Origin of the sequence: Pseudocoprococcus catus (assembly GCF_019734885.1) — a bacterium.
GTDB lineage: Bacteria > Bacillota > Clostridia > Lachnospirales > Lachnospiraceae > Coprococcus_A > Coprococcus_A catus.
In genome coordinates, this window is the sequence record NZ_JAAXCM010000029.1 from 57672 (window position 1) to 115342 (window position 57671).

General features: G+C 41.6%; 42 protein-coding genes, 1 pseudogene and 2 riboswitches (2 of these 45 cut by a window edge). Of the genes and pseudogenes, 11 read left to right on the forward strand and 32 right to left on the reverse strand.

What is annotated here, in order from left to right; all coding sequences use genetic code 11:
- Positions 1-169 carry the beginning of a DMT family transporter gene (locus HED67_RS07510; protein ID WP_221717930.1) on the reverse strand. It extends 731 nt beyond the left edge of the window, so only the first 169 of its 900 coding nucleotides appear in the window; its start codon is at positions 167-169; its stop codon lies off the left edge, out of view.
- Positions 170-535: 366 nt separating this feature from the next.
- Here HED67_RS07510 and HED67_RS07515 point away from each other — a divergent pair, with 366 nt between their 5' ends.
- Positions 536-1426, forward strand: a complete 891-nt coding sequence (locus tag HED67_RS07515) for a LysR family transcriptional regulator (protein ID WP_221717931.1) — start codon at positions 536-538, stop codon at positions 1424-1426.
- On the opposite strand, the gene thrS is transcribed toward HED67_RS07515, so the two are convergent.
- The 14 genes and pseudogenes from thrS to HED67_RS07585 all read right to left on the reverse strand — a co-directional run bounded on the left by thrS (position 1407) and on the right by HED67_RS07585 (position 25765).
- A complete protein-coding gene (gene thrS, locus HED67_RS07520; RefSeq protein WP_178440801.1) occupies positions 1407-3164 on the reverse strand; it encodes a threonine--tRNA ligase in 1758 nt (585 codons plus the stop codon). The genes HED67_RS07515 and thrS overlap by 20 nt on opposite strands.
- 332 nt (positions 3165-3496) lie before the next feature.
- Positions 3497-3883 (reverse strand): thioesterase family protein, encoded by a 387-nt coding sequence (locus tag HED67_RS07525; protein WP_246612148.1) that lies wholly within the window; start codon positions 3881-3883, stop codon positions 3497-3499.
- Positions 3884-4016: 133 nt separating this feature from the next.
- Complete coding sequence (locus tag HED67_RS07530; RefSeq protein ID WP_221717932.1) at positions 4017-6965, reverse strand: response regulator; 2949 nt, start codon at positions 6963-6965, stop codon at positions 4017-4019.
- A 5-nt stretch (positions 6966-6970) separates the two neighbouring features.
- Positions 6971-8821: an ABC transporter substrate-binding protein gene (locus HED67_RS07535; RefSeq protein ID WP_221717933.1), complete on the reverse strand. Its 1851-nt coding sequence runs from the start codon at positions 8819-8821 to the stop codon at positions 6971-6973.
- A gap of 26 nt (positions 8822-8847) precedes the next feature.
- On the reverse strand, positions 8848-11013 hold the full coding sequence (locus HED67_RS07540) for an ATP-binding protein (protein WP_221717970.1): 2166 nt from the start codon (positions 11011-11013) through the stop codon (positions 8848-8850).
- Complete coding sequence (locus HED67_RS07545) at positions 10997-11812, reverse strand: substrate-binding periplasmic protein (RefSeq protein ID WP_221717934.1); 816 nt, start codon at positions 11810-11812, stop codon at positions 10997-10999. Before HED67_RS07545 ends, HED67_RS07540 begins: the two co-directional genes overlap by 17 nt.
- Positions 11813-11948: 136 nt before the next feature.
- Positions 11949-12024, reverse strand: a riboswitch (cyclic di-GMP riboswitch).
- A 143-nt stretch (positions 12025-12167) separates the two neighbouring features.
- Positions 12168-12665: pseudogene (wecB, locus tag HED67_RS07550) on the reverse strand (non-hydrolyzing UDP-N-acetylglucosamine 2-epimerase); the annotation flags it as partial.
- 37 nt (positions 12666-12702) lie between these two features.
- Positions 12703-14901 (reverse strand): ATP-binding protein, encoded by a 2199-nt coding sequence (locus tag HED67_RS07555; protein WP_221717935.1) that lies wholly within the window; start codon positions 14899-14901, stop codon positions 12703-12705.
- 179 nt (positions 14902-15080) lie between these two features.
- Positions 15081-17912 carry a transporter substrate-binding domain-containing protein gene (locus tag HED67_RS07560; RefSeq protein WP_221717936.1) on the reverse strand — a complete coding sequence of 944 codons (2832 nt, stop codon included), beginning with the start codon at positions 17910-17912 and terminating at the stop codon, positions 15081-15083.
- 187 nt (positions 17913-18099) lie between these two features.
- On the reverse strand, positions 18100-20898 hold the full coding sequence (locus HED67_RS07565; protein WP_221717937.1) for a response regulator: 2799 nt from the start codon (positions 20896-20898) through the stop codon (positions 18100-18102).
- Between the two features lie 89 nt (positions 20899-20987).
- A riboswitch (cyclic di-GMP riboswitch) is annotated at positions 20988-21063 on the reverse strand.
- A gap of 128 nt (positions 21064-21191) precedes the next feature.
- Positions 21192-21524, reverse strand: a complete 333-nt coding sequence (locus tag HED67_RS07570; RefSeq protein WP_246612149.1) for a helix-turn-helix domain-containing protein — start codon at positions 21522-21524, stop codon at positions 21192-21194.
- A 19-nt stretch (positions 21525-21543) separates the two neighbouring features.
- Positions 21544-22722, reverse strand: coding sequence for a hypothetical protein (locus HED67_RS07575; RefSeq protein WP_221717938.1), 1179 nt, complete (start codon positions 22720-22722; stop codon positions 21544-21546).
- A gap of 20 nt (positions 22723-22742) precedes the next feature.
- Positions 22743-25550, reverse strand: coding sequence for a DUF4268 domain-containing protein (locus tag HED67_RS07580; RefSeq protein ID WP_221717939.1), 2808 nt, complete (start codon positions 25548-25550; stop codon positions 22743-22745).
- A complete protein-coding gene (locus HED67_RS07585; RefSeq protein WP_117538844.1) occupies positions 25550-25765 on the reverse strand; it encodes a helix-turn-helix domain-containing protein in 216 nt (71 codons plus the stop codon). The genes HED67_RS07580 and HED67_RS07585 overlap by 1 nt, the downstream gene beginning before the upstream one ends.
- A gap of 199 nt (positions 25766-25964) precedes the next feature.
- Here HED67_RS07585 and HED67_RS07590 point away from each other — a divergent pair, with 199 nt between their 5' ends.
- The 6 genes from HED67_RS07590 (at position 25965) to HED67_RS07615 (ending at position 31656) form a co-directional block, all read left to right on the forward strand.
- Entirely contained in the window at positions 25965-26192 is a 228-nt protein-coding gene (locus tag HED67_RS07590; RefSeq protein ID WP_331467092.1) for a hypothetical protein, read from the forward strand.
- Positions 26107-26595, forward strand: coding sequence for a hypothetical protein (locus tag HED67_RS07595; protein ID WP_331467093.1), 489 nt, complete (start codon positions 26107-26109; stop codon positions 26593-26595). The genes HED67_RS07590 and HED67_RS07595 overlap by 86 nt, the downstream gene beginning before the upstream one ends.
- A gap of 20 nt (positions 26596-26615) precedes the next feature.
- Positions 26616-27293: a response regulator transcription factor gene (locus tag HED67_RS07600; RefSeq protein ID WP_221717940.1), complete on the forward strand. Its 678-nt coding sequence runs from the start codon at positions 26616-26618 to the stop codon at positions 27291-27293.
- Positions 27286-28185, forward strand: coding sequence for a sensor histidine kinase (locus HED67_RS07605; protein ID WP_221717941.1), 900 nt, complete (start codon positions 27286-27288; stop codon positions 28183-28185). Before HED67_RS07600 ends, HED67_RS07605 begins: the two co-directional genes overlap by 8 nt.
- 135 nt (positions 28186-28320) lie before the next feature.
- Positions 28321-28992, forward strand: coding sequence for an ABC transporter ATP-binding protein (locus tag HED67_RS07610; protein WP_221717942.1), 672 nt, complete (start codon positions 28321-28323; stop codon positions 28990-28992).
- A 15-nt stretch (positions 28993-29007) separates the two neighbouring features.
- Complete coding sequence (locus tag HED67_RS07615) at positions 29008-31656, forward strand: ABC transporter permease (RefSeq protein ID WP_221717943.1); 2649 nt, start codon at positions 29008-29010, stop codon at positions 31654-31656.
- 364 nt (positions 31657-32020) lie between these two features.
- On the opposite strand, the gene HED67_RS07620 is transcribed toward HED67_RS07615, so the two are convergent.
- The 4 genes from HED67_RS07620 to HED67_RS17645 form a co-directional block, all read right to left on the reverse strand.
- Positions 32021-34060: a hypothetical protein gene (locus HED67_RS07620; RefSeq protein ID WP_221717944.1), complete on the reverse strand. Its 2040-nt coding sequence runs from the start codon at positions 34058-34060 to the stop codon at positions 32021-32023.
- Entirely contained in the window at positions 34057-37563 is a 3507-nt protein-coding gene (locus tag HED67_RS07625) for a hypothetical protein (protein ID WP_221717945.1), read from the reverse strand. Before HED67_RS07625 ends, HED67_RS07620 begins: the two co-directional genes overlap by 4 nt.
- A 38-nt stretch (positions 37564-37601) precedes the next feature.
- The gene (locus HED67_RS07630; protein ID WP_221717946.1) at positions 37602-38258 is read right to left on the reverse strand and encodes a hypothetical protein; all 657 of its coding nucleotides are present in this window, start codon (positions 38256-38258) and stop codon (positions 37602-37604) included.
- 517 nt (positions 38259-38775) lie between these two features.
- Entirely contained in the window at positions 38776-38934 is a 159-nt protein-coding gene (locus HED67_RS17645) for a DUF4209 domain-containing protein (RefSeq protein WP_221717947.1), read from the reverse strand.
- 219 nt (positions 38935-39153) lie between these two features.
- Here HED67_RS17645 and HED67_RS07640 point away from each other — a divergent pair, with 219 nt between their 5' ends.
- A complete protein-coding gene (locus HED67_RS07640; RefSeq protein WP_107001152.1) occupies positions 39154-39540 on the forward strand; it encodes a BlaI/MecI/CopY family transcriptional regulator in 387 nt (128 codons plus the stop codon).
- 1 nt (position 39541) lies between these two features.
- Complete coding sequence (locus HED67_RS07645) at positions 39542-41338, forward strand: BlaR1 family beta-lactam sensor/signal transducer (protein ID WP_221717948.1); 1797 nt, start codon at positions 39542-39544, stop codon at positions 41336-41338.
- Between the two features lie 55 nt (positions 41339-41393).
- Here HED67_RS07645 and HED67_RS07650 read toward each other — a convergent pair whose 3' ends face one another.
- The 13 genes from HED67_RS07650 to HED67_RS07705 form a co-directional block, all read right to left on the reverse strand.
- A complete protein-coding gene (locus HED67_RS07650) occupies positions 41394-41843 on the reverse strand; it encodes a hypothetical protein (protein WP_221717949.1) in 450 nt (149 codons plus the stop codon).
- Positions 41844-41865: 22 nt separating this feature from the next.
- Positions 41866-42306, reverse strand: coding sequence for a hypothetical protein (locus HED67_RS07655; RefSeq protein WP_117528462.1), 441 nt, complete (start codon positions 42304-42306; stop codon positions 41866-41868).
- 76 nt (positions 42307-42382) lie between these two features.
- Complete coding sequence (locus HED67_RS07660; RefSeq protein WP_221717950.1) at positions 42383-43651, reverse strand: DUF6070 family protein; 1269 nt, start codon at positions 43649-43651, stop codon at positions 42383-42385.
- A gap of 5 nt (positions 43652-43656) precedes the next feature.
- Entirely contained in the window at positions 43657-44373 is a 717-nt protein-coding gene (locus HED67_RS07665; protein WP_330656564.1) for a DUF6070 family protein, read from the reverse strand.
- The gene (locus tag HED67_RS17715) at positions 44337-44642 is read right to left on the reverse strand and encodes a hypothetical protein (protein ID WP_246612150.1); all 306 of its coding nucleotides are present in this window, start codon (positions 44640-44642) and stop codon (positions 44337-44339) included. The genes HED67_RS07665 and HED67_RS17715 overlap by 37 nt, the downstream gene beginning before the upstream one ends.
- Positions 44642-45883: a DUF6070 family protein gene (locus HED67_RS07670; RefSeq protein ID WP_221717951.1), complete on the reverse strand. Its 1242-nt coding sequence runs from the start codon at positions 45881-45883 to the stop codon at positions 44642-44644. Before HED67_RS07670 ends, HED67_RS17715 begins: the two co-directional genes overlap by 1 nt.
- Positions 45831-47954 (reverse strand): penicillin-binding transpeptidase domain-containing protein, encoded by a 2124-nt coding sequence (locus HED67_RS07675; RefSeq protein WP_221717952.1) that lies wholly within the window; start codon positions 47952-47954, stop codon positions 45831-45833. Before HED67_RS07675 ends, HED67_RS07670 begins: the two co-directional genes overlap by 53 nt.
- A 647-nt stretch (positions 47955-48601) precedes the next feature.
- A complete protein-coding gene (locus tag HED67_RS07680) occupies positions 48602-49231 on the reverse strand; it encodes a hypothetical protein (RefSeq protein WP_221717953.1) in 630 nt (209 codons plus the stop codon).
- A 164-nt stretch (positions 49232-49395) separates the two neighbouring features.
- Positions 49396-50790, reverse strand: a complete 1395-nt coding sequence (gene rlmD, locus HED67_RS07685) for a 23S rRNA (uracil(1939)-C(5))-methyltransferase RlmD (RefSeq protein WP_221717954.1) — start codon at positions 50788-50790, stop codon at positions 49396-49398.
- A 157-nt stretch (positions 50791-50947) separates the two neighbouring features.
- A complete protein-coding gene (locus HED67_RS07690) occupies positions 50948-51241 on the reverse strand; it encodes a DUF4366 domain-containing protein (RefSeq protein WP_178440208.1) in 294 nt (97 codons plus the stop codon).
- Between the two features lie 74 nt (positions 51242-51315).
- Positions 51316-53622 carry a DNA helicase PcrA gene (gene pcrA / locus HED67_RS07695; RefSeq protein WP_221717955.1) on the reverse strand — a complete coding sequence of 769 codons (2307 nt, stop codon included), beginning with the start codon at positions 53620-53622 and terminating at the stop codon, positions 51316-51318.
- A gap of 86 nt (positions 53623-53708) precedes the next feature.
- Positions 53709-54863 (reverse strand): SPFH domain-containing protein, encoded by a 1155-nt coding sequence (locus tag HED67_RS07700; protein WP_221717956.1) that lies wholly within the window; start codon positions 54861-54863, stop codon positions 53709-53711.
- Positions 54864-55150: 287 nt separating this feature from the next.
- Positions 55151-55975 (reverse strand): hypothetical protein, encoded by an 825-nt coding sequence (locus tag HED67_RS07705; protein ID WP_178440214.1) that lies wholly within the window; start codon positions 55973-55975, stop codon positions 55151-55153.
- Positions 55976-56156: 181 nt separating this feature from the next.
- Here HED67_RS07705 and HED67_RS07710 point away from each other — a divergent pair, with 181 nt between their 5' ends.
- Both HED67_RS07710 and HED67_RS07715 read left to right on the forward strand, forming a co-directional pair.
- Positions 56157-56897 (forward strand): ABC transporter ATP-binding protein, encoded by a 741-nt coding sequence (locus tag HED67_RS07710; RefSeq protein ID WP_178440216.1) that lies wholly within the window; start codon positions 56157-56159, stop codon positions 56895-56897.
- Positions 56890-57671, forward strand: the 5' portion of a protein-coding gene (locus HED67_RS07715) for an ABC transporter permease (RefSeq protein WP_178440218.1). It continues 37 nt past the right edge of the window; 782 of the gene's 819 nt are visible here — the first part of the coding sequence; it begins with the start codon at positions 56890-56892; its stop codon lies off the right edge, out of view. Before HED67_RS07710 ends, HED67_RS07715 begins: the two co-directional genes overlap by 8 nt.

Consider the following 57671-nt stretch of genomic DNA (forward strand, 5'->3'; position numbering starts at 1 on the left):
ACAAAAGTAAAACCGCAATAAATGCGATACCAAACCTTAATGCAATAATACAAAACGGCGGGATACCATCCAAACCAATCTTCATCAACAGATAGGAACTGCCCCATGCCATCGCAACCAGCGCCAGCATACTATCCGCCCTCTGCTGAGTCCATCCATACTCCCTCATTTTTCCACTCTACTCCTCTATCCTTATTTCAAGGTGCCTTTTAATTTGGCATTGCAAAATCAATTTCCCGATGATCAGTCTGTCCGACTGTCCATTCAACGCAGGTGCTTCTAAAGTGGCCGGTACTTAGGCACTGTCCTTTAGTGCCTTATGTACCGCTGCCAACTTTAGGCAGTGCAAACGTGCCTGCGTTGAATGGACAGTCGGACTGGCTGATATGGAAAACAAGGATTTTGCAATGACAAATTTTACAAGACACCGCCTTGCTTTTTTGCTTTCCATGGAGTATTATACATCTATCTGAGTATTTGAAAAGAGAATAATATTAATGCTTATCATTCACAAAAGTTATGGAGTGTGCCTGCAATGATTTTAAACCGCTATGAAATTTTTCTGAAAACCGCCGAAATCGGCAATATTACCAAGACTGCTGAGATTCTTCACTACACTCAGGCAGGCATCAGCCATGCCATTGCCGCACTGGAGAAAGAGACCGGATTTTCCCTTCTGGCAAGAAGTGCTTCCGGTGTCACCCTCACTGAGAACGGCAAACGTCTTCTGCCCTACATACAGACTCTGGTCAATGACCAGCATGGCCTATCCCAGGCCATTTATGATATCAACGAGACAGTGGCCGGTACACTCAGGATCGCCACCTTCACCAGTGTTTCAACCCAATGGCTGCCCACCATCATCCGGAAGTTTCAGGCAGATTATCCCCTTGTTGAATTCGATCTGCTAGCGGGTGACTACGATGAAATCACAGAGCGTATTTTAAGCGGCCGCGTGGACTGCGGTTTCCTGACAGCCCCTGTTGCTGACCCGCTGATCTTCCATCTGCTGTACAAGGATCCAATGAATGTGCTTCTGCCCGTTGGACATCCCCTCACGAAACATGATGTGCTGACTCTTCCGGAGATCAAAAAAGAGCCTCTGGTCCTGCCGACCAAAGGCTCTGATAATGATATTCAGGCAGTATTAAATTCAACCCGCGGCAAAACCAACGTCCGCTACGTCTTAAATGATGATTTCTCCGTTATCTCCATGGTATCTCACGGATTCGGCATCACCATCATGCCGGAGCTGATTCTTCGAAACCTCAATTACAGTCTGGAGATTCGTCCTATTGACCCGCCCCAGTACCGTTCCATCGGCATTGCTTCCATGCCGTTAAACCGTGTTTCCGTGCTGACCAAGACTTTTATTCAGTATCTGACTGATCCATCCAAAATCAACTTTAATGAACCTTGTTCTTGATTTCATCAACGATCTTCTCAACGAACTCATCAAGACCCACAACTGTTGTGTCTTTCTCACCGTGAAGTCTGTAGGAAACTGTTCTGTTATCCTTCTCGTTGAAACCGATAACAAGAAGATATGGTACCTTCTGGATCTGTCCTTCACGCATACGATAGCCCAGTTTCTCTGATCTGTTGTCCAGATCGACACGAACATTCTGTGCTTCAAGCAGTTCACAGATTTCATTGGCATAAGCATTCAGGTCGTCATCATCTGTCTTAACAGGCATAACCTTGACCTGGATCGGTGCAAGCCATGTAGGCAGGTTGCCCTTTGTCTCCTCAAGAATATAAGCCATAAATCTGTCAAGAGAACCGAGGATTGCTCTATGCAGAACAACAGGTGTCTTCTTCTCGCCGTCTTTGTCAACATATGTCAGCTGGAACTTCGCCGGCAGACAGAAGTCAAGCTGACATGTGGATAATGTGATCTCATTGCCCACTGCAGGCTTCACGTTAACATCCAGCTTAGGACCGTAGAAAGCAGCTTCGCCGATCTCTTCTGTGTATTCAAGACCCAGTTCGTTCATAACTTCACGCAGCGCATTCTCTGCCTTGTTCCACATCTCATCATCATCATGGTATTTCTCTTTGTCTTCAGGATCTCTCAGAGATAAGACACATCTGTAATCTGTGATGCCGAAATCCTCATATGTGCTGAAAATCAGATCAACAACTCTTGAAATCTCATCCTTGATCTGCTCAGGTGTTACAAACAAATGGGCATCATTCTGGCAGAAATGTCTGCCTCTTTCGATACCTTTCAGTGTACCGCTGGCTTCATATCTGAAATCATGAGCGATCTCACCGATTCTAATCGGCAGATCTCTGTAAGAATGTCTCTTATTCGCATAAATCATCATATGATGCGGGCAGTTCATCGGTCTGAGTACAAAGGCTTCATCATCTACTTCCATGGCAGGGAACATGTTCTCTTTGTAATGATCCCAGTGACCGGATGTCTTATAAAGGTTCACAGTACCGACACAAGGTGTCATAACATGCTGATAACCCAGCTTGCGTTCCTTCTCCTTGATGTAGTTCTCAAGTTCCTGCCAGATCGTATAACCCTTTGGAAGGAACATCGGAAGGCCGCGGCCTACCAGATCATCCACCATGAAAAGTTCCATATCCTTGCCGATCTTACGATGGTCTCTTTCCTTGGCTTCCTCAAGGAGCTGTAAATGCGCTTCCAATTCTTCAGCTGTCGGGAAACATACGCCGTAGATTCTCTGAAGCACCTTGTTCTTGCTGTCACCCTTCCAGTATGCACCGGAATGTCTCAAAAGCTTGAAGTGGCGGCATAACTTCACATTGTCTACGTGAGGTCCGCGGCAGAGATCTGTGAAATCGCCCTGTGTGTAACATGAAATATTTCCGTCTTCCAGACCATTGATCAGATCAAGCTTATATTCATCATCCTTGAACATCTCAAGGGCTTCTTCCTTGGTAATCTCATGACGAATAATCTTCTTGCCGCTCTTGGCAACCTTCTTCATCTCTTTCTCGATGGCAGCGATATCTTCATCTCTGATCACATCGTCACCCAGATCCACATCATAGTAGAAACCTTCTGCAACAACAGGTCCAACCCAGAACTTAGCCTGTGGATAGAGATGTTTGATTGCCTGAGCCATCAGATGTGCACAGGAATGGTTCAGCATTTTCAACTGTTCATCTTCTTTAAAATTAACCATTGTACTTATCTCCTTCTATCTTCTGTATCCAAAAATACCGATTCCCGTCAGGAAACCACAACCCTTTGGATACACCATTTTTAGCATTGCAACTGTTATTGTACCACGCCGGATGATTTTTAACAATATCTTAGCGAACTATTATTTTTTTAAGTGCGATAATCTGCCCCATCTCAGCGGAGGTGCGGTGTGAAATAGAAAAAAGCCGGATAAGCAGCAGGCATCTCAGCCTGCCATCTTATCCGGCTATTATTTCTATTGAAGAAATTGCCCTCCGATGAGTCATGACAAGTATACTATATATAGAGATATATTCGTCAAATACTATTCTCTTACATATTAAATGCTGCCTTATTGATCACTGCACGTTTATGTGTGCCTGTACCAATGAGACCATTCTCATCATAAGCATTCACTGCAAATGTCACCTTCTTGCCGTTGACAACTTCTGTGATCTCTGCTTCACAGCGGACTTTCATACCGCATGGTGTGGATGCAAGATGCTTCACCTCAACGGACATACCAACAGAGCCTTTGCCTTCTTCCAGGCACTGTTCCATCAGCTTCGCGCATGTCAGTTCCATCAGATTGATCATGCTTGGTGTAGAAAAAACAGCAGGCAATTCGATGGCCGGCAGCTGCGGATCATTGTGATTGGCCAACATGCCCTCATTAACAACGATCTCTGCTTCGTACTTCATTCCAACTTTCATTTCCATGGTCATACCCTCCTACAATAAAAACTTCTTCATTTATATTTCTGTTACCTTTTCCAATTTCTATCATATCAGAAAAACATGAATCCGCCAACATATGTATGTGAAATTAAACATTTTATATGCAAACTATTTATCATGGGAGATTGTCTCGTAAGGTACTGATCAACTCCTCCATAACTATCGGTTTTGACAGGAACCCATCCATACCGTATTCCAGTGCTTTCTTTCTGTCCTCATCAAAGGCATTGGCAGTCATGGCAAGAATTGTGATGCCTGCCAGTGCCGGGTTATCCAGAGCACGGATCACCTTAGTGGCTTCATATCCATTCATTACCGGCATCTGCACATCCATCAGCACCAGATCATAATTCCCCGGCATCGAATTCTTAACTTTCTCCACTGCCTCTGCACCATTTTCTGCGGTATCAACCAGAAATCCATATTCATTAAGGATCTCCATCGCAATTTCTCTGTTCAGTTCATTGTCTTCTACAAGCAGTATGCATTTGCCTCTGAAATCTGCACCTGCTTCCGGAAGAACTGAATTCTCTGACTCGGCCTGGCTCTGACCGATAGCAGCCATCAAAGTCTCTCTGATATCTGACATAAACAGAGGTTTCGCACAGAATGCAGTCACCCCTGCTTCTCTGGCTTCCACTTCGATATCTGACCAGTCATATGCAGTCAGGATAATAATCGGTGTGTCATCACCAAGACTGCGAATCTGGCGGGTAACTTCAATGCCATTCATATCCGGCAGACGCCAGTCGATGATATAAGCGTGGAACGCATCACCCAATTCCATAGACTGCCGTGCACGGAGAACCGCCTCCCTGCCGGAAAGTGTCCATTCCGAACGCATTCCAACCCTCACAAGCATTTTTGTCACGCTGTCGCAGGTATTGAAGTCATCATCTACAACCAGTGCCTTAAGACCCTCCAGCTCTGCGATCTTCTCTATACGGTGGTGCTCAGACTGAATCCGAAATGGCAGACGAACAATAAATTCGGTGCCTTTGTCCTGTTCTGTCTGAACCTCAATGGTACCGCCCATCATATTCACAATATTCTTGGTAATGGCCATGCCAAGCCCTGTACCCTGGGTCCTGCTGACTGTAGATGTATGTTCCCTCTCAAAAGGAGAAAATATCTTCTGTACAAATTCCTGACTCATGCCGATTCCGTTATCCTTTACCCGGATCTCGTACAGTTCACTGCCCTTTACTATCCCCGGGTACTGTTTCAGCCGTACAGAAACGGTTCCACCTGCAGGTGTAAACTTAACTGCATTGGACAAAAGATTCAGCAGCACCTGGTTCAGCCGCATCTTATCACAATAGACATCCTCATTGGTAACATCCATGGCATCCATATAAAGTTCCAGCTGCTTCGCATGAATCTGCCCACTGATGATTGTCTTCAGGTCATGAAGCACATCAGACAGACTGACCTCTGTTTCTTCCAGATGGATCTTGCCGCTCTCAATCCGGCTCATATCCAGGATATCGTTGATCAGTGAGAGCAGATGGTTGCTGGAGGAAAGGATCTTGCCCAGATAATCCCGAACCCTTTTCTTGTCATCAATATTACTTACAGCCAGTGTCGTAAAGCCGATAATCGCATTCATTGGTGTCCGGATATCGTGAGACATATTAGAAAGGAATGTACTCTTTGCCTTGTTTGCTGTCTCTGCAGCATGGACTGCCTCAGAAAGTGCCTGGTTCATTTTTTTATCGGAAGTACGATCCGACATAACCAGGATATATTTCTTTTTCCCGTTCACCTCACTGCCCATTGCAATAATATAAAACCATCGTTTTTCCCCTGTTTTCTGATGAACACATTCAAAATCCCATTCTCTCTGCTCATGAACCTGGATTTCCTCCAGATAATTCTTCTCGGAATCTTCAGATTCTTCAGGATGCAGTTTTCCCAGAATATAAATATCTTTATGAATCTGTTCTACTGTAATCCCCAGCAGCTTTTCCACATTTTGACTGACATAATCTGCCTGATATGTTTTTGCATCCAGCATCAGAAAAACATCATCCACATTCATTGAAAGCTTTTGAAACAGCTCATCTCTATACAGGATCTCCGTATCCTTTTTCCTGAGGTTTATTCTGCCTTTTTGAATAATAAGACTGATAAGGAGTGCAGCAATACAGAATACAACCACACTAACAAGAATTATCGTACTCCGCTGCAGATTGTTCATACTGGCATTGACAATATCTGCCCGGACAAGTCCCAAAAATATCCAGTCCTGGATATCCGATTTTTCATAGACCAGATAATAATTCCTTCCATCCAGATTCAGCAGCATTGCATCTGTATCTCCTGCTTTAAACTTCTCTGATAGTTCAAGGATCTCTTTTTCAGACATATCAGAATGCTCTCTCAGAACTCCGAAGAAATTATACACATTCCCCCATGACTCAGAAGAATGGTCAATCACAACACGGCCATCCGAATGAACAATAAAACTCTGGGCATTCCCATCAAAAGCAGAAATATCCAGCACATCTACGATATCAGAGTTTTCGTAAGCAATGGCAATGGCATCATATTCAAATCCCTGATAAATTCCATGCGCCCTTGGAGTGGCAAAGACAAGCATCTGGGATTTTCCTGGAACTGCTGCATTCGTTATCACATCATTTCCCTGCCGGATCTTCTCTTCAATATTTTCCTGTAATCCAAGAAACCCTGTTTCCCCTGTTGCCATTTTATAGTTCCCGTCAACCGACAGAAAATAGAAGTCTAAAAACCCAGCGTCTTCCTGTGCATTCTCTATATAATAGCGGATTTCATCTTCACCGGAGGTATTCTGCAGATTTTCTCCCCATATATGAAGATACGTCAGATTCTTATTTGTCAGTTCCCTCAGCATATTATCAGACTGATGAAAAACCTCTGTCAGATGAGAAACACTTTCGTCATAAATCGTTTTCGACACAAATCTAAAATATTGGAAAACCAGCAAAACAATTCCTATGACGCAGGCGATAAAAACAGTTATCCTTAACCGTTTTCTCATAACAGTTTTTTCTCTGTTTATATTATGATTCTTAATATTCATTCTTCTCATCTCACATTAATGTAGTCTTCAGGCTCTGCAAGAATGGCCTCACCATCTGAAGTATATCCTGTCCAGGTACCTTTCACAGTAGTATCTCCCCTATCAAACACAGTATTCTCATCTGCCGGATAAGCCTCCATGTGTTTTGGTATCGCAAGACAGGTTACTGTGAAAGTATCATTGTCCTGAACTTCTTTTCCATCCTTTATAACTTTACTCAATGTGTAGCCATTATCAGTTTCCTCGACTTCCACGGAAATGCCGCTGAGCACAGGCAGAGAGCCACGGTTAAACGGAATAAAGCCTCCCTCATAGCCTTCTACAAAGTTTTTAACAGTCTCTTTCAGTTCAGCTCCGCTCATCTTGCTGCCGTAAGCCGAAAGGTCATTTGGCATGATCATGTCACCTGCCATTTTTTCTGTATAGCCGGCTTTCAGTACGTTCCCTGTAAAGCTGTTTCCGGTTGCGATCAGCACATCCGTCCCATAAATACCACGCAGGGTATTTGCCATAACAGAATATGCTGCATTTCCTCCACTGCTGTGAAAGCGGTTGGAATAGGGTTTCTGTGAATCCAGCACGACACTCTCAGAGGCGGATTCCTCCTCAAGAAGCTGCGTGTTAAATGACTCATAGGCCTGCTCTGCATCGTACTCTCCTGAGATCATCTTAGAAACCACATCCTTGGAAACAGAAAAAAAGTCATTTGATGCAATGCGGATATACATATGATTTTCTTCAATCACAGGTTTCACATCTTTCAGATATTCCGTAAGCTGCATATCCACATCCTGACTGTAACTCAACAGATCCTGTCCCTCATAAAGGATCTGAGTCTGCGCATCCTCTGAAAGCATTGTATTCAGTACCTTATTTGCTTTCTTTAAGCGTGTTTCATCCTGTGTCAGGTCTCGGTTTAAAGCCACCTGGAAATAGGGTGTCGTCATCAGCCACTTTTCGCCATTCTCCTGGAAGAATGGCAGAAAGGTTGTATTGATGCCCTGATCCTGAAACATTTTTATCCCCGAAGAGCTTCCAAAGTACATGGCAAGCTTGCCACTTTGATACATCTCAACGATGTCATCATAATTCAGATCCAGATCATCCCGGCTAAGCCCTGTATCCCGGATAAACTGCTCCATACGTTCAAAAGCCTCCGGCCAGACGGTGCTGTCCAGCCCTTCTCTCTTTGTATTATCCGGGTCACTGTATGTAGTGCGCCACTTGCGTCCTTCTACAGAAGACAGTTCTGATGCAGACAGACCCTGCAGTGTTTCCATACAGGTATAATCATAATAATAGTCTGCCGTAAAACCACGGATTCCCACTTTGTCAAATGACCGGCAGGCAGAGACAAAGCTTTCGTAATCTGTCGGAAGAGGGATATCATACTTTTCAAAAAGGTCTTTATTCACTACAAAACCATGGGCATCCGCACACACCGGAAGCCAGTTTACGCTTCCATCCTCATTCATAAAATTGTTGAGGTAGGTATCATAGACAGCACCAGCCACATTGGTTGTGGAAAGATCCATCAGACTGTCCTTCAGAGGACTCGCATCATGCAGTGAAAAGCGACAGCAGGTTATAATGTCCGGCAATCCACCGTTTTCATCCAAAAATTTGTAGAAATCCAGATCGTTATTGCCTACAACAAATTCAACATTGATATCCGGAAGCTGTTCCTGGATGTATGGTGCATATTTTTCATACAGGTTTGTGCTCCATAAGTACACCGTAATTGTCTCTGCATCCTCTTTTTCCGCACTTTTCCCGCCGCAGCCTGACAGAAGTGATATGGCTGTCACCATCGCCAAAAGTACAGCCAAAACTCTGCTCCATTTTTTCTTTTTCATAACGAATCCCCCTCTAAAATTCACTTTCACTTCCTCACCAATTCATGAATTATTTTTACCAGTAGTTTCCCATCAACAGGCTTAGCGATATGTTCATCCATTCCTGCTTCTTTTGCTCTTATTTTATCCTCCGTGAACGCATTCGCTGTCATTGCAATAATCGGTATCGTTTTTGCATCCTCTCTGTTCATAGAATGAATCATTTTCGCTGCTTCATAACCATTCATGACTGGCATCATAATATCCATTAGGATGATATCAAATTCGTCAGGTCTGCTTTTTTCAAATATCTCAACAGCTTCCCGGCCATTCCATGCCTTTGTCACATCAGCACCTTCATTCTGAAGCATAAACTCTGCAATTTCCATGTTCAGCTCATTGTCTTCTGCCAGAAGAATATGCAGCCCGCGGATTGAAGCTTCTGTTTTTTCTCCCGCTTCGACTTTGCTGTCCCTGTCTGTATCAATTCGGAATGGAATCCGGATCACAAAGGTAGTCCCTGCACCTTCTTTGCTTTCAAAGGAAATAGTCCCACCCATTTTTTCGACCAGCTTCTTTGTGATTGGCATTCCAAGTCCGGTTCCGGCATATTTTGTCCGGCTTCCGACATCTTCCTGTGCAAATGGTTCAAAAATTTGTTTCTGGAATGCTTCTGACATCCCGATTCCGGTATCCCTGCATACAAATTCCATCGTCATCATTTCTGGCTGTTCTGACACAATTTCCCTGCAGCTGATATAGATATCTCCATTTTCTTTGTTATATTTCACTGCATTTGACAGGATGTTCATCAGAATACGTTTCACATGACTCGGACTTCCAATAAGATTCCGGTGTGTGATTTCTTTTTCTTCCCATATGATGCGGATATTCTGATCTGCCGCCATCTGATCAATCACAACAAGGACTTCCTCAAAAATGCTGCCCAGATTTAATGGTATTTCTTCCAGCACCACTTCTCCGGATTCCAGCTTACTCATATCCAAAACATCGTTTAACATTTCCAGCAGCAAACGAGAAGCGGATTTGACTTTTCCCCTGTATTCTGACTGTTTCTCCACATCGTCAGCATAATAGTCAGCCATATCGACCATGCCGCAGATTCCATTGATCGGCGTACGGATATCATGACTCATCCTCTGAAGAAATTCCGTCTTCGCCCGATTGGCTGCCTCTGCCTTTTTTGCAGCTATCAGAAGTTCTGCTTTATATTTTTCTTCCTCTTCCAGTTTCTGTTTCTGATGTGCCTGATTGGCTTTGTATCTCCAGAACAAGAATAAACCAAATATCAGAAAATAGAAAAATATAACGCCCAGCACACTTAATGGAAGGTTATGAAATATTTCCGTGTCCGGAAGATACGCATAAATATAATAATCACGCTGTTTCAGCATAATTCCATAACATCCTGTTCCTTCATTCTTCAAATGAAAGATGTGCTGACTGTCTGTATGATTTTTCATTGCCTGGACAACTTCGTTGTCGGCTGTGTCCTGCCCCAACAGGCTCTCATCATTGCTGGCAATAACTGCCCCCTTATTTGCAACAATAATCGTTCCATCTTTCTGGGAACTATACCCACTTAAGAGGTTTTGTATCGTCAGCGTATAATTTCTGGTAAATTCAGGAGAGGTATAGTAGTAGATTGCTACGATACCCGGCACATCCTTTCTGGCACAGGCAGCAATGTCAATGCGTGCCCCGTCTTCTCCGTTGATCCGCTCTGCATAGCTTCTTTCTTCATATCCGGTAAAGTCCATGATAATGGCTTTTTGAAGATATTCTGTAATCTCCCTGGTCAGGGTCTCATCCATGCTGTATTCACAATCTGTCTTTCCGTTTTTATCCAGTACAAGGATACCGTTCACCCAGAGGGTCTGAAGGTTCTCTTTTAAGAAATCCCGGCTCAGCTGACCGCCGTTTTCTGTTTTCATTTCGATATTTGTACTCATCTGCCTGGCACTTTCTACCGCGCGGAGGAGACTTTTTGATTCCGAGGATTCGTTGAAATGGGTGTAGGTTGAACACTGTACTTTGACATAATTTACAATCTCCACCATTCTTTTTTCCGCATCCGCTTTCTCGATATAAAAGAAACAAAACAGGGATACTGCAGTTACACAGATTCCAAGTAAAACGCCAACTATTATAATCCGTTTTTCTTTTACTTTTCTTTTAATATCCAAGAGCATCCACCTCCAGATACTTTTCCGGATCATCCAGATATTTTCCAACAATTTTCAGCGTCGTGCCATCCTGACGCATTTCCTCCAGCGTCTGTTCCATCTGCTCACAGATTCCTCTGTCATCATTTTTTGCAAAAGCAACACCTATTCCGGTGATCATCAGCGGTTCATCCAGAATACGGAAGCTTGCATCATAATCTTTCATATACTGGACAATAGATTCCTCATGTGCAGCCACAGCATCCACATACCCTTTTCCCAGGAAGGTGTAGATCAGTTCTCTGTGCCCAAGGCTGATCAGATTTCCAAGCTTTGGAATCCTCTCATCCGTGTGGTTCAGAAAGATGCCTTCCGGTTTGGTTGTGGACTGGACGGCAAGATTCTTTCCTTCCAGATCACTCAGTTTATAGATGTCACTGCTTTCATTTACGGCAACCACTTGACGGCTTGCTATGTACGGTCCTGCCCAGCGGTAATCATCAAGACGCCCTTCCATGGAAAAGCAGCCCATGATACAGTCAATATCTCCCTTCTCTACCAGCTCTTTTTTATCCTCCCAGTCGATCTGGACAACATTCACCTGATAGCCCATTCTTTTGAAGGCTTCTGTAGCCAGTTCTACATCGATACCAGTCGGTACACCATCCTCATTCAGGTAATTGTATGGTGGATAGTTGTCGCTGCCAAGCGTAATGACTGGCTTTTCTGTTTCTTTTTTACTGCTGTCTGTGTTTTTACACCCTGTCAGGGAGAGTGCTAAAATTCCTACAAGCAGAATACCTGCAATTACTCTTTTTCCTTTCATTTTTCTTCCTTCTCTACACTTCTCTTGTACTTTTCTATTTTCCATTTTCACAAATTGTACACTCTGCACCTTCAATTTTTAACAGTTGATCCCAAAAATGAAAGATGCATTGTCATTGCAGACAATGCATCTTTAACGTAGCAACTGGCTACCATTTTAAAGGCCCTGTAGCTTTGCGTCGCAGACTTTCATCTGTTTTGCCGATTTTCTTATTAAATTATAGCCTTTAAATGCATGCAAAAAAACTAATTTTATTATACTCTAATACTCTGCTATACACAAGAAAAAACTCACCATTTTAATACTTCAAAAAACAGCCGAATAATCGGCTGTTTTGCATTGGTTCTGTTTATACTCATACATCTATATTCTCCAGGATTTTTCTGATTTTGATACTTGCAGTCCCATCACCATAAGGATTTCTGGCCTCACTCATCCTTCTGTAAATCTCCGGCTCTGTAAGAAGCCGCCTGCATTCTCTGTAAATATCATCCACCTTCGTGCCTGCAAGCTTTAAGGTTCCTGCTTCCACACCTTCCGGACGTTCTGTTGTATCACGCATGACCAGTACAGGTTTTCCAAGTGCAGGTGCTTCTTCCTGGATTCCGCCACTGTCTGTCATGATCAGATAACTGGCTTTCATCAGATTATGGAATTCTACCACATCCAGTGGTTCGATCAGGTGTATTCTCTCACATCCGCCAAATTCCTCATCTGCGATTTTTCTGACCTGCGGATTCAAATGTACAGGATAAATAACCTTCACATCTGTAAATTCCTCCACGATCCTGCGTATAGCCCGGAACATATCCCGCATGGGTTCTCCCAGATTTTCAAAGGAATAAAAAGACAGAGCATATATCAGCTCTATATGCTCTGTCTTTTTATTCCTATAAATCTTCGTGCAGTTTTATATCCCTATTATCTGCCATGCATTGTTTTAAGGCAATGATCATTTTTTCCGCATCCAATGGCTTTGCAAGATGGACATTCATTCCAGCCAGCCGGCTGTTGATAATATCTTCTGCAAAGAAATTCGCGGACATTGCAATGATCGGAACCCTCCTGGCATCCCTTCTTTTCATTTCCCTAATTGTCCTTGCCGCATCCAGACCATTCATCCTCGGCATCATAATATCCATATAAATTACCCCAAAATAATCCGGTGCAGATTTCTCGAAGATTTCAACTGCTTCCTGTCCGTCTACTGCACATGTAACTTCCATACCGCTGTCTTCCAGTATACATCTGGCAATTTCCATGTTCAGCTCATTGTCTTCCACAACCAATGCCCGCATGCCTTCCACTGAATAATCATCAAGGCTTACTGGCTGATCTGATAAATTACTGTTTTTATCCTGTGTGCCAATTTTGAGCGGTATTTTTACAATAACTGTAGTACCAACACCAACTTTGCTCTTCAGTTCAATACTTCCGTCCATCCTGTCCACGAGCTGCTCCGTAATTGCAAGCCCCAGTCCGGTGCCTTCATACCTGGATCTGCTTGTCTTGCTTTCCTGAGAGAACATATCAAAAGCATGGGAAATAAAATCTTCACTCATACCCACACCCTGATCTTTACAGTAGAAAGTGAAAAATGCTCTGCCAACATCCAGAGTTTCTTCCTTAACCCAGACCGTGATCACACTACCCGCCTGACTGAATTTAATGGCATTGTCCATAATATTTGACAGGATCCTGCCAAGATATACAGGATTTCCAACCAGAGCGCTATGACTGTATGAACTATTTTTCCAGTCAATCTCATATCGGATGCCTTTCTTTGCAGCCCGCTCATCGTAAATCTGGTTCAGTTCCCGCAGTACCATTGTCAGATCAAACAAAAGCTGCTGGTCCTTCAAATCTCCACTCTGTAGTTTATTCATATCCAACACATCATTTACCAGAGATACCAGATATTTCAGGGATTCCATTGCCTTTTCTCTGATCTTCTGCTGCATCTGTGGATCATCTGCGTACTGATTTCCCATATTTACCATACCGATAATACCGTTCAGTGGTGTACGGATATCATGACTCATAGTCGCCAGAAACCTTGTTTTCATTTCGGCTTCCCGCTTTGCTGCTTCCGCTGCAAAGTTAAGATCCTCTTCACGTCTCTTGGAATCGCTGATACTGCGGACCGTACATAAAACATGGGTAACATTTCCAGAGTCATCCCGTTTTTTTACAATAAAAAGCATCCTGTGCCAGCTTCCATCGCACATCCTGTATTCTGTAGAAATACATTCTTCTGTCTTCAATCTCTCTGAAAGTGTAGAAACATCCAGAAATGGACGTATCAGCGGACGGTATTCCGGTGCAACCATTGTATCACAAAGCTGATACAGTTTCTCCGTTACACATCCTCTGTTTCCTGTCAGTTTGTGTATTTCACTGTCATTTGATACCTCTTCAAAAAAATCTTTCTGCACATCAATCCTGTAGATAGAACAGTAACTCTTGGCAATCGCCGAAATTATTTCATTACTCAGCCGTGTCTCGTCCAGTGCCTGCTTTAACTGATTCTGGATGGTGGTTTCTTTTTCCATAATATCATCAATATGCCGGAAACCCACCAGTGCAAAGAAATGTTTCTCATCCTGGAATATTTTGATTGCCTGTGCCTCAAAAAATTCATGCCGATTCGGATTCGGTTTGCTTCTGTAATGGTATGTAATGCGTTCCTTTCGGGAAAGCTGTTCCTTTAGATGCCCTGTCGAAATCCAGTCCTTAAATTCCTGTCTTTCTTTCTCATACAGATACTGAACTGCATATTGATCAGCAGAATAATTGAAATTATCACACTGTTTCAGATTCATTTTTTTTACGTTGGTTCCGTCGTTTATATGAAGAATTTCAAAGGAACCTGTATTTAATTCAACATAATAAACAGCCGTAAAATCTGCACATATCTTGTCCAAAAGCCGTCTTTCCGCCATCTGTTCTTCCAGCGTACGTTTCAGTTTTCTGTTCCTCATATGTACCATTGCAGTCAAGATAAGAAGCAGAACGATCAGCACGGCTATAAAAGCCAAAGCAGCCACAGACTGCAGTTGCTTCAAAAATATGTATTTAGTTTCTGTCATAACAAAATCCTCTCTTCGTCTATGCCTTCTTCATCCTGCTTTTATCTGTATACAGAGAACATTTCTTTTTTTCAAAAAAACATACCATGTGGTTTTCCGCATGTCAATAATTTTTAAAAAAAATCCAAAAAAAGTCTTTCCGCAAATGCCATTGTGATACCATTAAGCTCACACCTTTTTCAACATGGATATACATACCTTAAAATCGTTTTTATAACCTCATCAATCACAATCGGCTTTGACAAATGTGCGTTCATTCCTGCATCCAGTGATGCCTGAACATCTTCTGCAAATGAATTAGCTGTCATTGCTATAATAGGAATGTTTTTTCCATCCGGTCTGTCATTCATTGCCCTGATTGCTTTTGCCGCTTCATAACCATTCATTTCAGGCATCATGATATCCATCAGGATTACATCAAATGTGCCTTCCGGATGATTTCTGAAAATCTCAACAGCATTCTTTCCATCCACAGCTCTTTCTACATTCATCCTGAACTCTTCCAACTGCACAGCAGCAATCTCTGCATTCAGTTCATTATCCTCTGCAAGAAGGACATTCACACCTGTAAGATTTACCTTTTCCGAAAAACCTGTGTCTGACTTATTACATTCCTTATCTGTAATTTTCAAAGGAATATCCACAGTAAATGTGGTTCCCTCATGCTTTTTACTCTGCACGGAAATGGTTCCACCCATCATATCTACATACTTCTTTACGATAGCCATCCCCAGTCCAACTCCATGGTACTGCGTTCTCACATCGGAATCTTCCTGTGCAAATTCCTCAAAAACTTCTTTTGTAAATTCCTCACTCATGCCAATACCAGTATCCGAAATGCGGTAACGCATATTTATATATCCATCCCCGCCCTGTTCCTGACACCGGGCTTCAAAGGTAATCGTCCCTCCATCCGGAGTGAATTTCGCGGCATTGCTCAGAATATTGACCAGCACATCACGCAGGCGTGCAGGATCCGCAAGTACATTTGGAATCTTTGCTTCTTCACGCTGAATCTTAAAGTTAATATCCCTGTTCGTAAGAAAGCCTTTTGTAATATCCAATGCAGAATCTGTAATGTTTTTCACATCCGCCGGTACCGGATTGTATTTCACTTTTCCACTTTCGATGCGGGTCAGATCTAATATATCATTGATCAGCGACAGTAAATGCTCTGAGCTTTCGTCAATCTTTTCCAGACAATTTTTCACTTCGTCTGACGGATTGTTTTTCATTGCAATACCGGTAAATCCTATGATTGCATTCATCGGTGTCCTCATATCATGGGACATATGTGACAGAAATGCTGTTTTTGCCTTGTTTGCAGCCTGTGCATGCTCTGCCAGTTCCGCCATTTCCTCAGCTTTCTCCTGGGCCGCCTTCTGAGCTTTTTTTCTTGCACTGAGACGCACCATTACCCCAGCCATAGCAGTCAGCAGCCATCCAAAAATAAGAAGAACCCAAACAGTAACAACAGGATGCAGACGTATCCAGTCAACAAATGTAAGCTCTGTTGCTTTGTATGTGGTATACTGTGCTGCAAGATCTTCAACGAGATTTTGGGGCATGGCATACATTGCTTTCGTCAGAATACCAGCCAGCGCATGGTTCTCAGTTGATGAAATTACCATGCGGTAGGTGAATGTAGGCTGTTCCAGCAGAGTATATGTCATGGTGCCCGTAGTGTCACTGTTCACAAACGCCTGTGCCATGTAATAGTAGACGAAGGCAGCATCTGCTTTACCCTCACGGACAGCTTCCATCATTTCCTGTCGGGTACTGCACATCAGTTTTTCTGCACCGGGTGCCATTGCATCTTCAATTGAATTTGATACTGTCTGGTCAACAGTAGCAACAACATTAATTTTTCCATCAAAGTCACGCCGTGTCACCCTTGCCAGCTGCATCGTAATGAAAGGTGCAGTAATCCCCCATTTTTTCGTCTCAGCATAATTATCTGTTTCCAGGCGTGCATCGATGCTTATATCTGTGGTTTCCTTATTTTTCTGATAGGCAATATACTCATCTCTGGTGGCAGGTGTAAGAAACTCATAGGAAATCCCGGCATAGTCTGCAATTTTCCGGAAGTAATCCGGGATAATACCCTTCATCTCACCATTTTCATTATAAGAATATGGATAACGGGTCGGATCACACAGAACATGAAGCGGGTTGTCCTTGGAATACTGTGAAATAATACTTTTTTCTTTCTCCGTATATTCCAGATTCTTAGTTTCCATACTTTCATAATTTTTATTGTAAAGCGTCGTTTTCCAGTCACCCTCAACCGCATTCATCTGATCGATCGCATAATTGATCTCATTCAGCAATTCTGTATTGCCCTTTTTAACAATGACATAGAAATCGCTGCTGCCAAATTTCTCCACGATTCGCTCATTGTTTGTTTTTCTCAGAGAACTGGTAACAATCGCATCAACTTTTTCGCTCTGAAGGGCTTCATCCATTTCTGTGGTCGTATCAAAATAAGATGGAACATATGTAAATCCTTTGTCGTCTGCAAAATCCGCAAACTCTTCATTCCGGGTGTTTCCGTTCAAAAGTGCCACACGCATACCGTTGTAAGTGCTGTAATTGCCGTCCACAATCGTGCTGTTGTCACTGCGGACGGTCAGCATCCCATAATTGGTTCCGATGGGACGTGAAAAATCAAACTTTTCTTCTCTGTCCGGTGTTTTGCGGGCAGATGTTACCATGTCAATCTCGCCATCTTCAAGCATCTGCTGCATATCATCCCAGCTCTTATCATATCCGACATATTCGTAATCTACGTCCCAATAACGGGCCATCAGCCGAAGAAAATCATAGCCATACCCACTACGGTTGCCTTCTTCATCCATCACATGATAACCATCCATGGCAAAGAAACCGACTTTGACAGTTTCATGCTGCGAACTGTCCTCGTCTGCATATGCAGTCTGGGGAGAAAATATCATACACACGCATACAAAAGCCAGTAACACTGCCACATATTTCTTTGCTCTCGAAATCATATTAAATCTCCTGTCTGTCTGTCTGTCTGTCTGTCTGTCTGTCTGTCTGTCTGTCTGTCAAATATATTTCTCTATACATCTCCTTGTCAACCTCCTAATTTAATAAAATTGCACTGCCGCATCAATATCTTCATCTGAATCTGCCGCCCTGACCGGGGCTGCCAGAAACACAACACAAAGAATTGTCTTACTGCATTTTTTGTTTTAAAACCAATAGCAAAGTGTCCTCTATTTTTTTACTGTCAATGGGTTTTGCAATATGTACATTCATTCCGGCATCTATGCAGTCCCTGATATCATCCTGAAATGCATTCGCTGTCATCGCAATGATGGGTATCTCTTTTGTATCTTTACGGTTCAATGTCCTTATCTGTCTGGCTGCTTCTAATCCATCCATTACCGGCATCATGATATCCATAAAAATAAAATCAAATCTGCCTGGAACTGACTGGGAAACAATATCCACAGCCTCCTTGCCATTTTCTGCCGTAGTCACAACCATCTTTTCATCTTCCAGCAGCATTTTTGCAATTTCCAGATTTAGCTCATTATCCTCAACTAATAATACACTCTTACCCGACAGATCAGGCTTTTCCACTTTTTTTTGCTGTTCCTTCTCAGCATTATGATCAATCTCAAGTGGTATCGTAACGGTAAACGTTGTACCTACATTTTCTTTACTTTCCAGTTTGATTGTTCCATTCATCCTGTCCACAATATCTTTTACAATAGAAAGTCCAAGTCCGGCACCACTATATCCATTCGTTGTTTCTTTTCCTTCCCGGGCATAGGATTCAAATGCATGTTTCTGAAATTCTTCACTCATACCAAGTCCCGTATCGGAACATACAAATTCAAAAACCGCTGTCTTGTCATCACTTGAAATCTCATTGCAATACAGAATTACTTTACCACCTCTTCGGTTATATTTAACTGCATTTCCGGCAAGATTCATAAGAAGGCGGTTTAGATATTCCTCACTGCCAATAACATATCTGTGATGAAAAGTGCTCATGGAAGCTCCTCCTTCAAAGCTGATACCATACTCCTTTGCATTTGTCTCAATAATCGAAATCTGTTTTACGAGCATCGCAATCAGATCAAAAGGCTTGTGTTCCAAGTGCAATGTTCCGGATTCTACTCTTCCTATATCCAGGACATTATTCAGAAGGGACTGCAGATAGTCCATGGATTCCATTACCTTTGCTTTACATTCATATAATCTTTCTTTATCGTCATAATAACGCTCTGATATATTGATCATCCCAATAATTCCATTTAAAGGTGTCCGAATATCGTGGCTCATCTGTCTCAAAAAATGTGTCTTTGCACTGTTCGCCTTTTCTGCCTGCTGCTGTGCCTCTTTTGCCTTTTTCTCTGCAATTCTGGTTTTTCGGAGGAATCCAAGTATCAGTATCAGCACGATCAAAAAAACAGATACAACAAACACCATAAAACTCCAGAAATTGTCCCTTATAAACTCCCTTACCGTAACTTTCTTCAGATTACTGTCATACATATACACAGCATTGGACAATTTTGAAGCAGACATTGTTTTTAAAGTCTTATTCAGGACAGACAGCAGCATGCTGTTTCCATGTCTGACTGCAAATGACACCATACCGTACTTTTCCAGAAAAACACTGTACAGTTTATTATCATCGGAATATTGTTTCAACTTGCCTGAGTCCATAATCATGCAGTCTGCTTTTCCATTATATATAGCCTTTTTTGCATCCTTCCAAGTAGCATATTCCTTCACATGCCACTGTGGATAATTGTAGGAAACATAAGACTTCAAATCACTGTCTTCTCTTGGTATCGCAACCGTATTTTCAGCATTTTCATCAAAACTATTTTTAACCGTTGCAGCCGCCATATTATACTTCCAGACAGTATCTGTTAAATCATAGCCCAGGTCTTCGGCAGCATTCGTATTTTGCATCACATGAAAAATCATATCAATTTCTCCATCATGCAACGCTTTTTGCATATCCTCTTGTGAATCATAGCCCTTCAGGTCAAATTTCAAAGTCTGTCCTTCCAGGCAGTTTTGTGCAAGCTGGGTGTAATCCATGATCAGGCCGCTCACTTTTCCGGTTTCTGTATCAAGAGTACTGACCCCGCCATCGTTTATCAAATAACCGATTTTGATTTCTCCATGCTCTGACAGCCATTTCTGTTCTTCTCCCGTCAGAAAATATACACTGTCCACTGACAGAAACTGCTTATGCAGTTCATCTGCATAATAGGGATCATCATCTGTGATCCTTCTCATAGCATTATCCAGCTCTGTCTTTAAATCAGAATGACTCTGGCCAATCGCAAAATATATTTTTGAACTTCCGAGATTCGTTAAGGCCACCATTCCGTACCCATCCAGACGGGAATCCTCTAACGATACAAAAGCGTCAATTTCTCCGTCTGCAATTTTCTTCAAAGCATCCTCATTATTTGAAACATTGACATGCTGTGTATGCAGATCATATTTCTTTTCCCACTCGTTCAATACCATTTCCGACAGGTAACCCATAAGCACCCCAATCTTTTTCCCATTGAAAGATGCAGTGTCAGAGGATGAGATGTCTGTATGATTGGGTTTTACATAGACATAATATCTTTCGTCTCCCATTGGAATAGCGGAAAAAAGCATAGTCTCTGCCCGTTCCTCCGTATAAGAGATTCCTTCTATAATATCCAGCTCATCATTTTTTAATTTGTCGAAACAATTTTCCCATGTACAATCTACATATTCATAGTTCCACCCGGTATAACCTGCGATTTTCTGCAGATATTCATAGCCGTATCCGCTTCTTTTTCCATTTCCATTTATCTTATCATATGTATCATCCGGTACACCAATCCTGACAATTTTCTCTTTCTGACTTTCTGCTGCAAAAGCATAGACCGGACAGACTGAAAAAAGGATACAAATACACAATATAAAAATGGTACCCCTTTGCAATACTGATTTATTCATTTTCATATTTTTCTCTCTCCCAGTAAAATTATTATAGTTACGCCTATGAAATAACACCACAAAGAAGCACTGTCAGACAGACAGTGCACCTCATTTTATGCAACTGGCTGCCATTTTACAGGCCCTGTAGCTTTGCGTCCCAGATTTTCATCTGGTTTGCCGATTTCCTTATTATAGCTTTAATCTTATGCCAAAAACTAATTTTATTATACTTTAACATTCTACTATGCACAAGAAAAAAACCGTTTTAACGTTCAAAAACAAAAAAGAACAGCCGATATATACATCGAACCGTTCTCCTACTTCCGAAGTCCACGCAGCATTGACATCACTGTTTCCTGCTCATTTGTACTCAGATTGTTCCATATCCCTAGAACTTCTTTCTGTTTTTCTGTCAGATTTTCTGAATTACCTTCCTGAAAAAACTGCGATAATGTCACGTCCAAAGCTGCACATATTTTTTCAAGTGTGATCAGCGACGGCAGGTTTTCCTGCGCCATGATCCTTCCCAGGGACGACTGGGAAATTCCCGACAGCTGCGATAATCTGTATTTACTGATATCACGCTTTTCACATAAAGATGTTATTTTATCCGCAATATACTTCTCTACCTGCAAGTAACTATACCTCAATTTCCGCTATTCCATGTTCTTATTGTACCTGTAATAATGAAAAAATATTAGTAATCAACTTTGTAAGTCTCCTCTCATGAAAAAGCAGCTCCCATGGCATCAATCTCCACCCTCTTATTCTCAAACTCCACTTTGCACCTCTTCCAAACAAGTCCTCTGCATCAAAGTCATCCAAAAGACTCTCTATACCGCCTACAATTTCGTACTTGTGAGAAACCTTACAACCAGACCCTATATTTTGGATGTGTTCAAGGGTTTCTGTTTCTCTGTCAATAATTAGATGCTCTGTGTAATCCCATGTAACAAATTCCCAAGTTGCTCCTTCCGGCACTTCCTTAGGTTTTATTTTTGTGACTCTGTGATAGTCCAATGCGATTCTGTTTATCACATCCGATTTACAATTTCCATCAAAGACATACAAATCCTCCATACCAACAGTATCACGTACAAGGTCAGATAAGTCGATGCCCTCATAGTCAAAATCAGCACAAAGCGAACCACGGAATTTATACACTGTTCCCTCGGTATTTGTTAGTTCCATCTCCCAATTGCCAATATCTGTAGCAAAAATTTCATCGTATTCATTGCCAAAATAAGCTGCAACTGCACAGAGTAATCTGTTAGTAGCAACTTTTTCAATTTTAAAAATCTTACTTCGTGCTTTTTCGTATCCTTCTCCACTGTGACCAAAGTTATATCCGGAAAACCAAACGCGACCTTCATCATTGATGGTAAGGTGTTGTTCCACTTCGTCATCAGAATCCGGCATGGGACCGTAACAGATATTATTTGATACAATACGAATCTTTTTAAGTGTGCCTTGGAAAATAAATGGATTCTCCCCGGAAAGTAATGCCAATCGGCTCAATGACAGAATAAACCACGCTCGGTTTTGTGGTTCCAATATTTCTGCTGCGTCATACGCCCAATGGTTGAAATATCTCCATTGAGAATAAATTGCAGACCCAAGCAGGGGGATGTCTGTGACATCATCAATGATTCTATTCAGAGCCTCATGGTTGTTTGCTGCCTGTCCATATCTCTCAGAAAAAGCGTGGCCACAGTCCATCTCAAAACCAAGAGCAACACAATCATCAGCCATAAAGTGGTCAACCAAATCTATGTAATTAATGTTCTGATCACGAAATTTATCGCACCATTTAACAGCAAAATCATGTATCTGTTTCATATCTGGCACTGTGGTACACCTCCAATCATTCAATTTCTCTTTTCTAAGTCAATCTTTTTTGATGTCAAGTCTACCGATATAACCTCATATCCCGCTGCAACAATTGTGTTTGCCATAGTATGCGTTTTCGATGGTTTCCAGTAAACAGGGTAAGTATATGCTGATCTGCACAGTTCGGTTCCGATAATATTTTCGACTTCTGCAAAGGTCAAGGAAATCTTGCTTTTACCACATGACTCCAAATACTTTTTTATTTCTGAAAACTTCTCACCGGATGGTTCTTCATTATCTAACTCATCAGCAGACACAAGTGCGTCCACCAATAAATCAAATTTTTCTATCATCCAATCAAATAATTCTTCTTGTTTTCCAGGATTGAAAACATCGGCCTCATGCTTATACACAATACGCTTTGCGGTGCTTTTTTCTCGGCTGGAATACCAATCAAACTTATTACCGAATACTTTCTCAATCACGCTCTTTTTGCTTTCCAATCTTTTAAAAGTCTTGCCATCAAAAGCGTAAATAACAAGAGAGACATATTTACTGCGAGTAATGGTAAACTGTAGCAGGAAATCATTGGCACCGACAGGAATATCATACCAATTCTGAACAAGTGGCTTTCTTCCTACAATATCTTCTCTATCGTGGTCATTGCAATACTTTACAAAATTAACCCAGAAAGCTTTCTGTTGCTCGTCAAGACTACTATACTCATGAGTATCCGTATCCTCTTTTGATTGTATCGGCTTTTCTTCAGGTACTGGTAATTCTTCTGGAACAGTTCTGCCATCAACTGCAAAATTCACATATACCAGCTTGTCCAATTGCTCATTATTAAAACTAAACTCCCAACGATTCTCCATAAACTCAAGAAGTTCCTTGCTGCGTGTATAAATGTTTTCAGCAGTCCAGTCATTATATTTTGCCACTTCAATTTCAGAGTGACAGCCATTTTCATACCCGCGTCTTCCGGCTTTTGTAGTTTTTTTGTCATAGAAACTGTCATTCTGCAAGCTGGAATTTACACTCTGTGACAGCGGTAGCAGGTTACCTAAAGCACCTGCCAGCATCTCCACCTCTTCATCAGTAAACTGTCGATACTGATTTTGCCAATAATACTTTGACGGGGTCTGGGGAAGAATATGCTCAATGGAAACTTTATCCTTTTCCGTTTTAGTAAACATTTCCCAACTGCCTATACGGTCAATATTATTTTTCTGCGCAAGACTCGTTTCATATTCATATAAGAAATAACGAATAGAGTTCCAATAATAAAAACCTCCGCCATTGGAGAAATGCTTTTCAATTTTTGTTACAAAGTTCGGAATTGCATATTCAATATTAGCATCTGTGGTTTCAACAATATCTGCCACCAGATCTTCCAGTGTCATTTCGTTCAAGTACAAACTTCTTGATGCACGATAATATTCGCTGCTACAGAACGAAGCATTAAAATTTCCAAGCCTGAAACAGATAAATATAAAACGCTCGATTGCCTTAAAGGACTCAATTCGTTCTTCTGGACTAAAATCACGTCTGCTGATGATTACAGTTACTAACGGCCGAAAATGTCCAATACCGATACGATTCAACTTATCTACCCATATCTGCTCCTCTTTCGTTAGATTTTCACTCTTAGCAGGAAAGAAAGTATCGTACCAGTATTTAGCCATATTCTTAAGGCTATTTACATAGTCTGCGATTTCAGTAGGTGCTAATTTTGAAACTTCTATGGTTTCCGTTTCAGTATCACCTACATCATCTTCCTCTTCGTAATCTGTGTCCATAACATATCCATCTGGCAATTCACTCATAAGAACAGTTTTCTTTTCAAATATGTTTTTAGCAGAAAACTTATTCAGCAGGAAACGAATATAGTCATCTCCCTTTCTTCTGGAATAAGCAAAATATATTGTCCAATGTGCTCTTAAAAAATCGTTATCAGAAAGAGGAACATTTTCATTTCTGCCAAGTTGAAAATATACTTCCTTCCACGCATCATTGATTTGTTTTCTCAGGTGAGACTTCTCCATCTCATCGAATTTTTCGTCTGAATACAGTGTAGTAAGATATATAAGCCTGTTTTTCAGCAACTCCAGATTCGTCAGTTTTTTGCCACGATTATTCATGGTTTCAAATGCCACAAAAACATCATAATCATCGTCTATCTCATGTATATTGAACATCAATTTCAATGTGAGTTTCAAATAAAGATTATTGATTCCTTCAATCCCCTCGTTTTCATAGAGAGCCGTTAAGTTCTCCCTAAAGAAACTCTTTGCAAATTTGAGATTTTTTGCGTAGTAGGTTTCATTGACAGTACCGGAATACGGCTCATCAAAAATCTTATACCTTAAGTAATCCGCACTCGGATTGTCCACCTCATAACCAAACAAATACGTTGTAATCTGGTTCATTGGTGGTCTGCTTTGATAGATATATTTAGCCACTACATCTTTCAGGGTGTCATATCCAAGTACGATTTCATCGTCTTTCTTTCCTTTGTTTTCATCCAGTTCTCTCACAAAACAAATTATTTCATTCAGTAGAATCACGAAAGTAGTCAAACGTTGCTGACCATCTACAATGTGACAAGCCTTAAATCCTTTATCTACCATCCAGAGGTCAGAACCCCAATCCTTTGTCTCTTTTCGTCCAAGTGATTTTAAAGACAAAAGTCCTGTATAATGATATCTATCCTGTTGTAAGTTAATCAGGTCATCCCAAAAATCCGCAAGTTGGGACTGCTGCCAAGCATAGCCTCTCTGATAGTCTGGAATTCTAAAAAGTCTGTTTTGAAAAAGTAAAGAAAGCGGTTGTAATTCATTTGCCATTATTCCGCACCTCTTTTCACATATGTCAGTTCAATATCATATCCCAAAGCCTCAAGCATCTGCACAAAAGTCCTATTCACAACACCATCCTGCTTTTTGATAATGCGGTTGACATACTGACCTGTCGTTCCGATGGTCTCCGCAAGCTGTGCCTGGGTGGTTCCGTTCTCTATACATTTGACTTTTACATCTACTTCTATATTGTTTCTAATCATACATTTGCCACTCCGATTCGCAAGGATCATTAGTTTTAATACAAATAAGATAATTTATTGTACTGCAGAACCCAACAAATTACAACATTCGCAGATGAATCAATAATGAATTTTTTGTAATAAAAGTACGGTACTTTTTTGTAGTACCTTACATTTTTACGGCAAATAGAGTATGATATTGGAGAAAGGAGATGGTCATATGAGAAAGTCAGAAGCAGCGGCCAACCGCTGTAAAACAATCTCCATGGTACAGAAACTGCTGGGTGGAAAATATAAAATTGAGCTTCTCTGGTACATCGGTAAATGCGATATTCGAAGGTTTGGGCAGCTTCGCCGTCAGATTGGAGAAATTACTGAAAGTAGTCCGTGGCATCTGCAATCAGCAGCCGTTCTATGTCACAGACGAGGCCGACCAGGAAACAGTTGAAGATGTTGCCCTTGACGATAGTTGGAACTATACCGATATCCTCTGGAACGGCATACAAGCAGAAAAGGTGCAGCGGGCATTTGAGAAACTGAATTACCGGGAACAGACCTTGCTTGAAAAACGGCTGGCGATCTGCATAACCTGCGGGCGTGTCGGCTCATGGAAAGACCGCCCCACTTTTGAAGAACTGGCTGTGATGTTTGAGGGCAGCACTGCCAGCGGTGCAGAGCGAGCCTACCGCAGAGCCGTGGACAAACTGACAGAATTTCTGGTTGCCGAAGGTGCAATCCATGCCGTCCGACTGAAACAAAAATCCAAAACCAAGCGCCAAAATCAGAGCAATAGCCTATCTTCTGAACTGCGAGAACGAAAAATTGCCCAAGGAAATGATGGTGGCATTTGAATAACGAGGGAGTGAGATACATGGAACAATTATTGATTATTGAAGATGATATCGGGTTGAATCAAGGCTTATGCAAAGCGCTGAAAGCAGATGACCGTCAGATTATATCCTGCCATGATTTAAAAGCGGCAAGAGAGCAATTGCTTTGCGGCGGTGTATCCCTGATCCTGCTGGATATCAATCTGCCGGATGGCAGTGGGCTTGAGCTGCTCCGGGAGGTCAAGGAAAACCTGCCCGGAGTTCCTGTTATTCTGCTGACTGCCAATGACACCGATCTGGACATCGTAGACGGACTGGAGCGGGGCGCTGATGATTACATTACCAAGCCCTTTTCTCTTTCGGTTTTGCGGGCAAGGGTGAATACCCAACTGCGAAAGCAAGCGTCAAACCATAAAAATGTGCCGATCCATATGGATCTGTTTCACTTTGACTTTGAGGCTATGACCTTTTATGTGGGAGATTCAAAAGTGGAATTGAGTAAAACAGAACAAAAATTACTGCGTCTGCTTGTTGAAAATCGTGGTCGAACCATGACCCGTGGAGACCTTGTCGACCGGATCTGGACAGATGGCGCAGAATATGTGGATGAAAATGCTTTGTCTGTTACGATCAAGCGTCTGAGGGATAAGCTTGGCGCACAGAAATACATTAAAACCGTCTATGGAATCGGTTATAGCTGGGTGACAAAAAATGAATAAAACCGGCATTGTGATCATACTGCTATGTTTTCTGGCGGCGATAGCTGTTGTATTATGGGAGCGGAGGAAGATCAGAAAAACGATGGAAGAAATCGAAAGGATGCTGGACGCTGCCATGACCGGCTCCTTTTCTGAAACCAATTTTGATGAAAGCCAGCTATCTGCATTGGAAACAAAGTTTGCACACTATCTTTCCGCAGCAGAAGCATCTTCTCGAAATGTAGCACAGGAGAAAGACAGAATTAAGTCCTTGATTGCGGACATCTCCCACCAGACGAAAACGCCGATTGCAAACCTGCTGTTATACAGCGAGCTTTTGATGGAGGAAACTCTGCCTGCATCGGCGAAGGCAAATGTGGAGGCGCTGTACAAACAATCGGAAAAGCTGCGATTTCTGATCGATTCTCTCGTAAAGCTTTCCAGACTGGAAAACGGGATCATTTCACTCTCCCCTCAGCAAGCAGCGCTGCAGCCGCTGCTTGAAAGTGTGGTAGAACAATATACTGCCAAGGCTTCTGAAAAAGGATTGTCTTTGAAAATGCAGGATACAGATGCTTTTGCTGTATTCGACTTCAAATGGACAGCGGAAGCGCTGGCTAATATCGTAGACAACGCCATCAAATATACAGAGCATGGCACCATTACTATTTCTGCCGTAAGCTATGAAATGTTTGCAAGGATCGATATATCGGATACCGGTTCAGGCATCCCAGAAAGTGAGCAAACGAAGATATTTGCTCGCTTTTACCGCTCAAATAGTGTGCAGAAACAAGAAGGGGTCGGCATTGGCTTATACCTTGCCCGACAGATCATATCCGGCGAGGGCGGTTATATCAAGGTTTCTTCCGTTCCGGGAAAAGGAAGTACGTTTTCCATATTTCTGCCGAAATAACAACAATTCTATCAAAACTGTTAGATTTCATTTTCCGCCGGAAAGAATGTGGAAAGATTCCTATGCGATAATCTGTATGTATCAAAGGATCATTTCCTTTCATACATACAGATTTTTTCATGGAGGTACTCATTTATGGAAGTTTTACAGGCAAAAAACCTGAGAAAAATTTATGGCTCCGGCAATAATGCGGTTCATGCGCTGGACGGAGTGGATTTAAGTGTGCAGAAAGGTGAATTTGTGGCGATTGTCGGCACATCCGGCTCCGGCAAGTCTACCCTGCTGCATATGCTGGGCGGGCTGGACCGTCCTACAAGCGGCACAGTCATGGTGGACAGACAGGATATTTTCTCCTTGAAGGATGAAGCCCTGACCATCTTCCGCCGCAGAAAAATTGGTTTTGTGTTCCAAGCATATAATCTTGTTCCGGTGCTGAATGTGTATGAAAATATCGTTCTACCCATTGAGCTGGACGGCGGCAAGGTCAACAAGGATTTCGTACAGCAGATTGTACAGACCCTTGGGCTGGATGAGCGTCTGGATGCGCTGCCCAATCAACTCTCCGGTGGTCAGCAGCAGCGGGTAGCCATTGCCCGTGCGCTGGCAGCAGCACCCGCTATCATACTGGCAGATGAACCGACAGGTAATCTGGATTCCAAAACCAGTCAGGATGTATTGAGCCTTTTGAAAGTCACCAGTCAAAAGTTCGCCCAGACCCTCGTAATGATCACCCACAACGAAGAAATTGCACAGATGGCAGACCGCATTATCCGTATCGAAGATGGTCGGATCGTCTCCCAGAACTAACGGGAGGTGGTTACGATGAATGTCAAAAACAGAAAATGTATTCGAAAGCTCAGCTTAAAATCTCTTTATGCAAATCGCCGCCGCAATCTGATTGCAATTTTTGCCATTGCGCTGACCACGCTGTTATTTACTTCCATGTTCACCATTGTCTTGTCGTTGAACGCCAGTTATGAAACCTACCAATTTCGGCAGGTAGGCGGCTATGCACACGGCACCTTTAAGGATGTTTCCCCCCAGCAGGCGGAACGTATCGCTGCGCACCCAAAGGTGAAGGCTGTGGGGGCACGGAAGGCAATCGGTATCACTGCGGATGGTGTCTTTTCCAAAACGCCTGCAGAAATCAGCTACATGGATGCCAACTGCACCAGATGGAGCTATGCAACCCCCACTACCGGGCGGATGCCCGAAAGCGGCAAAGAGGTGGCTATGGATACGACAGCGTTGCAGCTGCTTGGTGTGACACCGGAACTGGGCGCCGAGGTCACGGTTTCATATTCCATCACGGACAAAGATCAAACCGGTTTTACTGTAACAGATACCTTTACACTGGTAGGCTATTGGGACTATGATGAACTAATGCCTGTTCACTACATCAACATCAGCCGTGATTACGCAGATGACATCGAAGCGCAGGCAGTGAAAACAGGGTTACAGCCTTTCCGCACTGATTTGAATGTCATGCTGGCTTCCGGCACAAACATTCAAGGGCAGATGGAGCAGGTGGATACCGATCTTGGCTACACCTGGGACAGCTATACTGATCCCAACAGTGTCCGAATCGGCGTCAATTGGGGATATACCTCATCCCAGCTGGAGTCGCAGCTCGATCCGGAGCTGATAATTGCCATAGCAGCTTTTTTGCTGCTGGTGATTTTCACTGGGTATCTTATCATCTATAACATTTTTCAGATCTCTGTTGCAGGGGATATCCGGTTTTACGGACTTCTGAAAACCATTGGCACAACGCCCCGACAGCTCAAACGCATCATCCGCCAGCAGGCACTTCTGCTTTGTCTTATCGGCATTCCGTCGGGGCTGCTGCTGGGCTACGGCATCGGTGTTGTTCTGGTGCCTGTTGTCATGCGCTCCACCCAGTTGGATGCAGGCATCACCACCATCAGCACTTCGCCTGTGATCTTCCTTGGTTCCATGCTGTTTGCCCTGTTGACGGTGCTCTTGTCCTGTTCCAAGCCCGGGAAAATGGCAGCCAGGGTCTCTCCGGTGGAGGCTATCAAATATACGGACGCAATGCAGACCAAGAAAAAACAGCGCAGCACCCGGGGAGCCAAGCTCCATCAGATGGCCTTTGCCAATCTGGGACGAAACAAGAAAAAGACGGTGCTGGTGGTGTTGTCTCTGGCACTGTCGGTGACACTGTTCAATGCGCTGTGTGCCTTTGTAGGCGGATTCAGCATGGAGAAGTATGTATCCACCATGACCTGCGCCGATTTTATCGTCAGCACTCCCGACTATTTTCGTTATAACTCGAGTGCAGATGAATTTATCACCCAGGAGCAAATAGAGGATATCTCCGCAAACACAAAGGCCAGTCTTTCCGGCACGGGATATGCTGTGCGAAAAACCGCATACCTGTGGATGACGGAGGATGCTCTGCGGCAGGACTATGCAAGGTACGAAAGCGCCGAGCAGTTGGACAGCCATATGAGCCGCATGGAGCACCGGGGCAATATGGTGATGGGAGATACCAGAATCGAGGCTCTGGATAACAGCCTGTTTGACAAGCTGCAAGTGTTCGACGGAGATATTTCTCCCCTGCTGGAGCCAAACAATAACGCCATTGCCATTGCGGTTTCCTTAGATGACTACGGTAATCTGCCCAATCCTGAATACTACCCCAAGGTGGGAGACACGATCACCGCTACCTATGCGAACGATGTGAAATATATCGACAGCCGCACCGGGGAACTCTGCACCGAAGATACACCGGAGGAGTACCTTCAGGAAAAACTGTATGGAGCCAGAGATGTAGAGTACACGATTTGCGCCTTGGTAGAGCTTCCGAATTCCATGAGTTATCGTTATGGTGGTACTGGCTATGATGCAGTTTTGTCTGTGGACACCGCACAGAGGGACAGCGGTGGTGCAGCCATTCCGATGCTCTACCTATTCGACACAGCGAACGAAGCTGACGAGGCCGAAGCAGAGCAATATCTATCGAAGCTCACTGCCGGTGAGTTTTCGCCCTTGATGTATGAAAGCAAGGCCACGGCTCGCTCTGAGTTTGCTCAGTTCCGGCAGATGTTCCTTCTGATAGGTGGTGTCCTCTGTGCTATCATCGGGCTGGTGGGACTCTTGAATTTCTTCAACGCCATGATGACCGGTATTCTTTCCCGCCGCCGTGAATTTGCTGTGCTTCAGGCTGTAGGAATGACGAACCGGCAGCTCAAAACCATGCTGATCTATGAGGGGTTGTATTACGCAATATCTTCCGTGGCGGCGGCATTTATGCTGTCGCTGGTGATGGGACCTCTTGCAGGGAAAATGCTGGGCAGTATGTTCTGGTTCTTCGAGTATCGGTTCACCATTCTGCCTGTCCTGCTGACAATTCCGGTATTTCTTCTGCTGGGATGGCTGATCCCCTGCATGATGTATGACAACGCAGCAAAATGCAGCGTTGTAGAGCAATTAAGGGATGCTCAATAAGCCTCAGACACTTCAAATCAAACTCAATAGAGAAACCATGCAGCCACACCACACATTATTAGTAGACTCTGTATTTGATATTGGCTGGTTTGTATTTTCAAAGTTTATCACCGAGGATGCATTATTCATTGATTTTAAGGACTCTGAATATTTTGAAGATTTCGAACCTACCGAAGACAATGATTACGCCATAAAAAAATTAACCCGCTGCTTACACTGTGGCGATTATATCCCTAGGTCCCATAATAGGAAATATTGTAGCAAGGACGAATGTCAAGCTGCACGAAAACGAAAAAAATCCAGAGACTGTACACAACGCAAAAAAGAAGAAGGCCGCTAGCACTACGCTAGTGACCTTCCTTGTTTAAACGCTCTTTTCTTTTTTCACAATATATTCCCTTAAATACTTAAACGGAAACGGAACAACAGTTAACATTCCATACCTTACAAACTCTACGCCCATAAGTGGCAATAATTTTTTAAAAATCAATTTACTTCCATCAACCGCCTGTATCTCACGCACTACGCTGGCTCTCTCAATTGTGTATTTCATTCCATTACCAATTTCACCAACTGAATATTTTGCATGCGTATCATCATAATCAAAATAATTAATGTCTATATTTCCGGAAAGATACTCGCGTCTCTCTTCTTCTCCGCGCAAGTAGGCATATAGCATAATACCGGTATTCTCAAAAACATAGCGCACAACTTCTTTCTTTGTAGTAATTCCTTTGAATAATCCCATTACATCGACTTTCGTGTATTCTGCATTCACATCGATATGCGGGATAACTATATCCATTTCTGCCTGTACTTTTATTTTATCTGTTGTATTCATTACTGCACGAAGCCAAGTTACCACGTCTTTTCCTGGGAACCTTCCTTCACAAGCTACATTCTTAAGAACGTCACCCATTGTAGCATAATCAGGCATAGAATACATATTGGTATCCTTTATAAGATTAATATTACCCTCTGCATCTTTTACTAAACCTATAACACCTCTATAATCATTTTTATTCTCTTCATTCAAACCGAAATAATCCATGTATTTATCATACTCTGTCATGGTAAAAAGATTTCGTTTCAATGCTTCGATTTTAAATGAACCGTTCGGATGAATGGTCATGAAGTAATATGTACCGTCTGCAACTACACCAAATAACCAGTCTGCTTTATATCCGTATTGACTCCAATCCACCAATGTAATTTTACCAGTTGCAATGTCCTTCTTAATTACAAGCTCTTTCAGAATATTATAAACTTCCGCTGATGATTGGTGTTTAAAATTCTCTACTGTAATATGCTGAACAACATAATCCTCCATGTTTTCTTGATGCGGGTCCACTTCCGAATCTGAATAGAAGGATTTATCATGTATATATCGTACGTTAAGCTTCTTCTTTGATAATCTTTTACCAACGCTGCATTTTGCCTCTGGAATAATTTTATTAATACCATCCGCTACATCCTGCAAATAATCTTCAGAAGTTTCAGAATGTACAGCATCCACTATATTAATTCCAGAATTCAAAACTTCCTTTTTAACAATATCCTTATATAACTCCAATGACGCACGCTTATATTCCAAAACTTCGTCAATACTATATTGTTTAAATTTAACACGAATATACTTGCTAAATTCATCATGTAAGGCATTCAAAATATCATATAAAACACCCAGCTTGGTACATGAAAACGTTTCATAATCCGTAAAGTCAAAGAATGTAATGCTACCCCGTTCACCATCTACGGGTTTAATAATAAAGTTTTCTCTACGGTCTTTATTTTCATTAGATACTCTTTTTAAGGTATTATTGTTATAACTGAACTCATATTGCGGATAATCCTGTAGCTTTCTTTTCTCAAATTTCATTTTCTTTTTAAGTGCCAGTGCTGTCATCCTATGTGCTACCAAATTCACACACATATCATCTCCGACTTTCACCTCAAGGCACTGCATACCCCAAATAAAATTCTCCTTATCCTTATTCAGCCATGCAGGTCGAAAACATAATAATTTCCCTGACAGATTATTAAAAGATATCATTTCATCAACCGGACTCGTTAACGCATTCAAAAACAATTGTGTCAACAAATGTTCCGGTATACTGCTACTTGTCATAGATTTTATAGACAAGCTATCTCCATCTTCTTTTGCATTCAACAAACGTACAAACTCAGCTCTGGAAATCGCATTTTTAGGAAACATAACCCAAAAACTCTTTCCACTTTCAAATTGCAAAGCTGATACCTTTATATCATCAATATCCAGAAAAGTAGCTCCACCTTTTATGTATTTGTCCGATGTTGTAACATAATAAAAATCATAATCTTTGTCAATGTTAGAATATTCAAACGAAGCCAGGAGTTCATTCGAATAAAGTTTCTTTACGCTCATTGCAAATATCCCTCCCGATTTATTTTTGCTATAATTTCAGTTCCTATTTCTTTTCTATCTAACCGGTATAAGTATGGTATCTCAATAATTCTTCCATTATCACTAGACGTAATTTGCATATTGTGATCAAGCATAATATTAATTATTACTGCTCTCTTTCCTCCACACTTATCTAACTTTTCCAGGACGTTTTTCTTTTCTTCTTCCGCAGATATTAACATGGTTTCTTTCCATAACTTGAAATCTATATACACGCCATTTCCTAGTGTATAATCAAATAATTCAAAATACTCCTGCGGCATTTCCTGTAATGTTACTCCTGCATATTGTTCTAAAATAAATTTACCAACAACTTCGCCTAAGGCACCTTTATAAATATTATTAAACATAGGTGGCGTCAATATAAACTCATTAGGAACAAAGCTCGTTGCATATCCATGCTTTTCAAACAATGCTTTCACTCCTGGGATTTGCATAATCTCTTTCAAATGCACCTCATCCTCTGACATCTTTTGTGGAAGACTACCGTCAAACTTGATATTTATATTTTTATTATAGTCTCCTTCTTGCTCATAAGAATATGCTGTAATTTCTCCCGGCGCACACATATATACAAGTTGATATTGCGAATTCTGTTCTACGTTTTTTCTGCATAGTGTAGGCCTCATAAGACATAGCTCACGCAATGCTTTCCAATAGTCTATGCTATCATCCGTCCAATTGCGCTTAAGCTCATTTATAATCTGCATTGCCTTCAGTGCTAATGTTCCGGCACGATTTTCCATTACGGCAATATCCAGATTTTCATTTGCCTGACCATTATAATATGATTTACCCACTTTAACTAATTCTGCAAATTCAGGATTCAACATTCGTTGCTCCACAACAGACAAATCGTAATCTGTTAAAATGGTATTATCCACATAAATATATATATCCGGATTCTTAAGACCGGTTCTACATATTCTTCCTACCGCCTGTATTAATGTTCGAATCGCAAAGTTATTTACGGAATCTGTTTTATATGGTTCTCCCTTTTTTCCTGAAAAAGTATATCCACCGCTGAAACATATAAAAGCATCTTTGATTACCGCAATACCATCTTTACGAGAAACTTCTCCTCTTTCCATCAAGAATTCCATCTGATATACAAAACGAATTAAATCCTCAGCTTCAATCCCCTTTTTGCTATCCACATTCACCAGAAGATTTGTCGGCTTCTCAAGATATATGCAGTCAAAGTCTTTTTCCATATCTCCTCTATCGTAATCATTAACTGCCACGATAGTATCATTCCCCGGTGCTTTATATTGCAAATTTTGTCCCGCACCAACTGTATTATAGGAAGATATGACAAAGAGTTTTTCTCCCTTTGACAATCTCTGTATAAACTCCGCACGCTTAGCCTCATAATCTTCACTATTTATACTGTATAACAGGTCTTTACCTTTTAATCCCTTGATACCATAAAGCTTAATAATAGCGTCTACAAATTCCTCTAATAATTTAATATCAAAAAGCCCCTTATTCTCCTGTGGCAATTTATTATTAAGACACAATAAGGATTTAACCGAATTATTTAAGATAAATGCCTTCATTACCTTTACAACACGAATAAAGTTATTCTTTGCATATTCAACGCGCTCAAATGATATTGATAATTTTTCCGCATACTTCTTTATAAGTGCTTCATTTCCGTTAAATATCTCTGATAATTCAACTCTATCATCCGCATTATAAGAAACTGGCTCCACATGAATATTTACTTTATCATAGTTTGCAACAAAAGTTTGAAATGATTCCTGCAATCTACACCTATCTGCTTCTGGCATCACATAAAATTTATCCTGCAACATCCTTTGAAGATATTCTAAGTCATAATTGTCAACAACCGTATCAAGTGTTGCGGTAGCTGAAATACCTACAATTTGAGCCTTTTCAGATAAGTGAAGCAAAATACGTTCTGGCGAATTCTGAAAATCAAATAACTGAATCTCCGAACGCATACTGTGATTAGGATCATCTATAAAATCATAATAGCGAAATCCTCTATCATAGACAGAACGGTCAAAATACTTTAACGACATTTTTCCATTGCTGTCTTTTTTATCTTTCTTCGACTTTACCTGGCCTCCCATTATGATAGGCTTCAAATACCTTATCTGTTCTCTTGATAAATGAAACTCTGTCAGCACTGACTCAATTGCATTTTCAAGCGTATAATCATCGTCACCCGGCCTTTTATCCTCATCCTTATGATGCTTATAATTAAACGAAAGATTTCTAGCTCCATTCTGAAAATAAGTCAAGCAACCCTTAACACTGGCAAGCAAACTTAATACGCCACCATCTTTATCTGTTGGTCTTCTTTTTGTAAAACGCAACCAGTTCTGTTTTGCCTTCATATCGGTATCTATATCAATAAAAGCATTTTCTCCCTCAAATACCGAATGAAACTGTAAGTCATTAAAAATAAAATTACGACTTCTATCGCCCTTACCATCTTCTTCTGTTTTGAAGCTATATTGCATAGCAAAACGGTCATATGTTTCATCAAACACACCACCAAATCCTTCAATAATTTCCATAGGATTTTTCGCGTTTTTGTGTTCGTCAAGATAAGCTTTTTGTAACTTCGATGCAGTAGTAAGCTCTGCCGGAAAGTCTCTAGTCTTCAAAGAGGCATACACACGATGAAACAGACCTAAATAATCAATATGATTTTCTAAGCCTCTTGTTATAATCTGATTAAGTAATCTGTCTCTTGTTGCATCAAACTCATCTATAAAAATAATTGCATTTTTTGTAATATCATTATTGTAAAAGCTGTATGTAGGTTCAATAATAGTAGTGTTTCCCAAGAAAAACTTATCCATTGACATAAAAAATATTCGCTTCTCTCTCGTATATACCGCCGGATACAATTCTCCTATCCAATGATATTCTGGATTATTAGCGATATTCTTTAACTTTTCCTTTGGTGTCCTAAACTGCTTCAGCTCATTTTCTATCACTCGACGAAAAGCACCTTCCTGCTGCTTGCGAATTGCATCCTCCGCGCTCTTGCATAAAACATTAATAATATCCCTACTGGTTCCTTTTAATTCACGCTTTTTATCTCTGTATTCGTTTAATAATTTTACCGAACCATGTAAATCCTTAAATTCTTGTTTCATAGTGATTGCTGCTGGAATTTTTCTGGCACGATATAACTTGTCCAATTTTTCCACAACCATATCCGCATTAGCTTCTATTCGCAAACAATATTTATCATAATCATCTGCTTTACCGCGCTTTGTAAAATGCTCACGTAACTCCTTATCCGGCAAATTTTTCTTAAGGGTTGTAACAAAGAAAATCTTCTTATCCTTGAATTCAGGCGCATCATAATTGTCGACCATAAAATCCAGTACACTATATGTTTTCCCAAAGCCAGTCGGCATATCCAGCAAGAACAATCCCGTATCCGTTGACTTGCAAAAATTTACAATCGCCTGTTTCATAGTATCCTCCAAGTTTTTCTTACTTTGTCATCTATTATTTATAGAATATCTGCATAATATTTCCCATTTTCCAACGAGAAGAGCACTTCTCCAGGAACAAGTTTTTCTCCCATATTTACACATCCCACCACAGTCATCGCCCACTCTGAATATTCAAACGGAAGTTTATAACACACCGTCTCCCTACCATTTTCGATAGTAACCATAGGAGTACCTGTATTACCAAATCCAATCGATAAAACTTTGTACACATTCTTACCTTTTGTTATAGGCAATAGTGGTTGTCTTGATTCATCATAAAATACCTTTGCACCTCGCTGATTAAGAAAAAAATCATCCCCAGCATTTTGAACAAACTCTATTGGCAACTTATTTCCCACAACAGCATATCTTTCTTGTAATGCTTGACAAGCAAATGTATTAAAGTGTTCCGGTAAAATATCATAATTTTCATTTCTTAAAGCTTCTGCATTTTCGAATTGAGACATAAACTGTAACAAAGCTATAAATGCCACCAAATCATCCGAATATATACCCGAATACGTACTGTACCAATATTTATTATCCACACAAATTATCTGATACAACTTCTTATATAAGCCCAACTGTCTATCATCAAGAATAAACCACCCTGGTTCTAATAAAGTTTTTTCAATTCTTTCATTCGCATAATCATTAGTCAAAGCTTTTTTCAAAGACTGCATTCTTGTATATTGCAGATTGTCTGCACTCTTCTAACTGATAGGTTCCACTTTTCTACTGCTTCTTTAAGAGTCATAAACTCCATATTTTCTTACTTCAATAAAGTTATAAAATACGACATTTTACCCTAATTTCTATTATAAGCGTCAAGACGCCGAAAATCAATCTAACCCTACATAACTTTCGGCGTACAACCAGTTACCTATTCGCGAACTCAAAATCAAAAAAATACCTTTTAGCAAGCAGATGTATTTTCTCGCTAAAAGGTACTTCACCCTTGTGCATATATTCAATTTATTTTTTCATGCACATTTTTATTCTTTAAATTTCTATGATATGTTTCCTTAAAAATAGCCCTCAAACCCGCTTAAACTAGGCATTTCTTAGAGAGGAGACAAACCGTCTCCACATGCGGTGAAAGTTACTTCTTATATTAAATAGCGAAACTATCACCTTTTGCGAAAAGGTTCATACCCCACTTAGGGGGATACCTTTTACCCCACTTACAAACTACTCATCTACGCTTTCTGATGGAAATACCCATTTGATAGCTGTAATTAACCAAAACAAGTAAACTACCATCAAACAATTATTCTTTCTAAACGCTTTAATATCACTTAGTCCATGTGCAATATTATTTCGTAGATTTTTCCCTAACTGCTCTACCATACATAAAAGAGGTAATTCAAACGAGTAAAGGAACCAGCTAATCCGTTGTGATTCTGGTTCTTTTCTTTTTGTTGCCTTTTCTAAATCTTACCCTTGTAATATTTCAATTATTACACAAGTAAGATTTCAAGTCAATATCTTTTTTCTGAAATTGACAACCACATAAATAACGTCTATAATATATTTATTACAGCTGTAAGATTTAAGGAGGGATTTGAAATGAGTGATTTACCACAGATTTCTGAAGCTGAATTTGAAGTTATGAAAATCGTATGGAAACATGCGCCGATCAGTACAAATGAAATAACAGATAAATTATTACAGACCACAAGCTGGAGTCCTAAGACGATACAGACTTTAATCAAACGTCTCGTGACCAAAGGCGCTCTGACTTATGAAAAACAGAGCCGAGTGTTTGTTTATACCCCAGTCGTGAAAGAAAGCGAATACATCGGCCAGGAAAGCAACTCTTTTCTGGAACGATACTATGACGGGGATATCACTGCCATGCTGTCTGCCTATATAGAAAATGACAGACTGTCTGAAACAGAAATAGACACCCTACGTTCCCTTCTTTCCAAGAGGTCAAAAAAAGGAGGAAATTAACGTGGCTGATTTTATGATACGCTTTTTAATATGCAATGTATTTATCAGCGGTATCATCGGAATTCTTTTGATAGCCAAGCGGATATTCAAAAACAACCTGTCCAGCCGGATGCAGTATAATCTGTGGTTCCTGCTCCTTGGGTTGCTGGCAGTTCCCTTTATACCGTTCCGTCTCATCGGATTTCCACAAATCTTCTCGTGGCTTGGTAGCTTAAGAAGCTCCCCTGCTTCCGGCACTGCAACCGCTATGGGAGAAGCTGTGGGAATTCATCCGGTCGGAAATACAGACTGGATGAATGATTTCGCACTTTCTGTAAATAGCGAAACACCATCCATCGCAGGATACATACTATTAGGGATATGGATTGTCGGTATTCTCGCCATGATAATATTGGTAATCAAATCCTCTCTCCGTTTACACTCGTTGGAGAAATCTGCACTTCCCCTTCAGAACAGGGAAGTCCGCAAACTGTATCATCACTGCTTAGAAGAGATGGGGATTCACAGAGATATTCCTGTCTACAGTACCGCATTTTTGAAATCCCCGATTATTGTTGGACTTTTGAAACCGTGTATTTATCTTCCGATTCATCTGATCTCTGATTATAACGAATCCGATATGCGGTATATGCTGTTACATGAACTGCAGCATTACAAGCACCATGATGCTATTGCCAGTTATCTGATGAACCTTGCTGGAGTGGTATATTGGTTCAATCCTCTTGTTTGGTACGCTCTGAAAGAAATGCGTAATGACAGAGAGGTGGCCTGTGACACTTCCGTTTTGAAAATGCTTGAAGAGGATGCTTACGAGGATTATGGGAATACTCTCATTAACTTTGCGGAAAAAGTATCGCTTACTCCTTTTCCATTTGCTGCTGGCCTTGGTGGAAACATGAAACAGATGAAACGAAGAATCATCAATATTGCCTCATATGAGAAACCAACATTTATGAAAAGGCTAAAGGGCATGACTGCATTCATGCTGACCGCTGTCCTGCTTCTTGGTCTCGCTCCGATTTTATCTACATACGCAGCAGAGGTCAGCCATTATCAATGGAAAACTTCTTCTGAGAATATTTCCTATGTTGACTTTTCTTCCTACTTTGGAGAATACGAAGGCAGCTTTGTTTTGTACGATTTAGAAAATGACTCCTGGAGCATACACAACATGGATCATGCAACCTTGCGTGTTGCACCAGATTCTACATACAAAATATATGATGCCTTATTCGGCTTAGAGGAAAATGTCATTACACCGGAAGATTCCTTTATTGCATGGAACGGAGAAAGTTATCCATTTGAAGCATGGAACGCTGATCAGACCTTGCAGTCTGCTATGGCTTCATCTGTGAACTGGTACTTCCAATCAGTAGATGAACAACTTGGTACTGCTTCCGTTTACGATTATATCAAGAAAATCGGATATGGAAATGAAAACATGAGCGGCGATTTCTCCACCTATTGGATGGAATCTTCCTTGGAGATTTCCCCCGTAGAGCAGGTCGAACTGTTAATCAAACTACAGAACAACCGCTTCGACTTTGCCCCTGAAAACATCAATGCAGTAAAAGATGCCATTTGCCTTTCCTCTTCCGATGGCGGAACATTCTACGGAAAGACTGGAACCGGACGTGTGGATGGCCAGGATGTGAACGGATGGTTTATAGGCTATATCGAAACTGCAGATAATACATACTTTTTTGCTACCAACATTGATGCAGACAGCGATGCTACCGGAGGCAACGCAACTGAAATAACCATGTCTATCTTGTCTGACATGAATATATGGAAATAAAAAAATCGGGTAATGGTCAAGCATGCAACAGACCTTTACCCGATTCTTGATTTTGCTAATTTTCTTCTAATGTTTTATAAGGCAGGATATAGTAAGCCGTAGGCTGTTCTTCGCCTGATAAAATGATTTGAACACCATCATCCAACCACTCTATTTCATATTCTCCTCTTGCACCATCATTCGCAACATCCGCCTTAAAAGAAGCACGATAATATAATCCTGGTCTTTCATCTTCTGGAAGCATTTCAAATAACGTTATCTCAAGGTGACTATTTCCAAATGAGAAATCTGGTGTACCTATTTCATCAATCTTCAAAGTGTATTTGCCATCTGGTGATTCTTCTCTAAAAATTTCTGTTTGTCCTGAAACGTTCCATGAAATATTTGTACTATCGTCCCCCGCATTTTGAGTGTTTTCGTATCCACATGTACCCTTTCCAAGCAGCACGAATGCCAATATAACAGTCTCAATTATCAGAAGTGTTACTAATGTTCTTTGTTTCATTATACACCTGTCCTCCATTATTTTAATGTCCACGCATATCCAGTTCTTTCAATAGAGAATTTCCACTTCCCCATGAATATACAATGTAATAACCGCCGTCCTCTATTTCTTCCGAAAATTGTAGTGCCTTATGTTCAATCACCTCAATGGACTGCCCTTCCTGAATTTCCACTAAATATTCCCACTCGTTGCTTCTGTAATCTGAATAATAAGTTTCCAATTCTTCCAAAGACAATTCACTCCTAATTAGGATTGCTCCGAAATATTGCATCCCATTTCCGTTACCCGTCAGCTTCCCAGCCTGTGACAACGACTCTATCAATTCTGTTTCCTCTGGTAGCGGAATTTCACATAATGCTTTTTCCACTTTGTAGGCAGTGTGGTTATTTATGAGTGGAATGGATATAACTCCGCCTATCAATATGGCTGCCGCTAAAATCCTAACTATTTCCAGTTTTTTCATCCTCTCCCCTCTTTCTTTTCTTACACCTGTAAGATTACCATAAAACACCACTATTATCAAATCATTCTTTCTTAACTTACTCTTTACGAATACGGTATTTGTAATTCGGTATACTCGTAATACCATCATTCAATATTTCATTTCCTAAATACTGAAAACTGCCATCCTCCGCAAACCTTACAGTCAGTTCATGGGTTATAACCGCATCATTACAAATAACCATATCGCACACCGCCTCTACCGTTAATGTTACTGTCCCATCATCATTTTCTTTGATACCGACAACCTCCGGCAAGGAAGTCCCGAAGAACGTTGGCGCATAATTAAAGCAACCAAGCCTTTCCCAATAATAGGTTTGCTTTTCCTCATCAAAGGCTGCATACTCCCGTATCTGCTCTGCTGTTACAGGAAGATACTCCATAATCAGACTCTCGAATTCTTCTTTCGGAATGCCATTTGGATAATCTTCAGAATTAAACTTTTTGCCATATTTCATTCCATACAGGTATTCAAACATTCCGTTATAATCCAAGTCACTCATATTTTCCGCATTCCAGTTGGAACACAAAATGTTCTGTCCCTGATATCCAAGTCCCAGGACGAGGCGCTCAGACATTTCACGCTGTTCCTCCGTCATTGGCTTTATTCTGATCAGACAGCTTCCGTCCATGATTTCACTGACTTCCGGCGGCTCCGGCACGCATAACTCATAACCGAACCACCCTTTCTCCGTGTACTTCCATTCTTTGATTCTGGTATAGGAAATATAGGACATTCCCGGCTTGTTATTGTCATTCCATATACCCCTTGCGCTTACAACATACATCTCTGTTCCGTCAAAAATAAATTTCATTCTCCCTATGCCGCCATCATCCTGTATCTCGTAAATTACAACAGAACCACTTTTCCCATCCGTACACTCTTCAAGAAACCGATCCACACTTTCATAATTTTCCATATTGGAATATGTTACCAAAGTGGAAACCGGACACCCTGTTTCCATTAACTTTTTCTGCATTTCCAGAACTGTTTCATCATTCAGAACCACATTAGATGCTGTCCCTTTATCTGCCCCATTATAAATGTCAAAAATAAGTTCCATCATTTTTTTACAATCACTCTCAGCTTCTTTTTCTTCCTGTTCATCCACAGGAAGTCCATAGCCCTTTTCCCACTGTTCTGCAGCTTCTTCCTCACCGCTCTTTGCTTCCTCCGTGGAAGATACTTCATCCGTATCTTCCACAAGAGTTTCACCCACAACTCTCTTTTCTTTTCCGCAGGCACACACGAAACACCCAATCAGAAATACCATAATCAGTAGAATACTTTTTTCCCTTAATACCATTAAAATCATCCTTTCGTTCTTGCTATTGGCGGCAGTCCCAATTCTATTTGCTCTATGGAATTAGAAAGATACCTGAACGTTCCATCTTCAAATGGTTGGACCACAACCGTGTTTCTAAAAGCGAGATTGGAATTATAATCCGGCCATACTCCATCAACGATAAGCGTAATTGTTCCATCCGCATTTTCTGTATAATCAACCACCTCTCCAAAGGGCGGATATGGGCTGGCATAAATCATTTCATATTCATAACTGTTGCTGCCCTCATCATATCCACAATGCTCTCTCAACTGATCCACCGATACAGGAAAATAGGTGGTCATAATCTTTTCAAATTCCTCTGCCGAAATTTTCCAATCTTCCGTTTTTAAATTTTCGCCTGTATAAATCCGATAAATATCTTCATACATACAAGGCATCAGCATGTCCTCCACATTATTACTGTCCCAGTTTGTGACAAGCACGTTGTAATTCACATAGCTTAGTCCCGATATGTATTTTTCCGGCAATTTCCGGCAGTCTTCCGGAAGCGGTTCTATTCTCCAATACTGTCTCAAACGTGCATGTGCAATCACATATTCATATGCATAGATAAAATACCCTTTTTCAGTAAGTTTGATTTCAGCCACATTACTTACCGAAGTTCCCTGTATTTCAGGCACTCCATCTTCCTTCCAACGAACTCCTATATAATAAGTCTGCAGCTTACCTTTCCGATAAATAAAGGTAACTGCTCCTTTTCCTCATCTGAAATAAGGCAATCACTGGATTGTGGAATGAACCAATATGCTGACTCTGTAGAAGTTTCCGCATCTGCTTCTGTTGTTGCTTCACTGTTTTCGATTTCTACAGGTGACTCCCATACTTCTTCCGCCACTTTTCGTTCCTCTGTATGCAGTTTTCCCCAACAGATCACCCCGGCTATAACAGCAAACAACAATATCAAAAATGGTAGTCCACACTTTTTAAGCAACCATTTCACATCTTCCATCATTCACCTCCATATATTTCTTCCCATTCCTCCGCTGTCAAACGTGGTGTATGCCATGTTTCCTCACTATTATCCTCGGAAGGTATAATTCGGTTGGAAACATATTGTACCCCACCGTCCTCCAAAGGACGGACCACAACCTCATGGGCATATACCTTTGAATTTCCCGAATGCGGAAATACTACATTAGCTGTAAGTGTAATTGTTCCATCGCTGTTCTCCGTGAATCCAACCACCTCAGAATATGGGTATTCCGGATACTCTACTTCCTCAAATCCTCTCGGCTTATATTCATAGGTTTCATTCTCTGCATAATAGATGGTTTTGGACTGTAATGTTTCACTATCAATATTGAAATATGCCATGATGACGCTTTCAAAGTCATCCTTGGGAATTCGATAAACAGCACCAACTCCCAAATTGCCATCTGCAACATATGGGATGTATGTCCCATTTACTTTTGGATAAAGAAGCTCATACATATCATAGAAATTCAAATCCCCAAAATCATCCTCGCTCCAATCTACAATGAACATATTATTCTGTTCAAAGCCGATTGGTGTGAGATACTTCCGAGTCAGCATCCTACATGTCTCATCCAACGGCTGCACCCGCAATGCAGTATCCTCTTCCACTCCGCTTAATGCAAGAATATATAGTTCTTCTGAATACCAACTTCCAGAAAACATCAGATATCCTTCTTCTGTATAGTTCCAGTATTCTGCCTGATAACTTCCTGTTGTATTTCTTTGTATATTTCCGTTTTCGTACTTGTAATGGCTTCTGACCACATCTACATTTCCATCTTTTGTCTGCAAATCGTATTTTACAAAACCCGGCAAATAACCGACCTCAATAATGGATATTTCTGCCTCTTCCTTCTCATCTACCATTTCGCAGAAGTTGGTCACCTGCTCCGGCTCAGTCATATCAATCTGGTTTTTACTGTCAACTGCCGAATAACCATTTTCTCCAAGACGATTTACAATACTACGGATTGTTTCCAAATCCGCTAATTTATTTTCTTCTTCTGTTTTCTCATAAAGATCAATGCAGACGCTTATAATTTCATCTGCATCCTCCTCCGATTCTTCCTGAATATCCTGAACATCTATTACCGTTTCCAAAACTGTATTTTCTTCCGGAGGTGCATCACTGCACCCCGAAATACTAAGTATTAATACAAAGCTAATTGCTGTCAAACCACTCTTCCAGAACCAGCTTGTCTTTCTTAACAACATATCCACTTCCTCCTCTTCCTTTCACATCTTCTACCATGCTAATAATCAATATAGGATGTTCTACCGTATCTTCTGCTGTAAAAATTGCAAACCATCCTAATTCCGTACCCGAAGTATCCTCCTTCGATGCCTTGATTTCTGCCGTACCTGTTTTTCCTGCTAAAAGAATGTCATCCCGATGGGCTGCATATCCAGTTCCATTAGAATCATTCACAACCTTCTTTGTTCCTTCCAATACACGGCTTGCTGTCTCATTAGAAAAGGCACCCGGAATCCAATACTCGGCTATTGCTTCGTTCTGATATACCAAATACGGCTTTATGACATTTCCCTCATTACAGAAAGCAGAATAGATACAAGCCATATGTAACGGGTTCACTAAAACCTGTCCTTGTCCGTAACCGCTGTCTGCTAACTGTATTTCCGTTTCAATTCCCTCTGTATTGGAATACTGTGACTCTGCCAGCTTAATCTCAAATGGCAGTTCCTCATTAAAACCAAGTCCAGCCAAAGAACTCTCCATTTCTTCTGAGCCAATCTTTAATGCTGCCTTTGCGAAATAAATATTATCGGAATAAATCAATGCATTCTCTAAAATGACTGGTTCATATGCATGGAGTGTTGTTACATGATAAGAACTCCACGATGCATCCTTTTGCCAGCTTAAGCCTACGTTCCCGTAATCTTCCATTGGATCGATTGCCCCTGATTCCAAGCCGACCACAGCGGTAATTGGCTTGAATGTAGACCCCGGACACCACACTTGCCGGAACCGATTATACATTGGCTTATTCTCATCCTCGTTAAGCGCAGTCCACTGTTCACTGGACAATCCCATAATAAAATCGTTATTGTCATATGACGGTGTGCTGACCAAAGCCAATACTTCTCCGGTATAAGGATTCATGGCTACCGAGCAGCTTTTATCTTCCTTAAACTGTTCATACAAGAAAACCTGCAAATCAGCATCTATCGTAAGCTGGATGTCCTGCCCATGTTGCACCAGCATCCAAGCAAGTTCCTCCTTCTCTTTGCCTTCCGAGTTTACAATGCAAATTCTGCAACCGTTCTGTCCTTTCAACTCACTCTCAAACAAGCCCTCCATTCCGCTTCTGCCGATTACACTATTGGCTGTATAGCCTTCTCCTGCATGTTCCTCTAAATCTTCCGCAGTAACGCTTTGAACATACCCGACTAAATGTGCAGCAGCTTCCCCTAATGGGTATTCACGCACTTCAACATCAGATATCATCACTCCGGGAATTTCCAGCAACTTTTCATGTCTTTCCTTTTCTTTCAGCACCTCTTCGTCCGGTTCAATCTTCATCAACTCGATTTCTTCAACCCTCGGAACGGTTTTTATCGGCACAAAGGAATCATCCTTTACCCACTGTGCCGACAGCTTCTTTTCTATCGCTTCCAGAGTTGTTTCCAACAGTTCTGCAATCTGTGCGATTGCTTCCTCTCTGTTTTCCAACTTGCCTGGAACGATTCCAACCGAAGAAGCTATACCTTTTCCTGCAAGGACACGTCCGTTCCTATCCAGAATTTCTCCTCTTACTGCCTGTGTAGTGGAAACTCTTACTTTATCTGTAGAAGTCAGATTCGGAAAAATCATGGAATCATCCCAAACCAACTTATATCCATCTTCGCCCTTTAGGAAGAGTGCTTCATTCTCAAAGCCGATAGTTCCTGCAACTGTATCAAAAGAAGTCTGGTAGGTTACCGCCATTTGCTCCTCATCATATGCAATAATCTGAACAGCCATATTCTGGACTTCTATACCTTCATAAATAGCTGAATTTCGAGTTACAAAATCCTCCTGACTGACATTCCCCGATGCCTCAATATGTAGCATCGCATACATTTCTTCATACTCCTGTTTTGGAATATGATCCATGTACTCCACCAGAAGTTCTTCCGGTGTCCTCCAGGCATTTTCCTTTGTTGCCAACATTCCTGCCACGCATACTGCAGAAATTACCGCAGCTATTCCTATAACAGCAATCGCAATCCATAGGAGCCTGCTTCTTGTTTTCTTTCGCTTGTTTCTGCTTTTTCCTTTCTTCATATTGACCTCCATTCATTTTGCTTTGCTGATATGGTAAATAACAAATCAAGTGGCATTCATGCTTGCATGAAATGCCATTTGACGAGTATCTCCATTGAGACGATAGTCGAAATGGTCATATTCTATTTTCAATGTACGCTATATCCTCAAAATATTACATTCGTAAGATCTTGAAGCAAAAAAATTTCTCTTTTTGCTCTGACCTACTCTGCATCCCTCCTTTTTATTTATTACGCGTGTAAGATTTCGCACCAAAAAAAATATTTTTGAAACCCGCTACACTTGTGTAAATATTACACCAGTAAGATTTATAAGTCAAGTTATCTTTATATAAAAAGGCTCCTGCCAGAAGGTATCACACATTTTCGCAAAAGTGATACCTTTTAGCAAAAGCCTATTATTCAGTAAGTTTCAAACCACCCCACTGTTTCAATATTCAAATGTTTCTTTCAAAAGACCGGAAAACACACATCCATTTTTCTTTCTTAATATCCCATAAACCGCAGAAAATCAAGGTTTCTTTGAAAGCAGACAAACGGTTTCAATATTCCCCTGAACTTTGCTTTTATACTGCATAGCGAAAGTGACACTATTAACTTAAGGGTGGGGTAAATACCTTAACCATTTGAAAATTCCTTTTAATGTTACTACTTTACCCTGTCCTCGGCAGGATCAACTGCATACCAATGTTCTGCATTTCGCCTACATTCTAACACAGGTATTCTTTTTGTCACTTCACGTTTCGTGCTTCCATCACTACGAAGAATTTCTTTCCATTCCACTGGTTTATTATAATATTTCATTTTGCCCCCACATTGAGGGCATCCTTCAATATGTATTTTCTCTATGGTCAATCTATTCCCATAACCACTAATTGCAAAATTGAAAAACAAAGGATGTCTCGTTTGCTTTTTAGCAATTCTTCTAAGTGTAAAAAAGATTAAAAATAAAAATACAAATATTATAAAAATAATAGAATATTTCTGCATATCTAAACTTATTGTATTTCCATTCATCCCTCTAAAAAAGCAAACTATACTTTTTACTATTTTGGCAAACGGAAATATTCCTACAATTGCAATAATAGTGCTAATCCATGTTAAAACAGCTAAAGTAAATGGACTACGCCATTTTGGTTCTGGATCATAATTTGCCGTCCTTTGCTTCTCTTCCGAGATATTATTGATAATATCTCCTGCTGCAATTTGAGTTTTTCCTGTAAAATTCACATTTCCATTGAAATTATTTTGCTTATACTCTTCTTTTCTTCTTCTCATATCGTCATCTTCCTTCTCTTTTGCGAAAAAGTATCCTTTCGCCAAAATGTATATTTCCCGTTCTCCAAAGCCTATCCCCTGGGGTGAATCTCCGATTATATCATCACTCTACGGAAACAGAAACACACATCTATTTTATTCCCAAAATGACGAAATCCTTTGATTTATTGGGCTTTTTTCGACAGAAGGCAGACTGTTTCACAATGAACCGTGCCCGGGAACATATCAACACAATGTGTCTTTTTCACTTTATATCCTCGCTCGATCAGTACGCCCAAGTCTCTGGCCAGGCTGGTCGGCTTACAGGAAATATACACCATATTCGGCACCTGGTAATCAATGATCTTGTCCAATGCCTTTGGATGGATGCCATCTCTTGGCGGATCAAGGACGATATAATCCGGCTTATCTTCAATGGTATCCAGCACTTTCAAAACGTCACCGGCAATGAATTTACAGTTGTCCAACTGGTTCAGTCCGGCATTGACTTTGGCTGCCTCGACAGCTTCTTCCACAATTTCCACACCAACAACTTTCTTTGCCACTGCTGCCAAAATCTGGGCGATGGTACCTGTTCCGCTGTAAAGGTCAAAAACAGTCATATCTTTTGTATCGCCGATATAAGAACGGGCAATATCGTAGAGCAATTCGGCCCCCAGTGTATTTGTCTGGAAGAATGAAAATGTGGAAATCTTGAATTTTAGTCCAAGAATATGCTCATAAAAATAATCCTGCCCGTAAAGAATGCGTGTCTCATCGCTCTGAACCACATCCGCCAGTGTATCGTTGATGATATGCATGATTCCCACAATCCTGCCTTCAAGCTGAAGAGCCAAAAGACGCTGTGTCAGTTCTGTCAGATCACATTCTTCCTGACTGGTTGTCACCAGATGTACCAGCATCTCTCCGGTTGTCTCGGAACGACGCACCAGAAGGTGTCGGAGATAACCTGTATGTTTCATTTTCTTATAATACGGCATCGGATGCTCGGTGAAATAATCCAACACGGTTTTCAAAACAGCTGTAAAATCGTCATGGACAATCTTGCAGTCATCCACTGTCAGGATGTCATACGTACTGGCTTTCTTGTGCAGTCCCAATGTCAGCGGCCCATCCAAATGGTCATCTCCAAAAGAAAATTCCATTTTATTGCGGTATGCCCACTGTTTTGGACTGCCTGTAATGCCCTCAAAAACATAATCCGGCTTTCCTTCCGCATCTACCTGGCCAGCTGAACTAATGGCTGTGTCCAGAAGCTTCTTCACCTGGCCGGCCTTCATCTTCAGCTGTTCATCATAGCTCATGGTCTGATACATGCAGCCGCCGCAGGCAGGAAATTCATGACAGACCGGTTCAATGGTTTCTAATGGAGATTTCTCCAGTACTTCCAGTAATCTGCCTTCACAGCGGTCTTTACGCTTTTTATTAATGACAAAACGGATCTTCTGTCCGGGAATACCATTTTTCACTGTCACATACTGATCTTCAACTTTCACACGCCCTTTATTCGGAAAATCGATATATTCAATGATGCCTTCACACATCTGTCCTTTTTTCATCTTCGTCTCCTATCTGTTTCTAAAAACTTCTCGTAAATCATATCTTGTTTGGCAAAATGCTTTCTTTACCCAAAAAAGCTGTTACAAATCAGCATTCATCTGTAACAGCTTTCCTGTCTGTTTAATTATACAAATTCCTGTAACTACTCAGATAAAACTATTCCTTATCTGCAGCTTTAGCAGGTGCAGCTTCATCTTCCTTTACAAAATCGTCTTCCTCATCCTCGAAGTCATCATCAAAATCATCTTCAAAGTCGTCTTCAAAATCATCTACATCATCCTCGCGGGATAAATACTTGTAGATGCCGAAAGCAATTGCTGCGATTGCTGCAATGCCTGCAATAATTGCAAATACGAGGCAAACTGTTTTCTTCTTCTCTTCTTCCAGTTCCTTACGGTGAATAAAATCAGAAATCTTGGCCATGCTTAAATATTCTTCAAACTTATTCATGTTGTCCGCACATCCTTTCTACCAAACAGATTTGCTTATAGTATAGCACTCTTTTTTCTAAAATACTACCTCTTTCAGACTTTTTTCAGCTTCGCAAATCCGGCAAACATTTTCTTCGGTCCGTATTTCGGAAAATCAACTGTGACTTCGTAATCTTTGCCGCCATCCTTGATGGCCTGAACAACACCGGTACCAAATTTAATATGTTTAACCGTATCACCCACTTCGTAGTCCGGTGCGGTTTTCTTCATATCGCCGCCTTTTTTCGCAAAAGCGCTGACATCAAATTTGTGACTTTGTCTGATACCGCGATTGCCCGCGCCTGTACCCATCCTGCTGCCGCTGCCGTATGTACCGGCTCTGCCGCCGCCAAAACCGGAGATACCATTGGAGGCACTGCCTGTATTCCACGGCAGATCATCCTCAGCCTTTCTCGGAAAGCGCTCTCTCGGCAGACTGCCGCCGATGAGCTGCGGCGGAATCTCTTTCACAAACCGGGAGATTTTATTGTACTGTGTCTGACCATGCATCATTCGGCACATCGCATAACTGAGGGTCAGCTTCTTCATGGCACGGGTAATGCCCACATAACACAAACGGCGTTCTTCCTCAATCTCCATAGGATCATCGTTGACAATGGTCATATAACTCGGGAACAAACCATCCTCCATACCGCACAGATAAACATATGGAAACTCCAGACCTTTTGCACTATGCAGTGTCATCAAAATAACTTTGTTGTCCGAATCATCCATATTGTCCACATCTGCCACAAGGGCAATCTGTTCCAGCAATTCATTCAGGGAAGGCTGTTCCGTCTCCTCTTCATAGGCGACAATCTTGTTGCGCAATTCGTCTAAGTTCTCAATTCGCGTTGTTGCTTCATCAGTCTGCTCTGCCTGAAGTTCTTTCAGATAGCCCGTATCTTCCAGAACTTCATCATACAATTCTGCCAGGGACATATATTCTGCCTTTGTTCTGAAAACCTGTATCAGATTCACAAAACCATTGATCTTTGCTGCTGCCCGTCCCAGACCCGGAATACCATCCACCTGCTTAAAGGCCTCATACAGGCTGATTCCCCACTGATCCGCGTACTCCGCCGCTTTTGTCACTGTTGTGGCACCGATACCGCGCTTTGGTACATTCACCACGCGTCTCACAGCCACGTCATCCTGACCATTATTGATAATTTTCAAATAGGCCAGAATATCTTTGATCTCTTTACGCTGATAGAAGTTTACACCACCCACAACTCTATATGGTATGTTGCGTGTGACAAATTTTTCTTCTAAAACACGAGACTGGGCGTTTGTTCTGTAAAGCACCGCAAAATCTTTGTATTCAGCCTCATGGCGCTCCGTCTTTGCCGCAATATCCTTCACAATTCCCATGGCTTCTTCATATTCTGTCTGGTACTGATTCAGTGCAATCGGTACACCCTGTTCATTATCCGTCCAAAGTGTCTTATCCTTACGCCCCTGATTGTGATGGATCACACCGTTGGCAGCATCCAGAATCGTCTTGGTCGAACGATAATTCTGCTCCAGCTTGATCACCTTTGCATCCGGAAATGTTTTTTCAAAATCAAGAATGTTGTGGATATTCGCACCTCGGAACTTGTAAATCGACTGATCATCATCACCGACCACACAGAGATTTCGGTACTTTGCCGCCAGCAGACTGACAAACTGGAACTGAACCGTGTTCGTATCCTGATACTCATCCACCATAATGTACTTAAAACGATCCTGGTAATAATTCAATACTTCCGCATCGGTTTTGAAAAGTTCAACGGTTTTGAAAAGCAGATCGTCAAAATCCAGGGCATTATTGCTCTTTAAACGTTTCTGATACTCCTCATATACCTGGGCAATACGCTGTCTGGCATAGTCACCTTCTGAGCGGAGCAAATATTCCTTCGGCCCGATCATTTCATCCTTGGCAGATGAAATTGCTGACAGCAAAGTACGCTCCTTATAAATCTTGGTATCAATATTCAGTTTCTTGCAGACTTCCTTGATAACGGTCTTCTGGTCATCCCCATCATAGATAGTAAAACTTCTGTCGTATCCCAGTCTGTCAATATAACGCCTCAAGATACGCACACAGGTAGAATGGAATGTGCTGACCCAGATATCTTCTGCGCCAAAATCCACAATCTGATCTACACGTTCCCGCATCTCCCCGGCGGCCTTGTTCGTAAATGTAATAGCCAGAATATTCCATGGATTGACCTGACATTCATCAATCAGATAGGCAATCCTGTGGGTCAGCACTCTGGTCTTGCCTGACCCGGCTCCTGCCAGAATAAGAAGCGGTCCTTCTGTATGATAGACCGCTTCCTGCTGGACAGGATTCAATGATTCATATATACTCATTCAAAAATCCTCCAGATTCTCTATTTGTCTACTTTATTCAGCACTGCTCAAAGTCAGTCATCGAAAACGGCGACTCAACAACGCTTTTACAAAAGACTTGTTCCGCATTCCGGACAGAATTTCTGTCCCGCCGCAGCTTTATAGCCACATTTCGGGCAAACAGGCTGCGCCTGATTGGCTCCGCACTCCGGACAAAACTTCATATCTTCATTAATCTCAGCACCACATTTAATGCATTTCTTCTTCTGAACAGCCAGTGAGGCACCACATTCAGAGCAGAATTTCAGTCCCTTCTTCATTTCAGAACCACATTTCGGGCAAATCACAAAACTCTCCTTCTGTGTACCTGACTGTCCCTGCACACCGCCATTCATCTGGCCGGCCATCATGCCGCCGAAAGCCATGCCGGCAGACATCTGCATGCCCATACCCGCCATGCTGTTCATACCGCCATTCGGATTCTTTGCCATAGCCACCATGGCATCTGCCTGTGCATCCACCTGTCTCTTATAAGCATAGGCATCCATGCCGCCAAGAGCGCCCAGAGAAGCACGTTCATCAATGGATTTCTTCACCATTTCCGGTAAAGCCACCTGAACAGCCATCTTCTGCATCTGAATACCGTAACGGCCAAAGAAATCATCACTCTTTGCCTTCAGAATCTGTGCTGCTTCATAACAGTAACCCTGCATATCAAAGAAATCCATCTGCTTCTCTGTCACGATCTCCTTGAAATACATGGCAATCTGCGGTGTCACAAAGCTCTTCAGGTCAGCCACCGTATACCGGTTCTTCACACCCATGAGATTCTCCGCAAAAAGCTTCGGGTCCTTGATGGATAATGAATACTTGCCGTTTGCTCCCACATTGACAAGGCCAAAGACTTCATCCTTCACTGTCACCTGTTCACTCGTTCCCCATGGTATATCAATGATCTCATTGGTATTGACAAAAATAATATCCACGATAAATGTGTCATGAAAACCGTATTTCCACTGATTCAGTGTTGTTGTCACCGGCATATTATTTGTTGTCAGTTCATATCGGCCCGGCATAAAAATATCCGTCATCTGACCTTCGTTCACAAGAATAGCTGCCTGTCCAGGCATAACCGTCAGTACAGATTCATACATAATCCTGCGTCCGTCTCTGTCATAAACAGCTGCCAGTTCCTGCGGATCTGAGGAACGATAACTGATGCTTGATAAAAGCTGTCCTTTAATTAAATTCTTTAATCCCATGTAAAGACCTCCCTGTCCTTCTCATCATTCAATATCCTGTTTGCAATCTATCAACTGCTTCGTCAATGGCTGCTGTACATTCCTATAGCAGCTAACCTGCAGCTGCAATCGCAAGCTTACTAAAAACTAGTACATCGTTTCGTAAATAACTATACCAATCGCGTAGGATGCGGATTCGATTGTGCAGGTAAAAAAACGCAGGCGTAGCGGGCTACGCCGAGGCTTTTCTACCTGCACAATCGGATTCGCAGGCAAGTGAATGGTGTAGTTATTTCGAAAACGATGTACTAGCCCACTGCTCCCATGACAAGCTGCTCCCATGTCTCTGTTGTTTCAACCTTACAGTCATTCTTCCACTGAGTATACTGTTCTTCAAACTTATCATTCAAAACCTGTTCAAAGGCACTGTCTTCCATATCTTTATATTCATCTTCCTGACGAAGTCTCGCTGAAAGATCCTCAAGGATTTGATTGTAGACCTTCATGGAAATAGCATCTTTCTCATAAATCGCCAGAACTGCTGACTGCTCTACACTAAACTGAGCCGCAATATCCTCACCGATGGATGCCATATAATCCTCGGCCTTAGACGCGCACTGCTTCTCCTCATCATCTGTCAAAGCCGGTACATCATATTCATCCGCCTTATTACAGAGAATCACCTCACGTTCTATCTCATCCAGCATGGTTGCCTTGGCATACTCTCCAACGGTCATTCCATTGTCCATCTTCGTATTCCATGGTTCCTCGCCATAATCCGCTACATACTGGTCTCTGACCATGTAAGCCCTTGCATTTATCTCAGACAAATAAACTGTCGTATCATCAATATTCAGCACTGGTTCGTCATCTACAGCATAACTGCCAATGGGTTCTACTTCGCTCTCACCATTGGCACTATCGCTTCCTGCCGGTTGTGAATCATATGTTCCGGATTCCCCCACCGCTAAAGCTGTTTCATTGTCCTCCTGCCTGGATTCCACCGCAGTTTCTGCCGCAGATTTGCTGCCGAGACGATTCCCTGTTACAAAACCGCCGCAAAAGCCAATGCCAATCCCTACAATAAGGGCGGCCCCAAGCATACCTGCGCTGTATTTATTTCTTTTACTCATAACGAATAGTCTCCTTTACACATTGCAAAAAATCAGCATCTTTCTATATTCCTAAACCGAAAAAACATCCACTTTAAACATTAGTGCCATATGAATGCATTTTAGCATAAATAAGGCTCCCTTGCAACACAGACACGGTTTATGCATATTTTACTATATACCATTATATAAGGAGGATTTTATGGAGCCGCTTTTAGATTTGACCGATGTCAATTATACCTATCAGACAGCAGAAGGTGAAACTCCGGCTGTTAAAGACTTGAGTTTTCGTGTTTTTCCCAACCATTTTCTCGGTATCATCGGTCCCAGCGGATGCGGAAAATCTACAATTTTATCCCTGATTGCAGGTTTGATTCAACCTAATTCCGGCAAAATTGCCGTTTCTGCCGAAATCGGCTATATGCTTCAAAAAGACCATCTGCTTGACTGGTTAAGTATCCGGGATAATATTTCCCTTGGACTTCGGATTCATCATAAACTGACACCTGAAAAAGAAAAATGGTCCGACAAAATGCTGGAGGAATACGGCCTTGCCCCTTTCGCAGATGCCAGGCCCGGTCAGCTTTCCGGCGGCATGCGTCAAAGGGCAGCCCTCATTCGGACACTGGCCCTCTCGCCCCGGATGCTTCTTCTGGATGAACCATTCTCGGCCCTGGATTATCAGACAAGGCTTACCGTCTCCGACGATATCTACCGGATTCTTCGCAGTCAGCAAATGAGTGCTATTCTTGTGACCCATGATATCTCGGAGGCTATCAGTTTCTGTGACCGTATTATCGTTTTGACCAAACGTCCTGCCTCTGTCAAAAAAACTTTTGATATCCACCTGACCCTTGATAAAGAGCGTACACCTTTTGAAGCCCGCATGGCACCTGAGTTTAAGGATTATTTTAATGAAATATGGGGTGAATTAAATGTCTGAATCAACCATTCTGTATCCGGTTTCCAACACATCCCGTGAAGAATTTCTTGCCAAAAAGAAAAGACAGAAACAGTTTATTACAGGCATGCGCCTTTTTATCCTGATTTTTATATTAGGTGGATGGGAAATTGCCGCCAGGTGCCATCTGATTGACGATTTTATTTTCAGCAGCCCAACGCGTATTTTGAAAGTAATGGTGCAGATGGCAGCTGACAAAAGTCTCTTTTACCATATCGGCATTACCATCGGCGAAACCCTTATCAGCTTTATCCTTGTTCTGATTCTCGGCACCTTTATCTCCATGCTGCTCTGGTGGTGTCACAGTGCCGCCGATATTCTTGAGCCCTATCTCGTTGTCCTGAACAGCCTGCCAAAGACAGCTCTGGCACCGATTCTCATTGTCTGGCTGGGAAATAATATGAAAACCATTATTGTCTGCGGTGTCACCATGGCGATTTTCAGCACCATTATCAACCTTTACACCGCCTTTATCCACATTGACAGCGATAAACTGCTGCTAATTAAAACCCTTGGCGGTACCCGCAAAGACATTCTGAGGTACATTGTCCTTCCTGCCAGTATCTCCGCCATCGTCAGCAACCTGAAAGTCAACATCGGCCTCTGCCTCGTTGGAGTCATTATCGGTGAATTTCTGGCAGCCAACGCCGGTCTGGGTTACCTGATCATTTACGGCAGTCAGGTGTTCCGGCTGGATTACGTCATGCTCAGCATTATCATTTTGTGTATACTGGCCATGATACTCTATCAGCTGCT

Bases quoted from the DNA above. Each gene is read 5' to 3' on its own strand.
- HED67_RS07515 (WP_221717931.1), top strand. From the start codon at position 536: ATGATTTTAAACCGCTATGAAATTTTTCTGAAAACCGCCGAAATCGGC.
- thrS (WP_178440801.1), bottom strand. From the start codon at position 3,164: ATGGTTAATTTTAAAGAAGATGAACAGTTGAAAATGCTGAACCATTCC.
- HED67_RS07525 (WP_246612148.1), bottom strand. From the start codon at position 3,883: ATGGAAATGAAAGTTGGAATGAAGTACGAAGCAGAGATCGTTGTTAAT.
- HED67_RS07530 (WP_221717932.1), bottom strand. From the start codon at position 6,965: ATGAATATTAAGAATCATAATATAAACAGAGAAAAAACTGTTATGAGA.
- HED67_RS07535 (WP_221717933.1), bottom strand. From the start codon at position 8,821: ATGAAAAAGAAAAAATGGAGCAGAGTTTTGGCTGTACTTTTGGCGATG.
- HED67_RS07540 (WP_221717970.1), bottom strand. From the start codon at position 11,013: ATGCTCTTGGATATTAAAAGAAAAGTAAAAGAAAAACGGATTATAATA.
- HED67_RS07545 (WP_221717934.1), bottom strand. From the start codon at position 11,812: ATGAAAGGAAAAAGAGTAATTGCAGGTATTCTGCTTGTAGGAATTTTA.
- HED67_RS07555 (WP_221717935.1), bottom strand. From the start codon at position 14,901: ATGACAGAAACTAAATACATATTTTTGAAGCAACTGCAGTCTGTGGCT.
- HED67_RS07560 (WP_221717936.1), bottom strand. From the start codon at position 17,912: ATGATTTCGAGAGCAAAGAAATATGTGGCAGTGTTACTGGCTTTTGTA.
- HED67_RS07565 (WP_221717937.1), bottom strand. From the start codon at position 20,898: ATGAAAATGAATAAATCAGTATTGCAAAGGGGTACCATTTTTATATTG.
- HED67_RS07580 (WP_221717939.1), bottom strand. From the start codon at position 25,550: ATGGCAAATGAATTACAACCGCTTTCTTTACTTTTTCAAAACAGACTT.
- HED67_RS07585 (WP_117538844.1), bottom strand. From the start codon at position 25,765: ATGATTAGAAACAATATAGAAGTAGATGTAAAAGTCAAATGTATAGAG.
- HED67_RS07590 (WP_331467092.1), top strand. From the start codon at position 25,965: ATGAGAAAGTCAGAAGCAGCGGCCAACCGCTGTAAAACAATCTCCATG.
- HED67_RS07600 (WP_221717940.1), top strand. From the start codon at position 26,616: ATGGAACAATTATTGATTATTGAAGATGATATCGGGTTGAATCAAGGC.
- HED67_RS07605 (WP_221717941.1), top strand. From the start codon at position 27,286: ATGAATAAAACCGGCATTGTGATCATACTGCTATGTTTTCTGGCGGCG.
- HED67_RS07610 (WP_221717942.1), top strand. From the start codon at position 28,321: ATGGAAGTTTTACAGGCAAAAAACCTGAGAAAAATTTATGGCTCCGGC.
- HED67_RS07615 (WP_221717943.1), top strand. From the start codon at position 29,008: ATGAATGTCAAAAACAGAAAATGTATTCGAAAGCTCAGCTTAAAATCT.
- HED67_RS07620 (WP_221717944.1), bottom strand. From the start codon at position 34,060: ATGAGCGTAAAGAAACTTTATTCGAATGAACTCCTGGCTTCGTTTGAA.
- HED67_RS07625 (WP_221717945.1), bottom strand. From the start codon at position 37,563: ATGAAACAGGCGATTGTAAATTTTTGCAAGTCAACGGATACGGGATTG.
- HED67_RS17645 (WP_221717947.1), bottom strand. From the start codon at position 38,934: ATGGTAGAGCAGTTAGGGAAAAATCTACGAAATAATATTGCACATGGA.
- HED67_RS07640 (WP_107001152.1), top strand. From the start codon at position 39,154: ATGAGTGATTTACCACAGATTTCTGAAGCTGAATTTGAAGTTATGAAA.
- HED67_RS07650 (WP_221717949.1), bottom strand. From the start codon at position 41,843: ATGAAACAAAGAACATTAGTAACACTTCTGATAATTGAGACTGTTATA.
- HED67_RS07655 (WP_117528462.1), bottom strand. From the start codon at position 42,306: ATGAAAAAACTGGAAATAGTTAGGATTTTAGCGGCAGCCATATTGATA.
- HED67_RS07660 (WP_221717950.1), bottom strand. From the start codon at position 43,651: ATGGTATTAAGGGAAAAAAGTATTCTACTGATTATGGTATTTCTGATT.
- HED67_RS17715 (WP_246612150.1), bottom strand. From the start codon at position 44,642: ATGGAAGATGTGAAATGGTTGCTTAAAAAGTGTGGACTACCATTTTTG.
- HED67_RS07670 (WP_221717951.1), bottom strand. From the start codon at position 45,883: ATGTTGTTAAGAAAGACAAGCTGGTTCTGGAAGAGTGGTTTGACAGCA.
- HED67_RS07675 (WP_221717952.1), bottom strand. From the start codon at position 47,954: ATGAAGAAAGGAAAAAGCAGAAACAAGCGAAAGAAAACAAGAAGCAGG.
- HED67_RS07680 (WP_221717953.1), bottom strand. From the start codon at position 49,231: ATGAGAAGAAGAAAAGAAGAGTATAAGCAAAATAATTTCAATGGAAAT.
- rlmD (WP_221717954.1), bottom strand. From the start codon at position 50,790: ATGAAAAAAGGACAGATGTGTGAAGGCATCATTGAATATATCGATTTT.
- HED67_RS07690 (WP_178440208.1), bottom strand. From the start codon at position 51,241: ATGAATAAGTTTGAAGAATATTTAAGCATGGCCAAGATTTCTGATTTT.
- pcrA (WP_221717955.1), bottom strand. From the start codon at position 53,622: ATGAGTATATATGAATCATTGAATCCTGTCCAGCAGGAAGCGGTCTAT.
- HED67_RS07700 (WP_221717956.1), bottom strand. From the start codon at position 54,863: ATGGGATTAAAGAATTTAATTAAAGGACAGCTTTTATCAAGCATCAGT.
- HED67_RS07705 (WP_178440214.1), bottom strand. From the start codon at position 55,975: ATGAGTAAAAGAAATAAATACAGCGCAGGTATGCTTGGGGCCGCCCTT.
- HED67_RS07710 (WP_178440216.1), top strand. From the start codon at position 56,157: ATGGAGCCGCTTTTAGATTTGACCGATGTCAATTATACCTATCAGACA.